This window comes from Microcoleus sp. Pol7_A1 (assembly GCF_036701085.1).
Lineage (GTDB): Bacteria > Cyanobacteriota > Cyanobacteriia > Cyanobacteriales > Microcoleaceae > Microcoleus > Microcoleus asticus.
Genome location: NZ_JAUBQD010000044.1, coordinates 1 through 57,531 on the forward strand (window position 1 = coordinate 1; position 57,531 = coordinate 57,531).

The 57,531-nt window shown below is 46.1% G+C and carries 50 protein-coding genes and 3 tRNA genes (1 of these 53 only partly in view); 29 read left to right on the forward strand and 24 right to left on the reverse strand.

Going from position 1 to position 57,531, the window contains the following annotated elements:
• Positions 1-561: 561 nt before the first annotated feature.
• Positions 562-2,505 carry a serine/threonine-protein kinase gene (locus QUA20_RS21990; RefSeq protein ID WP_333191142.1) on the reverse strand — a complete coding sequence of 648 codons (1,944 nt, stop codon included), beginning with the start codon at positions 2,503-2,505 and terminating at the stop codon, positions 562-564.
• 499 nt (positions 2,506-3,004) lie between these two features.
• Between QUA20_RS21990 and QUA20_RS21995 the strand changes: the two genes are divergently transcribed.
• Together QUA20_RS21995 and QUA20_RS22000 are read left to right on the forward strand one after the other, a co-directional pair.
• Entirely contained in the window at positions 3,005-3,487 is a 483-nt protein-coding gene (locus QUA20_RS21995; protein ID WP_172192644.1) for a 2Fe-2S iron-sulfur cluster-binding protein, read from the forward strand.
• 38 nt (positions 3,488-3,525) lie between these two features.
• Entirely contained in the window at positions 3,526-3,996 is a 471-nt protein-coding gene (locus QUA20_RS22000; protein WP_333191143.1) for a phycobilisome protein, read from the forward strand.
• A gap of 17 nt (positions 3,997-4,013) precedes the next feature.
• On the opposite strand, the gene QUA20_RS22005 is transcribed toward QUA20_RS22000, so the two are convergent.
• The 5 genes from QUA20_RS22005 to QUA20_RS22025 all read right to left on the reverse strand — a co-directional run bounded on the left by QUA20_RS22005 (position 4,014) and on the right by QUA20_RS22025 (position 7,825).
• Positions 4,014-5,180 (reverse strand): pentapeptide repeat-containing protein, encoded by a 1,167-nt coding sequence (locus QUA20_RS22005; protein ID WP_333191144.1) that lies wholly within the window; start codon positions 5,178-5,180, stop codon positions 4,014-4,016.
• A gap of 240 nt (positions 5,181-5,420) precedes the next feature.
• Positions 5,421-6,083 carry a V4R domain-containing protein gene (locus tag QUA20_RS22010; protein WP_333191145.1) on the reverse strand — a complete coding sequence of 221 codons (663 nt, stop codon included), beginning with the start codon at positions 6,081-6,083 and terminating at the stop codon, positions 5,421-5,423.
• 42 nt (positions 6,084-6,125) lie between these two features.
• A complete protein-coding gene (locus tag QUA20_RS22015; protein ID WP_333191146.1) occupies positions 6,126-6,596 on the reverse strand; it encodes a phycobilisome protein in 471 nt (156 codons plus the stop codon).
• 163 nt (positions 6,597-6,759) lie between these two features.
• The gene (locus QUA20_RS22020) at positions 6,760-7,026 is read right to left on the reverse strand and encodes a hypothetical protein (RefSeq protein WP_333191147.1); all 267 of its coding nucleotides are present in this window, start codon (positions 7,024-7,026) and stop codon (positions 6,760-6,762) included.
• A gap of 97 nt (positions 7,027-7,123) precedes the next feature.
• Entirely contained in the window at positions 7,124-7,825 is a 702-nt protein-coding gene (locus QUA20_RS22025) for a V4R domain-containing protein (RefSeq protein ID WP_333191148.1), read from the reverse strand.
• A 282-nt stretch (positions 7,826-8,107) separates the two neighbouring features.
• Between QUA20_RS22025 and QUA20_RS22030 the strand changes: the two genes are divergently transcribed.
• The 7 genes from QUA20_RS22030 (at position 8,108) to QUA20_RS22060 (ending at position 15,652) form a co-directional block, all read left to right on the forward strand.
• Positions 8,108-9,940 (forward strand): peptidase C14, encoded by a 1,833-nt coding sequence (locus QUA20_RS22030; RefSeq protein ID WP_333191149.1) that lies wholly within the window; start codon positions 8,108-8,110, stop codon positions 9,938-9,940.
• 1,357 nt (positions 9,941-11,297) lie between these two features.
• The gene (locus tag QUA20_RS22035) at positions 11,298-11,522 is read left to right on the forward strand and encodes a hypothetical protein (protein WP_006635912.1); all 225 of its coding nucleotides are present in this window, start codon (positions 11,298-11,300) and stop codon (positions 11,520-11,522) included.
• A 631-nt stretch (positions 11,523-12,153) separates the two neighbouring features.
• A complete protein-coding gene (locus QUA20_RS22040) occupies positions 12,154-12,405 on the forward strand; it encodes a TIGR02450 family Trp-rich protein (protein WP_172189000.1) in 252 nt (83 codons plus the stop codon).
• Between the two features lie 65 nt (positions 12,406-12,470).
• Entirely contained in the window at positions 12,471-13,157 is a 687-nt protein-coding gene (locus tag QUA20_RS22045; RefSeq protein ID WP_333191150.1) for a hypothetical protein, read from the forward strand.
• 363 nt (positions 13,158-13,520) lie between these two features.
• Complete coding sequence (locus QUA20_RS22050; protein WP_333191151.1) at positions 13,521-14,372, forward strand: ABC transporter ATP-binding protein; 852 nt, start codon at positions 13,521-13,523, stop codon at positions 14,370-14,372.
• A 374-nt stretch (positions 14,373-14,746) separates the two neighbouring features.
• Positions 14,747-15,262, forward strand: a complete 516-nt coding sequence (gene scpB / locus QUA20_RS22055) for an SMC-Scp complex subunit ScpB (protein ID WP_333191152.1) — start codon at positions 14,747-14,749, stop codon at positions 15,260-15,262.
• A 42-nt stretch (positions 15,263-15,304) separates the two neighbouring features.
• The gene (locus QUA20_RS22060) at positions 15,305-15,652 is read left to right on the forward strand and encodes a DUF760 domain-containing protein (RefSeq protein WP_172188992.1); all 348 of its coding nucleotides are present in this window, start codon (positions 15,305-15,307) and stop codon (positions 15,650-15,652) included.
• Between the two features lie 297 nt (positions 15,653-15,949).
• On the opposite strand, the gene QUA20_RS22065 is transcribed toward QUA20_RS22060, so the two are convergent.
• Positions 15,950-17,170 (reverse strand): HhoA/HhoB/HtrA family serine endopeptidase, encoded by a 1,221-nt coding sequence (locus QUA20_RS22065; protein ID WP_333191153.1) that lies wholly within the window; start codon positions 17,168-17,170, stop codon positions 15,950-15,952.
• A gap of 313 nt (positions 17,171-17,483) precedes the next feature.
• Between QUA20_RS22065 and QUA20_RS22070 the strand changes: the two genes are divergently transcribed.
• Positions 17,484-18,398, forward strand: coding sequence for a M23 family metallopeptidase (locus QUA20_RS22070; RefSeq protein WP_333191154.1), 915 nt, complete (start codon positions 17,484-17,486; stop codon positions 18,396-18,398).
• Between the two features lie 183 nt (positions 18,399-18,581).
• Here the strand turns inward: QUA20_RS22070 and QUA20_RS22075 are convergent.
• The 3 genes from QUA20_RS22075 to QUA20_RS22085 all read right to left on the reverse strand — a co-directional run bounded on the left by QUA20_RS22075 (position 18,582) and on the right by QUA20_RS22085 (position 20,828).
• A tRNA-Thr gene (locus QUA20_RS22075) sits at positions 18,582-18,653 on the reverse strand.
• Between the two features lie 71 nt (positions 18,654-18,724).
• Positions 18,725-18,809: transfer RNA gene (locus QUA20_RS22080), tRNA-Tyr, on the reverse strand.
• A 198-nt stretch (positions 18,810-19,007) separates the two neighbouring features.
• Positions 19,008-20,828, reverse strand: a complete 1,821-nt coding sequence (locus tag QUA20_RS22085) for an ABC transporter ATP-binding protein (RefSeq protein ID WP_333191155.1) — start codon at positions 20,826-20,828, stop codon at positions 19,008-19,010.
• Between the two features lie 72 nt (positions 20,829-20,900).
• Between QUA20_RS22085 and QUA20_RS22090 the strand changes: the two genes are divergently transcribed.
• Positions 20,901-21,080, forward strand: coding sequence for a hypothetical protein (locus tag QUA20_RS22090; protein ID WP_333191156.1), 180 nt, complete (start codon positions 20,901-20,903; stop codon positions 21,078-21,080).
• Positions 21,081-21,115: 35 nt separating this feature from the next.
• Here the strand turns inward: QUA20_RS22090 and QUA20_RS22095 are convergent, their stop codons facing one another.
• Positions 21,116-21,256: a hypothetical protein gene (locus QUA20_RS22095; RefSeq protein WP_172188980.1), complete on the reverse strand. Its 141-nt coding sequence runs from the start codon at positions 21,254-21,256 to the stop codon at positions 21,116-21,118.
• A gap of 218 nt (positions 21,257-21,474) precedes the next feature.
• Here QUA20_RS22095 and QUA20_RS22100 point away from each other — a divergent pair.
• The 4 genes from QUA20_RS22100 (at position 21,475) to QUA20_RS22115 (ending at position 25,085) form a co-directional block, all read left to right on the forward strand.
• Positions 21,475-21,546 (forward strand) — tRNA-Gly (locus QUA20_RS22100).
• A 245-nt stretch (positions 21,547-21,791) separates the two neighbouring features.
• On the forward strand, positions 21,792-22,196 hold the full coding sequence (locus tag QUA20_RS22105; RefSeq protein ID WP_333191157.1) for a hypothetical protein: 405 nt from the start codon (positions 21,792-21,794) through the stop codon (positions 22,194-22,196).
• A 4-nt stretch (positions 22,197-22,200) separates the two neighbouring features.
• Positions 22,201-23,466 (forward strand): glutamate-5-semialdehyde dehydrogenase, encoded by a 1,266-nt coding sequence (locus QUA20_RS22110; protein WP_172188976.1) that lies wholly within the window; start codon positions 22,201-22,203, stop codon positions 23,464-23,466.
• A 488-nt stretch (positions 23,467-23,954) separates the two neighbouring features.
• Positions 23,955-25,085, forward strand: coding sequence for a fatty acid desaturase (locus QUA20_RS22115; protein ID WP_333191158.1), 1,131 nt, complete (start codon positions 23,955-23,957; stop codon positions 25,083-25,085).
• 59 nt (positions 25,086-25,144) lie between these two features.
• Here QUA20_RS22115 and QUA20_RS22120 read toward each other — a convergent pair whose 3' ends face one another.
• Positions 25,145-26,848 carry a lipoxygenase family protein gene (locus tag QUA20_RS22120; RefSeq protein WP_333191159.1) on the reverse strand — a complete coding sequence of 568 codons (1,704 nt, stop codon included), beginning with the start codon at positions 26,846-26,848 and terminating at the stop codon, positions 25,145-25,147.
• Between the two features lie 321 nt (positions 26,849-27,169).
• A complete protein-coding gene (locus QUA20_RS22125) occupies positions 27,170-28,303 on the reverse strand; it encodes a class I SAM-dependent methyltransferase (protein ID WP_333191160.1) in 1,134 nt (377 codons plus the stop codon).
• 552 nt (positions 28,304-28,855) lie between these two features.
• Here QUA20_RS22125 and QUA20_RS22130 point away from each other — a divergent pair.
• The 3 genes from QUA20_RS22130 (at position 28,856) to QUA20_RS22140 (ending at position 30,976) form a co-directional block, all read left to right on the forward strand.
• Positions 28,856-29,911: an adenylate/guanylate cyclase domain-containing protein gene (locus QUA20_RS22130; RefSeq protein WP_333191161.1), complete on the forward strand. Its 1,056-nt coding sequence runs from the start codon at positions 28,856-28,858 to the stop codon at positions 29,909-29,911.
• 36 nt (positions 29,912-29,947) lie between these two features.
• Positions 29,948-30,388 (forward strand): NUDIX domain-containing protein, encoded by a 441-nt coding sequence (locus tag QUA20_RS22135; RefSeq protein WP_333191162.1) that lies wholly within the window; start codon positions 29,948-29,950, stop codon positions 30,386-30,388.
• A gap of 69 nt (positions 30,389-30,457) precedes the next feature.
• Positions 30,458-30,976: an HD domain-containing protein gene (locus tag QUA20_RS22140; protein WP_333191163.1), complete on the forward strand. Its 519-nt coding sequence runs from the start codon at positions 30,458-30,460 to the stop codon at positions 30,974-30,976.
• Positions 30,977-31,038: 62 nt separating this feature from the next.
• On the opposite strand, the gene fabG is transcribed toward QUA20_RS22140, so the two are convergent.
• Positions 31,039-31,803: a 3-oxoacyl-[acyl-carrier-protein] reductase gene (gene fabG / locus QUA20_RS22145; protein ID WP_172188962.1), complete on the reverse strand. Its 765-nt coding sequence runs from the start codon at positions 31,801-31,803 to the stop codon at positions 31,039-31,041.
• Between the two features lie 73 nt (positions 31,804-31,876).
• Between fabG and trxA the strand changes: the two genes are divergently transcribed.
• Positions 31,877-32,194, forward strand: coding sequence for a thioredoxin (gene trxA, locus QUA20_RS22150; protein ID WP_333191164.1), 318 nt, complete (start codon positions 31,877-31,879; stop codon positions 32,192-32,194).
• 87 nt (positions 32,195-32,281) lie between these two features.
• Positions 32,282-32,875, forward strand: coding sequence for a hypothetical protein (locus tag QUA20_RS22155; protein ID WP_333191165.1), 594 nt, complete (start codon positions 32,282-32,284; stop codon positions 32,873-32,875).
• 54 nt (positions 32,876-32,929) lie between these two features.
• Here the strand turns inward: QUA20_RS22155 and prmA are convergent, their stop codons facing one another.
• Together prmA and serA are read right to left on the reverse strand one after the other, a co-directional pair.
• Entirely contained in the window at positions 32,930-33,820 is an 891-nt protein-coding gene (prmA, locus tag QUA20_RS22160; RefSeq protein WP_333191166.1) for a 50S ribosomal protein L11 methyltransferase, read from the reverse strand.
• 184 nt (positions 33,821-34,004) lie between these two features.
• Positions 34,005-35,588 carry a phosphoglycerate dehydrogenase gene (gene serA / locus QUA20_RS22165; protein WP_333191167.1) on the reverse strand — a complete coding sequence of 528 codons (1,584 nt, stop codon included), beginning with the start codon at positions 35,586-35,588 and terminating at the stop codon, positions 34,005-34,007.
• A 289-nt stretch (positions 35,589-35,877) separates the two neighbouring features.
• On the opposite strand from serA, the gene QUA20_RS22170 reads away from it, so the two are divergent.
• From QUA20_RS22170 to QUA20_RS22185, 4 genes are all read left to right on the forward strand, one after another.
• The gene (locus QUA20_RS22170) at positions 35,878-36,384 is read left to right on the forward strand and encodes a hypothetical protein (RefSeq protein ID WP_172188946.1); all 507 of its coding nucleotides are present in this window, start codon (positions 35,878-35,880) and stop codon (positions 36,382-36,384) included.
• 74 nt (positions 36,385-36,458) lie between these two features.
• Complete coding sequence (locus QUA20_RS22175; protein WP_333191168.1) at positions 36,459-37,049, forward strand: Uma2 family endonuclease; 591 nt, start codon at positions 36,459-36,461, stop codon at positions 37,047-37,049.
• Positions 37,050-37,261: 212 nt separating this feature from the next.
• On the forward strand, positions 37,262-40,540 hold the full coding sequence (locus tag QUA20_RS22180; protein WP_333191169.1) for a DEAD/DEAH box helicase: 3,279 nt from the start codon (positions 37,262-37,264) through the stop codon (positions 40,538-40,540).
• A gap of 15 nt (positions 40,541-40,555) precedes the next feature.
• On the forward strand, positions 40,556-41,380 hold the full coding sequence (locus QUA20_RS22185) for an SWIM zinc finger family protein (RefSeq protein ID WP_333191170.1): 825 nt from the start codon (positions 40,556-40,558) through the stop codon (positions 41,378-41,380).
• A 248-nt stretch (positions 41,381-41,628) separates the two neighbouring features.
• On the opposite strand, the gene QUA20_RS22190 is transcribed toward QUA20_RS22185, so the two are convergent.
• Positions 41,629-41,910 carry a hypothetical protein gene (locus QUA20_RS22190; RefSeq protein ID WP_333191171.1) on the reverse strand — a complete coding sequence of 94 codons (282 nt, stop codon included), beginning with the start codon at positions 41,908-41,910 and terminating at the stop codon, positions 41,629-41,631.
• 171 nt (positions 41,911-42,081) lie between these two features.
• Between QUA20_RS22190 and QUA20_RS22195 the strand changes: the two genes are divergently transcribed.
• Positions 42,082-42,861 (forward strand): photosystem II S4 domain protein, encoded by a 780-nt coding sequence (locus tag QUA20_RS22195; protein ID WP_333191172.1) that lies wholly within the window; start codon positions 42,082-42,084, stop codon positions 42,859-42,861.
• A 202-nt stretch (positions 42,862-43,063) separates the two neighbouring features.
• Here the strand turns inward: QUA20_RS22195 and QUA20_RS22200 are convergent, their stop codons facing one another.
• The 3 genes from QUA20_RS22200 to QUA20_RS22210 form a co-directional block, all read right to left on the reverse strand.
• Complete coding sequence (locus QUA20_RS22200; protein ID WP_333191173.1) at positions 43,064-44,521, reverse strand: hypothetical protein; 1,458 nt, start codon at positions 44,519-44,521, stop codon at positions 43,064-43,066.
• A gap of 90 nt (positions 44,522-44,611) precedes the next feature.
• The gene (locus QUA20_RS22205; RefSeq protein WP_333191174.1) at positions 44,612-48,739 is read right to left on the reverse strand and encodes a tetratricopeptide repeat protein; all 4,128 of its coding nucleotides are present in this window, start codon (positions 48,737-48,739) and stop codon (positions 44,612-44,614) included.
• Positions 48,740-49,397: 658 nt separating this feature from the next.
• Entirely contained in the window at positions 49,398-50,186 is a 789-nt protein-coding gene (locus QUA20_RS22210; RefSeq protein WP_333191175.1) for an SDR family oxidoreductase, read from the reverse strand.
• A 96-nt stretch (positions 50,187-50,282) separates the two neighbouring features.
• On the opposite strand from QUA20_RS22210, the gene QUA20_RS22215 reads away from it, so the two are divergent.
• A complete protein-coding gene (locus QUA20_RS22215) occupies positions 50,283-51,623 on the forward strand; it encodes a hypothetical protein (RefSeq protein WP_333191176.1) in 1,341 nt (446 codons plus the stop codon).
• A gap of 88 nt (positions 51,624-51,711) precedes the next feature.
• On the opposite strand, the gene QUA20_RS22220 is transcribed toward QUA20_RS22215, so the two are convergent.
• From QUA20_RS22220 to QUA20_RS22230, 3 genes are all read right to left on the reverse strand, one after another.
• Positions 51,712-51,948, reverse strand: a complete 237-nt coding sequence (locus QUA20_RS22220) for a 2Fe-2S iron-sulfur cluster binding domain-containing protein (protein ID WP_190742645.1) — start codon at positions 51,946-51,948, stop codon at positions 51,712-51,714.
• 75 nt (positions 51,949-52,023) lie between these two features.
• Entirely contained in the window at positions 52,024-53,490 is a 1,467-nt protein-coding gene (gene cobQ, locus QUA20_RS22225; protein WP_333191177.1) for a cobyric acid synthase CobQ, read from the reverse strand.
• 144 nt (positions 53,491-53,634) lie between these two features.
• Entirely contained in the window at positions 53,635-55,308 is a 1,674-nt protein-coding gene (locus QUA20_RS22230; RefSeq protein WP_333191178.1) for a Ycf66 family protein, read from the reverse strand.
• 150 nt (positions 55,309-55,458) lie between these two features.
• On the opposite strand from QUA20_RS22230, the gene QUA20_RS22235 reads away from it, so the two are divergent.
• The 3 genes from QUA20_RS22235 to QUA20_RS22245 all read left to right on the forward strand — a co-directional run bounded on the left by QUA20_RS22235 (position 55,459) and on the right by QUA20_RS22245 (position 56,666).
• The gene (locus tag QUA20_RS22235) at positions 55,459-55,635 is read left to right on the forward strand and encodes a hypothetical protein (RefSeq protein WP_333191179.1); all 177 of its coding nucleotides are present in this window, start codon (positions 55,459-55,461) and stop codon (positions 55,633-55,635) included.
• 41 nt (positions 55,636-55,676) lie between these two features.
• On the forward strand, positions 55,677-55,859 hold the full coding sequence (locus tag QUA20_RS22240) for a hypothetical protein (protein ID WP_333191181.1): 183 nt from the start codon (positions 55,677-55,679) through the stop codon (positions 55,857-55,859).
• Between the two features lie 369 nt (positions 55,860-56,228).
• Complete coding sequence (locus QUA20_RS22245; protein WP_333191183.1) at positions 56,229-56,666, forward strand: DUF6918 family protein; 438 nt, start codon at positions 56,229-56,231, stop codon at positions 56,664-56,666.
• A 286-nt stretch (positions 56,667-56,952) separates the two neighbouring features.
• Here QUA20_RS22245 and QUA20_RS22250 read toward each other — a convergent pair whose 3' ends face one another.
• Positions 56,953-57,531, reverse strand: the 3' end of a protein-coding gene (locus QUA20_RS22250) for a HoxN/HupN/NixA family nickel/cobalt transporter (RefSeq protein ID WP_333191185.1). The gene runs 909 nt beyond the window's last position; the window shows 579 of its 1,488 coding nt (coding positions 910-1,488); its start codon lies off the right edge, out of view — the gene reads right to left on this strand; it ends in the stop codon at positions 56,953-56,955.

Consider the following 57,531-nt stretch of genomic DNA (forward strand, 5'->3'; position numbering starts at 1 on the left):
ATTAATGTATCAACTCTCCCCAGAGTTGTCAAGCGTTTTGCCAAAATATTTTAAAGTTTTTTGGGAAGCCATACACCATCAGGGTTTTGGCTCTTACACCGCGCTGGATCATCCCCTGGCTGACTCCTCTTTATGGCTTGGGGCTGCTTCTTGACCCCCAAATACGGTTTTTGGCCGGGTCTGTCATCAATGGTATTTAAAATCTTTCAGAGCTCAAAGATCGTGAGACTTACTCAGAGCTCAGGCTTTTGTGAGAATGTGAGGCTGCAGGGCGCGGTTTACTATTACACAATTTGGTAGTTGCTGAATCTGAGTCCTCGATAATTAGTCTCTGCCTTCGCTGGACTTGAATCAGGGAACGTTGGGTCTGCAATTGAGGCGATGAGCCCACGCGTGCTAGTCCTTTTTCACAAAGCGATCGCCACAGGGTACGGTTCTGTAACCCACCTTACTCCATCGCCTTTGGGGGAAGATGCCAAAGCCAATGCTTAGATCGATCGCCCGCAACGACACTCTCATTAATTAGGGCAACCCCGAAACACCGACCGTTACCCCCTGTTATCAGCCTTGGATGATCGATCGCGAGTTAGTCTCCTCAACATCTACATCTACATCTAAAAAGTGCAAGTGACTCTCTTCCTCAGTATTGACAGCAATCACCAAACCTCTATTCCCCCAAGGAGCGATCGCCCGGGGTGAGGCGGGGCTGCTAAAATTCCCTACTTGAATCCCTTGACTGTTTAACACTTCTATCTGCCCCCCAACATCTGCCAATACCCATCCCCAATTAGCCACACAAGCAGACACGGGCAAACTTTCAAGGGGAATTCGCGCTACCTTGAGCGGCCACAATTTCATCAACAGCACCGCCGCTTTACCACCTTGGGGAATTCCCAGCAAAGTATAAGGCTCAGGTGTCAACAGGATCTGTCCGACGCTGGCAGACAACCGCACAGAACCCACCGGCGTGCCGCGCCGAGTGTAAACTCTAAAAATAGTTTGGGGATTTTTTGGTTCGTTGTCCGGCCAAACTGCTAAGACGTGTCGCCGATCCAAAAAAATTAATTCTGGTAAATAGTGTTCTGGTAACGGCACAGTAGCGATCAACTTCAGGGCTTTTTCCCCATCACCCGCAGTGCTGTTTCCCGCTAAAGAATAAAAACGCAGTTCGCCGGGAACCGCTACTGTCAACCAGTTGCCGTGAGAGTCAACAGCAGCTTTAAAAGCATCTGGGCCTTGCCTAAAACCCATATCCAGCAGGCACTGAGGTTCCCAAGAGCGATTATTGAGCCAGTAAAGTTTTTGCGGAGTGAGAACGCAGCAGCCGTGGGAAACAGGTAAAATGCCGCGCACGATTTCCGGCATTAATGAAATAGAAATAGACATTTCTCCTGTAACTAGCTGTTTTCCCGGCTGAGACCAAACCTTCACCTCTGTACCTACAGCAGCATAGAGATACGTTTCAGTGCCAATTAAAGCGGTCAACGGTGCAGGAAGTATCACTGGCTTTGGCTGCGAAAGCGAATAGCGCACAGTCCGAAGTAAATTAATAGCCGACTGTGATGCTTTTTCCTCTTCAACCTCCACTAAAGACTCAGTTTCCGACTTGAGACTTTTATCACCACTGGTTGTGGAATTTTCCCAGGGAATAACGCAGTCGCCCAATTGTCTGACAGCGGGGTCGTACATGATCAGCCGCAGAGCTTGAGCCATTTGGGAAGCACTGGCAAAACGGCGGGCTGGCAGCTTTTCTAAAGATTTTTTGACTATTGCTTGCAAAGGTTCGGGGATGGCGTCAGGAAATTGCAAGCGTTGATTCAGGTGCGCCCACCTCAAGTCTCCGGGGGTTCCGCCGAAAGGACGGTAGCCCATTAGCAACTCAAACAGCAAAATTCCAACTGCATATATATCTGACATGGGAGAGTAAAGACCGTAAAACCTCTCTGGGGCCATGTAAGCAGGGGAACCTACGGTAGCGTCGGGAGAAATTTCTTGGTGGAGGCGAGTGGTACCAATTTCTGGCAGCCGACGCGCGATGCCAAAGTCAGAAAGCCGGGGCGACCAACCTTTTGCTCCTAAAGTTAGGAGGATATTTTCGGGTTTGATGTCGCAGTGAACTACGCCTCGGCGGTGGGCGTAGTCTAAGCCTGCTAAAACTTCCATGACTAGCTGCAAACCTTCGAGCAGACGCAAGGGGCGGTCTTGTTTGAGCAGGTTGCGGAGGGTTCCTCCCTCGCAGTAGTCCATAACCAAGTACCTGCCTGTAGCTGTGTGTTCTAGAGCTCGGCAGGTAACAATATTCGGGTGCTGCAAGGTGATCAGAAACCACAGCTCTCGCAAGAATTCGCTAGTTGGGGCTTTTTGATGACTAAGTTCTTTGAGAGCAACCAGTTGGCTGGTGAGGCGGGAGTCCTGGGCGGGAGCTTCTCGAACGCTGGCACAAAAGACTCGACCAAATTGTCCTTGTCCGACTAGCCCTAAAATGCGGTACTTAGAATGTTGCATCGGTCTAATTATAGAAAAAGCTTGAGCTAGTATTAAAATATGTAAATAATTCTGACAAAAATTCAAATTTTTGAATTGCTCGCCAGGTACAGCCTATGTTATCTCAGGTTCATTCTCAGTCTCCTTGAGAGCGATCGCACAGTCGCACCTACTAAAATCCTTGAGTCTCGGAATCACTATCAATCTTGCCAGATTAGGGTGCCAGATATGGAACTACCTGTGGCTGCTATTTTAGTCGATCGCGACTATTACAGTTTTTTCAAGACAGTCAAGGAACAATCTAAGGTTTTAGCTTTTCAAGGCTAAGCTTGGGAATCGGGGCGACGAAACAGCGATAACAAAAACAGAAGCACGGTTATACAATCGGGGTTAGAAAGCCAGAAGCCTATGCTGTGGTCAAGCCATCTTAACCTTTTTGAGTGTTAGCCCAATTTTGATTGGCCATGAATATGTTGATCCTACTTGCTAAATACTGAACTTGACAGGAACAAAAATCAATATGGTTAAAATTATTAAACTAGATCCAATTGCGGAGGAAATGGCAGTTGAAACCCGGTCGAATATCCTGTCTGCCTTACTTTCCAAAGACTTAGACGTTCTCAAGGAATGCGGGGGGCGGGGAATGTGCGCTACCTGCCACGTTTACATTAAAGAAGGCATGGAAGGCTTGTCTGACATGAACCGCCGCGAGAGGAGGACGTTGGAAGTCATTACTACAGCTAAAGCCAATTCGCGACTTGCTTGTCAGGCTCAAATTATGGGCGAGGGTGTGGTTGTACAGTTGCCTGCGGGGATGTACATTAATGCTATTGAAAATGTCGAAGCTCTGATCGGCCGTCGGGCTCAGCAAGATTTATTACACCCAATTACGGGTAAAGTAGTTGTAGAATCGGGAAAGTTAATTACTCGTTCGATCGTTACACAGCTTAATGAAACCCGCTTCCAAGTAGGACAGTATTTAGTTCGGACAAAAGAAGCTTAAAACTGATATGTTTGTATTTTAGTAGTAGAGCAAAATCTATGTTGAGCCAACTTGCGCGTTTGAGCACGGAAGCAGACGGACGCTACGCCAGTGCTGAAGAACTCCTATTTTTGAAAGACTACTTTCAGTCTTTGAATCACCGGATCAGTGCTTATAAAAAAATTCAAGCGTCTGAAGCAGAAATTATGCAACAAGTGGAAGCACAAATGCAGTCTCTCGACCCTAATTTATTTCGCCGGGGGACTCAAGATGTGACCCAAAAGTGCCGTGGAGATATTGTGCAGGTGTTGAGGCATTCGGCTGCAGCAATGTTGATTAACGATACTGAACGGTTGCGCGATCGGCTCCTGCTTTGGTTGCAAACTATTTTAGGCGCTGTTCAAGTTCGCAATACTGCGACCGTGACCTACGACGTAATGAAAAAGGTACTCAAACAATATCTCACTGTGGAAGAAAGGAACTTATTTTTTCCGATTCTGGACAACAACCGCACTTTACTCGGCAAATAATCAAGGGGCTTGACAGGTTAATGGCGATAAACTGTGCCGTTAGGAAGAGTGGCTCCAATCAACTGCACTCCCCTCAAATCCGCCTCCGTGAGAATGGCTCCCCGGAGGTTGGCTCCTGTCAAGTCAGCTTTCTGCAAGTTGGCTTTACTCAGGTTAGCTTTGCTCAAGTCAATTTCCAGCAGGCAAGAATTAGAAAGGTCGGCATTGATCAGATAAGCTAGGCTCAAGTTGGCTTTGCTGAGGTTAGCCCCGCTCAAGTTAGCTTCCATCAGATAAGCACCGCTCAAGTTGGCTTCGTTCAACAATGCCTCTGCCATATTAATTCCAGTTAAAAGTTTGCGGCTTAAGTCTACACCGCTGAGGTCGGCCCCGCTGAGGTTGATACCGCTTAAATGGCAGCCATTCAAAGTAATATTTCTCAGGTAGGTTTTGCTCAGGTCTGCTTTGCACAAATTGGCTCTATCCAAGCAAGCTTCGCTGAGGTCTGATTCGCTCAAGCACGCGCCGTTTAAATAGGCTTGAGTGAAGTTAGTTCGCCTGAGGTTAGCTTGCAATAGCTTGGCTTTGCTGAGGTTAGCACGGGTTAAGTTGGCTCCGGCTAGGTTGGCTTTGAACAATTCAGCTCCGGTGAGCTGTGCTTCGGTCAAGTCTGCCTCTTTGAGACTCGCTAAACTTAAGCAGGCATCTTTGAAATTGGCCCCGTTGAGATTGGCTTTAATCAGATAAGCTTTACTTAGATTTGCCCCGCTGAGAACGGCTTTGGTGAGGTTGGCGGCGCTCATATCTGCACCTATAAGATTGGCATTGGGGAGAATTGCTCCGGTCAGATTTGCCCAATTCAGGTGACATCCGGCGAGGTTGGCGCCGGTGAGATTGGCGCCGGTGAGATTGGCTCCGCTGAGACTTGCTGCCATGAGGTTGGCGCCGGTGAGATTGGCTCCGCTGAGGTCAGCTTTGCTGAGGTTGGCTCGGCTCAGATGGGCTTTGGTGAGGTCTGCACCGCTGAGGTTAGCACCGATTAAGTAGGGTCGGTGCTGGTGTTGGTTGAGGTTTGCCAAGATGAGAGTTGGGGCATCGCTGGAACGGTATAAATCGATCGGACTCAAGACAATGCCGCGCAGATTTGCCAGTCTAAAATCTCTTTCGCCGGCTGCATATCGATTTAGAAGTTCGTTGGCGTCCATTAAGTTCTAGCAAAATGTTTTAGGTTGTGATTGCTTTTAAATTTTATGAGTTTCTAGGATAAGTTATGAATTCTCTAGCTCCTAGTTATAATCTGGTTTTCTTTAAATAGCTAAAATCGGATTTGCCAACTCTTTAGCTTTTTTATAATTTAACTCACAGTTTTGATAATGGTGGATTTAATGGCTGGGTAGCTATCGATTTGACAGCTATTAGTTTGTTGCTAATAGCTGTCAAAGAAGTCAATTTTTTTGGGAAAGTTGACTGATAATAGCTTCGTGTTCTTGTCCTTCTTCGAGGAAAATATCTGCTGGTTGGAGGCGATCGCGCAGCCCTAAAATAAAGCGATTGCAGTCCGAACCCAAGGATTCGCACGAGGTTTGCAGGCAGTGGAGTTCTCGACCTGTAAGCTGACTAAAGAACGAACTTAAAATACCTGCTTCTAGAAAACAGGCTGGCTGCTTAGACTTGGGGGCTGTTTTGGCAAAAAGAGAGTTAGCAGTTTTTACTATTAAAAATCCCTGTTCGGAATAGCTGGGGTCCAGTTCAAGTGTTCCCCATCCGTGAGTTTTCCAGCACTGTTGCAAGGACTGAAGAAATTGTACCATTTCCATTTCAGAAACTGGCTGACCGTAGTATTCGCTGACTTCTTCGCAAAAACGCACGTAGAAGTTTTTACCCCACCAGCGACCGCAGTTGAAAAGCACGAGGCGGGAGGCTTGACCAGTTTCTTTTTCTAAGCCGATATAAATCGCTTGAATCAGTGTTTCTGGGAGCGCTATGAGTCGATCGCCCCGGCGGTTTTCGAGCAAGCCGAGTTCGAGGTCGCCTCGGACGTAGGCATCGCTGGCAAAGTAGTTTCCAGGGAGTCGGGGCTGTTTGAGCAAGTCGGCAATATTAATCATCGGGAATTAGGAATTGGGAATTGGGAATTGGGAATTTGCTTATTATTTATTACCTTGGTCAATCACAATTGACTGCGCTTGGTCTAAAAATGGCTGTAATATAGCCCTGGCTTGCTCGGAAAGCAGTTCTTTTAAACGAGTTTGCAGCAGATCGCAAACAGTTGCTTCGAGCTTTTGAGTTTGGTGGGCTTCGACTATGCCGGAAAGCCAATCTAGGAGGCGCTGTTCTAGAAAATTTCGATCGTTCAGCAGCATAGCCATAGCGCAATACCGCAATACTAACACCCAGTGTTTGAGCGATCGTTCTAAGGTTTCTTGTTTTTCGTCGGGGAATGTTTCTTGTAGCTTGTCTGCTACTGGTTGGAAGATGCTTGCTTCCTTATCTCGCAAAAATTCGTAAATTTTTAAGCGCTGGGCAAGAGTTGCAGCTTGACGCTTAAAAGCTATAAGTTCTTCGCCTTTTAAAAAGCGGTTTTCTGCCTGATCCAGCAGCGCCTCAATCTCAGGGTGCATGATTTTAATTAAGTGGTAATCGGTAATTGATATAAAGAAGGAAGTTCGGCAACGAGCAGTGTACGGGATTTAACCGATTTAACGGAGGGATTTTGAGAGAGGAGATATGAAAGATGAGAGATGAGGGATTGCCATATTTTTTGTTTTCCATTTCCCGCACAGATTAAAACAGGTCGAATAGATCATCAATGGTGACTTCGGCTGGTTCAGAAATAGAAATTACTGGCAAGGGTGGCGGTAGAGGTAGGGCGCCTACTTCGGGAATTCCTTCCCAAGAAATAGCTTGAAAAAAGTCTGCTACTGGCTGGGTTAAAGTCATAACTTGACCGGGGGCCGAGCCATTTGGGGTTTCTAAAGGTTTTCCCAACCAATTATAGTGACTAAAGAAGTCTTGGACAGACTTGTCCAACCATGAAGTTTGACTTTTCATCTTTCTTCCTGCCTGGAGAGGCCCACCATCGCACTATCGATCGCGAAATTAGTGGGAGGAAAGGCAGGGCAGGGGATGTGCCTTTCCACGTTGTTGTTTACCGCAATATTTCACCGTGTTGCAGTCGAGTTTGAATATCGCGGGCGTTGGCACCTTCGTTGAGCCAGAATGCTGCTGCATCAATTTTATCAGGGTTGCCGAGCAGGAACTTGCAATATGTTTCTCCCATTGAGTAACATTGGAGTTCTATGCAGCTCAGAGGCTTTTTGACTAGAGATCCGAAGAAACCGGCGAACAAACCGGCATATAGGTGACAAACCGGTTTGCCTACGTCGCCCAAAGTGCGAGCAACTGCTGAGTCAAAGATATTGATGAAGATGCAGCCGTGTTTGCGATCGCTCATGTCAACTTCCCAGCGACCCCAACCTTGAGCAGTGAAAGGCCACCACCAAGTTTCTAGCAGAAACAGGAGATTTGACTGGCGGATGTTCTGGTTGAATTCGGCACTAAACCATTTTTGAAAAAATTCAGAATCTTGCAGCCCCCAATGGCAACCAATAGTATACATTATGACAGAGGAAGCCGGGCCTACTTCTTCTTCGAGTCCCTCCACCAAACCGATAATGAAGTCTTCGCTGGTAAAAATGTTGCGCGACTTATTCCAGTCGTTAATTGTACCTATTTGGTTATCGAAGGAAAAAAAATCCTGGAACCTATAGTGGCTGTGAGTTTTAGGATGCTTTTGCTTCAGTAGCGATTCGCTGGGGGCGGAGATTTCTTTTTGGGCTATAGAGATCATTGGCGGGTTATTCCTTTTTGGTCTAGTTTTCAGAAAAAAAGAGTCAAATAGACTGGCCTGTGTATCCAATTTAACGTCATTTTTCTAAAGGCAGACACAGGGTATAATTTTTTACTGCAATATAAATATTTTAAATTGTAGGATGCTAAATTTGGGCGCTTGTTGGGACTTTGGCCTTCGGACAACTGGTATCTGACTGCGGGCGAAAGTGGGTATAACCTTAAACGGCTATGTGTTATCGTTTTGTGCAAGCTGTCCACTATATATATAGGGCATATGGAGATGAAACATCACGCTTGTATTGCAATAGGCATCAATCAATATCAGTTACTCCAGCCTTTGAGTTATGCCCAAGAGGATGCAGAGGCACTGTACGGTTTTTTGACTGAGGAGGCGGGTTTTGCGCCGGATGGATGTCTGCTCATGACCGATAGCTCGCCGTCGTTGTGGGGTCAATCTACATATCCGAATCGGGAAAATATTCTGAGGTTGACTCAAAGCCTCTGCGCTGAACATCTGCAACATGGAGATTTACTCTGGTGTTTTTTTAGCGGCTACGGTGTCAGCTATGAAGGCAAGGATTATTTGATGCCGGTTGATGGCAATCCGGCTGACATTCCGGGTACCGGGATTCCGGTAGAGTTGCTGTTGAATACTCTGAAAAACGCTCCTACCGAAACAGTGTTGGTGCTGGTTGATATGAACCGCAGCCAGACTGTGAAAGCGGGGGACACGATCGGCTCTCAAACGGCCGAGCTGGCGCGGGAACTGGAAATTCCGACTGTGCTTTCTTGCCGCCCGAATCAAGTTTCGCGGGAAACTTCGGCTTTGCGTCAGGGGTTTTTTACAACGGCGCTTTTGGAGGGGCTGCGCTCGGGACAGTGCATGACTCTTAAGGGTTTAGACCGTTTTTTGAGCGATCGGCTGCCGGAGCTGTGCGACCACCATTTGCGTCCTAAACAAGAACCTTTGATGGTGGTGAATCCTCCAGGAAAGGCTAATTTGGTGATTTTGCCGGATGCTTCTGGAGTGCAAACTGCTGTATTGGCAGGACGCAATGGCAATATGGCGGTTAATACGGCTGATGGCTTCGATCGCCCAGAAATGGCGACGGCTACGGCTCGAATGGATCTGCCTCCGGCAGTTCGCAACGCTCAGGATTCGTCGGTTGAGATGCCGCCTGTGTCGCAACCGAATGCTGTGGGCGCTGCAGATCGGGGGGGCGATCGACCGAACTTGCAAAAGCCGGAGAATGAGGATAACGGCGGGTCGGATAAGTCTTTTTTGCAACAGCTAATTTTGTGGAGCTCTGCTACTGCTTTGGTGCTGCTGTTGGGTGTTTTTCTGACGAACAAATCAATTTTTATCGGTCAACAGGAAGGAGATCCCCGATCGGCTGCTCAAAATGGCCAAAACTCTGGATCTCAAAAATCTGCTGGTGCTGGGGTGTCGGAGAACCAACCGCGGGCGGTGCAAGCAGGAACTGGAACCAAGCAGCCGCCATCGAGCCAGCAGGTGTGGGCTGAGGCGAAAACTTTTCTCAAGGATGGTTCGGTTTCTAGTTTTAATAAGGCGGTGGCTAAGGCTCGAACGATTCCCGCTAGCGATCCGCTTTACCCACAGGCTCAGCAGGATATTGAGCGCTGGAGTTTAACGATTTTGGATATAGCTAACGGGCGGGCTACTCGGGGCGATTTCCAGGGAGCGATCGGGGCGGCTAAATTGATGCCGGATGTCAATAAGCCTGTTTACAATCAGTCGAAAGAGGCGATCGCTCAGTGGGAGGAGCTATCCAAAGACCAGAACGTAAATGTTGCTTTGCTATCGGCTGCTAAGGGTCAAATTAAGCGGGGGGTTGCCTCTTCTTACAGTCAAGGCATCCAGCAAGCTAATAAAATTGAGCCCGGTCAGCCGAAGTATGAAGAAGCTCAGCAGTTGATTGGAGAGTGGAGCGAAAGTATTCTCAAAATTGCTCAGTTGCGCGGCTCTCAAGGAAAGCTGAAAGAGGCAGTTGAAGCTGCTTCGCTTGTGCCGTCCGGTACTAAGAGCTATCAGCAGGCTCAGAAGAATATCGCCAATTGGAAAACTAAGCTGCAAGGCCAGAAAAAAGGTTGATTTAGTTGATAATTTCCCGGTTTTCCACCGGGAAATTATCTTAGCTACAAAGCCCAGATAGGTCGCTCGCTCGATACCTCTTGACACTGCGAGAGGACACATATCCATAATTTAAAACCAATAATTTTATTCACCCTTTCCCCTCCGCAAATCCTGCGCTCTGGGATTTTATATGCTGTGCGATAGATTGTTTTTCTAGGTAAAAAATATCCTAGGGGCGGGTTAATTAATATCTTTAATCCACGTCCAGGATCTTCATAAACTCACCCCTCCACAATCAAAAAACTATTTTTTTTACCATAAGGATGGCTTTAGGAATACTTTTTTAACGAAAAACGTTGATGCACAAGTCCTCAATGAGTGAATTTTAATTTGTAATTAAAATAGTTAAATGTTGTGTTTTATCACTTCACCTTATCCGGTTAATTAGTATTTAATTTCAACTTTAGTAACCTGCAAATTGGGCGATATTTAATGGCTATCATACACCAACTCGAATGCAAAATCGACTTGAGAACGCGGGCAGGTAAAATTGATTTTTTTTACCGTTCTTTTGAGGCTATTAGGAGATATCAACGGATGGAAGACTGTTTAAACTGGTGCTTTTTTAAAATTATTAGCATTGACGGATCTGTTATGAATTATACAAATTGAGCCGTTACTGGCAATTCTAGCCGACGAACGATCGCCCGCAATGAATTCAGAAAACAGATTCACCGCCACACAGCCCAAAAAATCAGGATTCGCAAGCTGCGACTCTTAATTGGCCTGGACATCACAAAGGTGACTTAATTAACACAAATAAGGGCTTTGCAAGACTAGCAAAAAAATATATCATTGAGAAACAAGAATAAAAACTTGCTCGCTTATGGTAGCCCAGGCAACAACACGTATGCCTGAAGTTATAGCCCACAGTGAGACCTACGGGCAGATCTAAATCAATAGGGTGAGGTGGTTGTGTCTGAGTGTTAAGAGGGGCGATCGAAGAGGAATGTTCGGCGAGCGATCGCTTCCCGATGGAGGATGGTAAAACCTAAGAAGGCAAGGAGTTGGAGACAATGCTAAACTTTTTGAATTCACGAAAGTAGCATTAGCACTAAACTCTGCCGTATTGTGGGGAACGAGCCAAATTTGTAACAGTTCTTAACTATGAATAATTCTGCCAAAATTGCTAGCATAGTGACACTTTTGCTAACAAAAACAGATAAAGTAAATAAAGTTGGCTAGCTCTAGAGGCCCCGATCCCCATCCTGGGGATGTTGAATCAATTTGATTCGTACCAAAGGGTTTTAGGGTTACACTTGGAAACAAAGCATCGCTATTTAACTGAGTTCTTTAGTTACTTTTACTTTCAGCTATGAACGTGGATTTTATCAAAGCCCAAGTCAGGTTGCTACAGGGTGCAAGTTCATCGGAGCGAGAGACCCTTATTAAGAACATCGGCGTCTGTGCTGGCGTGATCAGACCCGGAGAGTACGTGACTCCTCAGCGGAAGCACGCCATCACTCTCTGGCTGCAAACAAATGCGGTTCGCCTCCGGCTACCCCAACTTCCTCTGGATTTATCGGGCCAAAAGCCTTAACAAGGAAGTAATCAAAGGGTGACGACAGAATGAAAAAAATTAGTCAATCTTTCCTAAAAGTGCTTTTTTATTGAGCTGTACAGGATCAATGAAACACGATTAAGATTGAAAAAATGTTTGTAAGGAGAGTTGGGCTCGAAAAGACGCCTGCGGACAAGAAGCGGCCGACCGCTTTGGCAGAAGCAGGAAGTGAAGGTCAAACCTGCTAGAAAAGTAGATTTGAGTAAGTTTCACAGAACGGATTATTGTGCACAACTATAACCTGGGTTATTTGCTTTTAGATTTGAGATTCACGATTTAGCTCGTGCTGCATAAATTTCCTATTTGTGGATCGAGTGAAAAATCATCCCTATTCAATAGGTATAACTAATTACAGGGGCAGTCATTGAACTGCCCTTACTTTTGAAAGCCGAGGCAAAACTACTGCAACTTACAATAAACGCATCTACTTGCAGATAGAGTTTAGGTGAACTCTGATGTAAGCTGCAGCGCCTCTACATTGTCTGTTATGTTCTAGAGGGGAGGGAGAGAGGATTGGATTAGACGAGTTTTGATAGGGAATTAATATCATCAAACAGAAGGAGTTATTACAATTAACTTGCTTTCTAATATATTTGTCAACGAAAATACTGTGCCGAAGAAACAAAAATTTCCTTATTTAGTGGGTTCCCGATGGACTTCACACCAAAAAACTTGGGGGTGGCGACACTTCCAAGTAGTTAACCGAAAAAATGAGGGTAAATGGGTATTTGCAGAAATGGTGGCGGCTTGCGATCCAAATGTCCGTTTTTGGCTGAACGCCGCACAGCTCAAAGACCGATCGCTCTGGCAAGCTGGATGGCAGTCTACGCAAGAACTAGAGGAATTAGAAGCAGCGGAATAAAAGACAGCGCCTTGGGCTAGAGTGATGTAGAGATTGGTAATGGGTAATAGCAACAGGGTAAAATAATGAAAAAAAAATTTGTGTTATTGGCCTGTTTGCTAATTACTGCTGCATTGGGCAGTAGATTTGGCGAAGTCTCGATCGCAAGTCCAGCGATCGATCGCAGCCATATTCTGTCTGCAGATATTGCAGATCCCGCAGCGGACTTGTCCAGCCTAGTCCTGACTTTACAAGACCTCCCCCCAGGTTTTACAGAGATGTCATCTGACTATGTGGCAAGTTTAAGAAATCAACTCAGCCAGGGTCGTCAATTTAAGCCAGCCAGCATCTTTGCGTACCAAAAAATCGATAATAGCAAGCTGTTTGAACTCCAATTGCTGATAGGATTTACAGTGCAACTGTCAGAGCCAACCCTACAAGCTATGTTCGATCGAGCAAGCGGTGAAGGGCTTTTTGCAAAAGCATTCTCTCAAGGTTTAAACGATAACAAGGAATTGCAGTTCAATCCTCCCGCCGCTTTAACTTTGCAAGACAAGATTGGCGAGGTATCGGCTGGGTGGAGAAGTCAAGGAAAAGTAGAAAATATACCCATGAATTGCGATCTGGCGCTGTTTCGACGGGGGCAAATAGGGGTTGTTATGGCAACTATATATCTCGACGACACTAAACCGACTATTACGATTAGCGAAGCAGGGCGCAAATTCGACAGCCGGATGATGGAATTGAGACCTGATTTAACTCAACCGCAATAAGTGGGTGCTGCAAGCTGTAAAAAAATCATTTTTCTACCTGCAGATCGCACTCAGATTAGTTAAACTACAAAAACTCCTGCACAAATAGCCGATCAACTGGGTTTTTCTGGTATCAGTACCGATGGAGATGACTAGAGATTTTAGTAGAGCGAACCCCGCTTCTGCGTCCAGGAATGATATCATGTCTGTTGAATTGCCCGTTATAAAATTTTGTCGCCCGGTTGGGGCTGGTTTATAAATATTGTGGATGTGAATTACAGATTGTTGGTGAAACCTCCCCAAGAAGTATTGTGGTTAATTTACCGGACATGATATGACTGAGAAGAAAGAGCTTTGTTTCCTCTAAATTATACCGAAATACCTATGTCTGTCTCTGTTTCCCTGCAAAACGCCTGTAAGATTTACAACAAAATCCCCGTTGTCAATGACCTTTCGTTCACGATTGAAGCCGGAGAAATGTTCGGGCTTCTAGGCCCCAACGGTGCCGGAAAATCGACCACAATTCGGATGCTGACTACCCTGACTAAGCCCAGCAGCGGTCAAATCCAGGTAGCTGGATATGACGTGATGCGGCAAAGCTTGCAAGTGAAACAGTGCATAGGCGTCGTGCTCCAACAAATCAGCGTTGATAGTGAGCTTTCAGTATGGGAAAATATGGAGTTTCACGGGCGGATGCACCACATCCCAAACCCCAAACGGCAACAGTTAATTAAACAGTGGTTGGGATATGTAGAATTAGCAGAAAGGCGAGACGATTTAGTAAAAACTTTGTCGGGAGGAATGAAGCGGAGGTTGCAAATTGCCCGAGCACTTTTGCACGAGCCGCAAATCTTATTTTTGGACGAACCGACTGTAGGGTTAGACCCGCAAACGCGGCGCCGATTGTGGGAAATTATTTTAGATTTGAACAAGCAGGGAATGACAATGCTGTTAACAACGCATTATATGGATGAGGTAGAGTATTTGTGCGATCGCATCGGCATTATGGACGGCGGCAAGTTAATTCAACTGGGAACGTTGGCTCAACTGCGGCAACAACACGGTCAAGGGTTAGTGATGAAACAAATAGGCGAGCGCTGGGAATACAAGTTTTTCCCTACTCTGGAAGAAGCTAATTTATATCTGGATGCCAAAGATGATAAGACGGGGATGATGGTTCGTCCTTCTAATTTAGAGGATATTTTTGTAGAACTGACTGGCAGACAGTTAGATTGATTAACGGCTAATTGCTAATAGCAGTCCTGCGATTTTAGATTTTAGATTTTAGATTTTAGATTTCCCAAGTGGCGATTAAAACAGCAATTTTTATAATCAAAAATCCCAGGAGTAAAATCACAAACTGAAAACAGAAAGAGTTTTCTTTTTTTGATAAACAACCGACCTTATCAATCTATTGTGTAATGAGAATGTTTTTTACGAATTCCCTTGATTCACGATCCCGAAGTCACGGATAGACGGATAGTTGGTTTTTTGCTGGTTCCTTCTTCTTTCTTCACGCTTGACTTATTCTCTCAACATCCATCCGTTAAATTCCGTACACTGGTCGTTTCCGAACTTTAACGTCCCAATTCCTAATTACTAATTCCCAAATGACTCGCTTAGCCACAACGATAGAAGCCATACTTTACCTAAAAGGTCAGCCAGTTTCAATAGCAGAGATTACCGAGATTGCCAAGTGCGATCGAGCCGAGGCCGAAGACGCCATCATCGAACTCATGTCTGACTCATCCCGCCGCGAGAGTGCATTAGAAGTCGTCGAAACCCCCACGGGATACAGCCTGCAACTCAGAGAAGAGTTTGCCAGTTTAATGCAAACTTTAATACCTCCAGAATTAGGTGTTGGAGCTTTGCGGACGCTGGCGGCGATCGCCCTCAAAGGTGGCATCGCTCAGCCAGACTTAGTTAACTTGCGAGGTTCCGGAGCTTACCAACAAGTGCAGGAACTTGTAGAAATGGGTTTCGTCCGCAAACGGCGCCCGACTGAGGGGCGATCGTATTGGTTGCAAGTTACCGATAAATTTCATCGGTACTTTCAAGTAGACCAACTGCCAAAACAATTGCAAATTGACTTTCAGGCAAATTTGTACCCAAGCAAAGACGAGTAGTTTAAAGTAGAATGTAACAAGCCAGAAATTAAGAATCGCCAAATGGTTTTTCACCCTGACTTTGACAGTTCCAATGCCCAACAAACCGCAGTCAATCCACTGCTCAAGTACCTCCAACACCAATCTCCGGAGGTTCTAGCCCGCATCGCCAAGTCCGCCAGCCCAGAAATCAGAGAAATTATCTCTCATAACGTTCAAGGACTTGTCGGCGTCTTGCCTTCAGAAAATTTTAACGTCGAAATTACCACGGATCGCGAAAACTTAGCAGGTTTGCTAGCTTCAGCGATGATGACAGGCTATTTTCTGAGACAAATGGAGCAGAGGATGCACCTAGAAGAAAATTTAGCAAGCACCAGCTCGATTCAACCAAACTCTCCCAAAGACAAGTAAAAAGATCGACGGGTTGGGGAAGCCAGAAAGATGAAAGTTGTTCAAAAAAATCAATAATCCTGGACGCACAGGGAATTAAAAAACCGGGTTTTTAACCGGATATCCCTCGCGCTACACCGAGGATTTTGGTGAAAAAACCCGGTTGCTGCGTCTAGGACTATAAAGCATCACATTCATCTTCCATCCTCCACCCTTGCAAGTAATACCAATTTCAAAAAAGAATGCAACTGTAGATAAGCTCCAAATCCTTATCCAGTAAGTCATTCTTAATTCTTTAATCGAAAATCGAAAATGGTATTACCCACCGGCGAGGCTACCCGATAGGGGAAAAGCACCCGGACGTACTGTAATTTTCTGAACTTGACCCAAACGGTTAATTTCTACTTCTAGTTCTTTGCCCACAACCGTGCTTTCCACCCGTTCTTGCACGTCCCCGGGAGTGTTCACCGCAATTCCGTCAACTTTTTGAATGACATCTCCGGCGCGCAAGTCCGCTTTTTGAGCGGGGGAATTTTCCACGACTCGCGTCACGGCTACGCCTCGATCGAGGGTAATTTTATTATTATCGAGCTGTTTGTTGAGTTCTGCCTTGGTGGCTGCCGTCAAGCTGACCATTTGAATGCCGAGATAGGGATGTTCGGCTTTACCTTTGGCGAATAACTGATCGGAAACTCGTTTGGCGGTTTCGATCGGAATTGCAAATCCCAAGCCCTGAGCGTCCGCGCGGATAGCGGTATTGATGCCAATTACTTCGCCTTGGTCGTTGAGCAGCGGGCCGCCAGAATTGCCGGGGTTGATGGCGGCGTCGGTTTGGATGAAGCGGACTCGCTTGTCGGGGATGCCGACTTGGGAACTCGATCGACCCGTAGCGCTGATAATGCCCACAGTCACGGTATTGTCCAGACCTAAAGGATTGCCGATCGCGATCGCCCACTGTCCCGGTACAATATTGTCCGATCGACCCAAAGCCACCTGCGGCAGTTCCTTAGCATTAATCTTAACCACAGCGACATCCGTCAGCGGATCGACTCCCTGCACCTTACCCTCAAACTCGCGGCCGTCTTTGAGCGTCACCTTGACAGTATCCGTCCCGGAGACAACGTGAGCATTAGTAACGATGCGGCCGTCAGGAGTGAGAATAAACCCCGAACCCGTACCTCTCTTGACTCGTTCTTCCGGCTGCGGCAAATTCTCCCCAAAAAACCGACGAAACAAAGGATTTTTGAATGCTTCCGGCACTTGATTCGCCACCTTGCTCGATGCGTCAATCCGCACTACAGCAGGGCCTACTTTTTCGGCTGCTTCAGCAATAAAATTGGGATTGCTGCGATCGACCGGCCGATTTTCCTGAACTGGAGGAGACGCATAGGGGGGGATTTGCTGGCGCACTACTGGCAAAACCAATCCGGTTTCCAGATTGTTTGAGCCTTGCAGATAGCGATTCCCCAACCATCCCACGCCTCCCCCGATCGACAGCAAAGTCAAATAAAGGGTCGTTTGCTTAAAAGATAAACTCATTTAATAACTCCCGCTAAATACTTCATCCCCGCAGACACGTTCCGAATCAAGCATTTTTGTCTTGGCGACGGGAAGGAAGCGGGGCGGGGCGTACCGCTTCCTCAAGAACATAGCTGTTAACAGGCAGGCGCTGATGGGCATCACAGGCAATTTTGCCGGATTTGCCAAGAGCGACTCAAACTAATAATTCTCATCCTAACTTGGCTTAGCCTGGGATTTACAGTCTGGGGGGCGGCTAGAGCTTTCAAATTTCCAGTTTCACTCGACTCAAAAATTGTCAATTGTCCGAAATAAATACTTTTTTTTCTGGATTATGAGGTTTAAACGCTTATTTCTGCTGATTTCTGCAATACTTTGGTCGATCGCACCCGTTGGGAAAACGGCGGCAAATACCGAGATCCCACCTGCAAATCTTCCTTCAGGTACACCTGTAGAAAACCCCGACCCCGCCCGCGATTGCCCGAGTCCGGCTATGTCTCGGTTGCGCCGCCACACCGCGGCCCAGGGCGAAACAATAGAAAGCATCGCGCGACAGTACAATGTGATTTCTGCGGCGCTGATCGGGATAAATCCGATGTTGCGGGGAGGTCGAGTGTCTGCCGGAAGTGCGATCGTCATTCCTCCGTACAGTGGCATCGAGGTAGAAGTACCTGCGGGCTGGAATTGGCAAAAACTGGCAGAAGCTTACAAAGTGCGCGCAGATTTGTTATTTGAGGCGAATGGGTGCAGGCCTTTGGGACAAACCGTGTTTGTGCCTGCGGTGAATAGGTCGATCGGGCCTTATGCAAATCCCGATCCAACCCCGTCGGTCCAAGGATTTCCCCTACCCGCTGCAGCGGTAGAAGCTTTGCGTTACGGGCGGCAATTGCATCCGGTGCGCCGCGAATTTTTTTTCCACAGCGGCGTAGATTTTTTGGCGTCGGAGGGTACGCAGGTTTTAGCAACGGGCGAGGGAACTGTCGCCTTTGCCGGATCGCAGGGAGATTACGGGAATTTAGTGGTGGTCAACCATCAAGCAGGGAAGCAAACGCGCTACGCTCATTTGAAAGATATTGCGGTAAAAGTCGGTCAAAAAGTGCAGTCTGGAGAAGTTTTGGGAACAGTCGGGATGACGGGAAAACGGGACATTTCGCCATCTCATTTGCATTTTGAAGTTCGCTACAATTCGGGTTTGGGTTGGGTTGCTGAAGACCCGCTGCTTTATTTGCAAGCGACTGTTAAAAAATAGGATGGGCGGTTGAAGAAGCTATTCAACCGCCAATATCTTTTTGTATGGCATAATGGCGTTGCTGATTCACGGTATGAATCACCTTTTATCGGAAGTTACAAAACTCACCCTCAAGCGGGCTTATAGCAATTGCGAAATCTTGAATTCATACCTGTATCCAGCAACGCCGCATAATTTAGCAAAAGCCCGTGACGAGATTTGAACTCGTGACTTCCTCCTTACCAAGGAGGTACTCTACCACTGAGTTACACGGGCATAAAAAATTAATAATGTTAAATAAAAGTTTTCAACTTTTTATTTTTAACTTTTTATTTTTATTTAAATTGTGGTGGGCCGGGCTGGATTTGAACCAGCGTAGGCGTAGCCAGCGGATTTACAGTCCGCCCCCATTAACCGCTCGGGCACCGACCCATTTGTACCCACAGTTAAACATCCTAGCAGCTTCTTCTTTTTTTGCAACATTATATTTAAAAGTCTAATCACTAAGTTGAGAACACATAAGTCAGTTAGTGGCAGGTCGGAAAATTGAATACTGTTTAAAGTGGGCATTGCTAAATCTAGGCTTGGTGCCCGCCCGGAGCACCCGAAGTCTAGATTTAACCCAAATCCCTAATTCACTAATTCCCCAGTTTCTTGCAGGGAGTGCAGGCGGCGGTAAATGCCTCGTTGATTCAAGAGTTCGTCGTGGCTGCCAACTTCGACGATTCTACCGCCGTCGAGCACGACGATCGCATCGGCTTCGCGAATTGTACTCAGTCTGTGGGCAATAATTATGGTGGTGCGCGTACCGAGAATATTCTGCATGGCTACCTGGATCGATCGCTCCGACTCATAATCCAAACTAGAAGTAGCCTCATCAAAAATTAACACATCCGGCTCCACCAACAGCGCCCTTGCAATCCCCAACCGCTGCCGCTGACCGCCGGACAAGCGCATTCCTCGCTCCCCGACCACGGTATAGTAACCTTGGGGCAACATCCGCACAAAATCGTCTACTTTGGCGATGCGACAAGCATCCTCAACTTGCTCGAAAGTTGCGTTTCTGTTTCCGTAAGTCAAATTTTCCAGCAAAGTACCGTTAAAAACATCTACTTCTTGGTGGACAATCGCTAAACGCTGGCGGTAGCGAGTCACGTCTAAGCTGCGAATGTCTTCGCCGTCGATCAAAATGCGACCGGAGTTGGGTTCAAAGTAGCGAAACAGAAGTTTAACTAAAGTCGATTTCCCTGAACCCGATCGCCCGACTAATGCTATGGTTTGACGGGGATGAATCAATAAATTCACATCCTGTAAAACGGGTTTTTGACTGTCGTACCCGAAGGTCAAACCGCTGAGTTCAACTTTGCCGGTAAATTTATAAGGTGGCTGTGCCGATCGAGCATTTTCTGCTAAATTAACCGCATCAACACCGTCTGGCGTTTGCATAAACTCGTGGAACCGGATCATTGAAGAATAACGGCGCGCCAATAATTCGGCGATAATGCTAATTGGACGCAGTTGGGAATATGCCATGCTTGCCAACGTGTAGACGGTAACAAAATATCCGAGGGAAATTTTGCCTGCAACCGTGGCTGCTAGGCTAAAACCGAGAACTGAAAACAAACACAACTGGACGATTGTCTGCTGGTATGTCCCCAGGGTGACGTATCCTTTGTGAATGCGGTGGATCACGACTTTTAATTCGCGATCGAGTCTGGTTGTTTGCCTTTTGAGTTCATCGGTTTCTGTCGCAAAAGCTTTGACTGTTTTGATGTTGGTGATAATTTCCGAGTTGCGGCTTTCGGTATCTTCGATGTATTCATCGAGAATTTCTTCCCGCGCAGTCAACCGTTGCAGACTTTTGAGGGTGAAACTGAGGATAAATAGGAATGAAACCAAAATTAATAAGCCAATCCGCCACTCAATTAAGCAGATAACGGCAACAATGCCGATGAAGCGGACTACTTCGGGGATGAATTCGCCGGCAATTTCTGGGTAAGTCCAAGTATGATTGGCGATGCCTTTGGCTATCCGGCTGGCAATCCGTCCGGCGTTGTTTTCGTCGTAAAATTCTAGGGGTAAGGTGAGGATTTTGCCGATCGCATCTCTCATTCGATCGCGCCTTGCCCTCAACGGTATCACCCAATGAAACCAATTTCCCAGCCAAGGCTGTACCGGTGCTTTGCCGACTGTTACCAGAAAAATTATACCCAGCAATACGGATAGCGATAATATTTTGTTGGGTGACTGCTGAGTAACAGAGGCGATCGCTGTTATCAGTTTTTGGGTTACTGTATCTGTAGGTTGACCCGACAATACGTTTAATATTTGACCGATCGCGTAAGGAACAAGCAAATCGGCTAGTGCCAAAACGCTGGATGCGCCTATGCTGTAAACCGATATTTTCCAGTAGCGGCTGTAGTATTTGAAGATGTCCTGAAAGCTTGCCATAAATTTTTGTTGAGATACAACCCTTGCAAACACTTGAGTCTAAAACTGCGATCTCTGCGTATTTGTTTACAAGTGTACTACAAAAGTAGTAGATCGGGGAGTCATTTGGATCATGCTAGCGACTCGCCCGATCGGGTGATTTATGGCAATAGTTCGATCGTCAGCGATCGCTCCGCAGTCTTTACCAATAAACTCAAGACTAAGGGCAAAAAAATGCAGAAGGCAGAATTTTTCTTAAATTCTGCCTTCTGAGCAATGCCTTATAAGTTTTACGTTTGAGTAGTCATTTAGCTGAAGGTGTAGGCTGATTGCAGCGCCCACCAGATCAAGAAGCCGATTCCGCCGGCAATGACGATCGCCGAAATGGCGATCGCTATAGGACTGTCAGCTCCCTTGAACTTCATGATTCCGCGATTTAAATCTGACATGGCAGTGTTCTCCCACAATTCCAGCTTGATTGTAGCTTTGCCGTCGGCGGATGACGGTCACTCTTCACGGCAATTACTGATTTGGTTCATAATCTGGCTGCTGCAATGTCAGGTGGGCAGTAGCTTTGGGGGGTTGTTACTGGGTTTGATAAAAAAATTACTAAAAAGACTTGACAGATTTTCAGAATTAAGAGAGTATTGTTAATACCGCAGGAAATGCGGGTGTAGCTCAGTGGTAGAGCGTCACCTTGCCAAGGTGAATGTCGCGCGTTCGAATCGCGTCACCCGCTTTAAAAAATAAAAAATCAAAAACCGGAAAGTATAGCAGGAAAGTCTTAGGTATACTCCTAAGGATGGTTGAAAATACCTAAGTTAGTGGTAAATTGGAGTAGAAAACTTGCAAGTCACAATTGCCACTCGGGCGATATCTGAGAACAGGTAATTGAAAATCTGGTTAGAGCAGAATTGACAAGTTTGATTAAGTGGATAGGTTAACGATTATTTTTGCAAAAACGCTTTTTTTATTCGATCGCTCGTGCCATCTCAAAAAGCTCCCAAGATTGACTTAAACGATGAGTACCCCTGCCCTTGTCGGCGGCGGGGTCGTCTCGTGCCCATAACGTTGACAGAAGCCTTTGGCTGCAACCGCTGTCAGCAAATATTTGTATTAGAGGAAAGCGGACACGTCATCGAGCAACTATCAACAAACTATCCTTACAAGCAGGCTTGGCGGTGGACGGGTCACCAATGGAACAGAGCGCATCCGGGTTTGAAGGCGCATTACTTGCCACTGGCTTTGGGTATGATATTGGTGCCGCTAGTGATTTGGTTGCCCTTGGCGCTGCACTCCCCAGGCCCGAATATTATTCTGTGGGCAATGGTCGCCGTGCTGCTAGCAATGCTGCCGGCGGTGATGGTATGGCTGGCTTACAGGCGTTAGCTAGATGATAATAGAGGATTTTACCCATTCATCAGATGGAGCAAATGTCGCCCGCCGGGCTTATCAAGCTTCTTTGGAGTTGGCTGCGGCAAAGAGTACGGCTCGCGCGGCCGCTTTGCAGGCGATGGCGCGATCGCTCAAAGGTCGGCAAAATGAAATTTTAGAAGCAAATACTCTGGATCTAGAAGCGAGTCGGGACATGGCGATTCCAGACTTGATTGTGGATTGGCTGAAGCTGACGCCAGAACGGATCAAGACAACTGTGCAAATTCTGGAACGGTTGGGGCAAATGCCAGATCCGATCGGCCGGGTGATCAATGCTTCTTATCAGGTCGATCGGTGTCAGGTTTACTGTCAGTCGCTGCCGCTCGGGGCGATCGCTCTAATTTACGAGGCATTTCCCGAGTTGGGGGCGATCGCAGCCGGTTTGTGTCTCAAAAGCGCTAACAGTTTGATTCTTAAAGGCGGTAGCGAAAGCTGGCAAACTAATGCTGTAATTGGAGAAGCTTTGATGTCGGCGATCGATGAAGTCGGTTTGCCGTCAGGATGTTTGCAGGTACTGCCGCCGGATCGGGGGGCTTCGATCCGAGAATTGGTCACTCAAGACCAATATCTCAATTTAATTATTCCCTACGGCAGGCCGAGTTTGGTGCAGCAGGTTGTCAGGTTGTGTACGGCACCCGTTTTGAGGTCGGCAATGGGCAATTGTTACCTTTATTGGTCGCCGACTGGCAGTTTGGAGATGGCAAGGTGGATGATTTTGGACAGCCATCAAAGCGTGCCCGATCCTGTTAACGCGATCGAAAAAGTGCTGATCGATCGCAACCAAAAGCCTTCTTCCTTAGTCAGGCTGTGGAACACTTTAAAAGAAAAAGGCTTTCAAATTAGCGCCGATGCGGATCTCGTCGCAGATTTCCCCGACTTAAAGCTGGCGGAACCGTACGAGTGGACTCAACCTTATTTAAACAAAACCATAGCGTTTAAAGTTGTCGATAGTTTAGAGATTGCGATCGGCTGGATCAACCGCTACAGCAGCGGCCACGCTGACTGCATCGCCACTGAATCTTACTTAGAAAGTCGCCAATTTGCTCTGGATGTTAACAGTGCCTCAACTTTTATTAATGCTTCACCTCGGTTTTGGCGTTATCAAAATCGGGGAGATGCGATATTTTTGGGAATGTCCAACCAAAAAGGTTATCGTCGGGGATTGATCGGGTTAGATACGCTGACGACAATTAAAGAAATTGTTCAGGGTAACGGACTATTTTAAGGTCAGTTGGCACTTGGCACTTATATGAGATTGCTTGGCAACGCTAGCAACGAGAGAATATATAGTAAGCCGTAATCAGAAGTTCCCCTGCAAATATACTGACACAGGATCAAAAGTCTATCATCACAAAGGTTTCAATTGTTGAGTAAACATTGTATACCCATGTAGATGATTGATATCTGTTTGCGATCGACAATTATATTGGATCTACAACATGGGAGCGCGATTGCCTGCGTCAGCTATTGCTTATAGATGGCTACAGATTTTTAACTCAACAGTTGCATCGCTTCAGAAATAGGAGTTTTAGGGCTTTTAGTACATTTGTATTGGGAAGTCCAGATTAATAGTTTTTACAAAAACTTTTTTAGGGCATATAATTAAATATTTGTACAACAATGTTGATACTTTTTCATGCAAACTGTCAACTGACAACTGTCAACTGACAACTGCCAACTGACAACTCACCTTAAGACGCATTCAGCGAAAATATGAACTTAGCAAAAAGCATCAATAGTGTATACGAGACTGCCAGCGAAGAAACGCTAATTCATCACTCGGTATATGTTAAAAAATTGCGTCCGCTGCTGCCGTCAGATGCTTTTGAACCGAATTCAAGCAAGTTAGGGATACTGCTGATAAATATCGGGATTTTATTGTTAGGATGGGGAATTGCTGCTAATCTCGATCGCTGGCCTGTCTATCTTTTAGGGCTTTACTTACCTCTAGCCGTCATCATGGGCAATAGCATCATAGTTTTGCTATTTAGCTCCCACGATTTGATGCACGGTAGCGTTCAGAAAAAGTCGCGCCTCACTTATCCGATCGCCTTTTTGGGACTAAGTATGCTGTTTATGCCGCTTACTCAGTGGAAAAATCTGCACAACCTCGTACATCACAATAACACGAATTCTTTGGCAGACCCCGATCGCAATTACCTTTACCAGCAGCCGGATACTTGGGGAAAATGGATTCAAAATCTGTTTGTACCCTCGGTAGAAGTCAATCCCCTGTGGTTAATTGTAGGGATGGCCGGTTCGTGGTTAGTGCATAATTTCCGCAATCTCACCTCGGTACTGTTATTTAACGATAAATCTGTCGATTACGTACCGGCTGCCTTTACAGTTAGTCCTAAAGATAGATTGACGATCGCCTTTGAATGTCTGGGAATTTTAGGAATTCATGCCAGCATTTTGTTCTACCTAAATTTTCATCCGCTCAAAATAGCCCTCGCCTACTTTTTGCCGATCGCAATTGGTCATGCAGGCGCAATGTTTTACATCTATACCAACCACATGGGTTGCCGGATGACAGACATTAATGACCCGCTGATCAACAGTATGTCAGTGCGGGTTCCTAAAATATTTGACCTGCTGCACTTAAATTTTTCTTACCACACAGAGCATCATATTTTCCCCAGCATCAACTCAGATTATTATCCAATAGTGCAAGAGTTGTTGCAAATTCACTATCCCGGACGCCTGAATTTAATCGATGCCGGTCAAGCTTGGCGGTTGCTGATGTCAACACCGCGGCATTATCAAGATGAAGCCACTTTCACCGATTCCTCTGGTACAATGTCCGTGAATTGCTCGATCGCTGAAGAATACAAAAACGGCTAATACAGAGTAAGGTGCGCACTGCGCACCCTACATTGAGATATTGTGCTGAATTTTTAATTCTACATACTGATGCTATTTAGCACTAACGAAGGCTTGAGAGAAAAGTAAGGGATTACTCGTTTTTGATTGTTGGCATCAATCTTCTGTTCAGCCATATTCAAATTTTGCTGGAACTGGCTGGCTAAAAGTTCGATCGGCGTTCCCGCAAAAACTTCGTCGAAACTCATCCGGTAGAGTTCTCGGAAAGATTTATCGTAATAACCCAAACGGTCATATCGATAAGCTGACAAAATAAACATAATTTGCAGTTGGTCAGCCGCTCGTTTGTACGGAGGAAGCAACCGTAAAATATCCTTTTCCGTAATCACTTCTAGATTACCAGAAGCAGTAATTCTAGGAATGTCTCGGTAGGCTGCTAAGGGCATATTGGCGGCAAAACTCATGTATTCATACTGGGGAAAATTGACGGCTGAATGCTGGGGGCCACAGGTAAAAATTATAGTTGTGACAATTTCAATTAATTGTTTAACTGTGTTGATGTGGTCTGGCATTCCTTTGACTTTACCGCCACTATCTGAGGCTAATTCTTGGGCCCAGGTTTGCAGTTCCACATCTTGTGCGATCGCCTTTTTCGTCGGGTAAAAGAAGTTGAGATAGCCCGATACAAAGGTTTCGATCGCATTCCACAGCAGCAATCCATCATCTCGGTAAGGATAGTGAGGCAGTTGATTGGGATCATCCATTCCCCGATTTTTCAGTTCAGCGGGTAAGGCAAATTCATCGAGACTCCACGTACTGTAAGCCTCTCTACTTATTTCTATTGTCTCTGCCAAGGTGCCGCCTAGCAATTCATCGACGGGCCCGCCGGGAGCGATCAAATAAGAACGCGCCAGCTCGTTGTTGGTCAACATAAAGCGAAAGTGCGGTTTCAGCAACAGGCTCAGCGGGTGATTTTGGGCTAACTGTCGCGCCGTGACGATCGCGATTGGTTCCATCACCAAATGAGTTCGAGCTAAATGCGAGCTCATTTCATGGTGATTGGCATCTGCTACTTGCACGCAGAGTTTCGCAAACAGCCAATCGACAGGAGGATCGAATGGGGTGTAGACGTGGCTATTTGGCGTCGGATCTAGTTGAATGGCAATAGGTGTCATTTCACCGCGATCGCGGACTCCCGTCCACCGCCAAGCGAAAAAAGCCCGCGGTTTCGGCAAGTATTTTCTGCCTTTTTCATAGGTTCCGCCTCCTATTTTCGCAGGCGCGCGATAGTGTTGGTCAGTACCCGTGTAATCGGCAATGTAAATGTTTTTTTGCTGCAACTCTTGGCCCAGATCGAATAATGGGTGCAAACTGGAAAGACCCGCCAGTGTTTGTGCGCGAGGATCGCTCGCATCTAAGAGGCGAAGCACCATCGGATTTGCTCCAGACAGGCGCTGTTCTGCAAAAGAGCGATCGGTTTGGTAGATTTTGGCAACAGCAGGTAGCTGCAGCAGAGTAAAGAAATCTTCATAGTCTTGGAGCTCGTCGAGAGGATCGAGAAAAGTTCTCGCGTCGGCTGCCAGCATATTTGCTGGAAGTTCCGATGTTGCTAATATCCGTTCTGCAATATACTTGCTCGAAAAATTCTCGACTGGTGGCACATCTTTCAATAATGCCAAAGGTGATAAACTGTCATAGTCAAACTGATAAGCTTTTTGCTGGCGATTCAAGGAATCGCGGCGCTGTTCTTGGTTCGGATCGTCTTGAGGAAGAGAAGGTTTCATATTGTCTACCATTGTATAAATCAACCCTTTTTTTGTAGTAAAATATCGGATATCATCACTACCGATCGGGGATGGAATTTAAAAAGTATTGCGCAGGATCGCGCTTGATATATTCATTCTTCGCCGATCGATAATCTGATTCCGGACTTTTTTAAACTCAAACAAATTTCTCAACAGAAGGCAACACTTCTCGATCGCCCTAAATCAACCTAGAAAAATTTCATTTTCCTGATAAGTAGCTCGCACTTGAGAACCCCGACTTCTCAAAGAAGTCGGGGTTCAGGGTGTTAGGTTGTTTGAGCTTGGTCTACTGATTAGCGGTTAGGCACGAACCATTAAATATTGGCCGTTACCGTTGTATTCGCCGTCGCAACTCGCGAAATTAGCCACAAACCAAATCAAGTAAAACCGCCAGATGCGGCGAAATTTGGCATAGTCGATGCCGTAGTCCAAATCTTTGACTATTGCCTGAGAATCGTCAAAGTTTTTCAGCCAGTTAGCAAATGTTTTGGAGTAATTAGATCCGTTGATATACCATCTTTTAATGGTCTTGAGGTCATTATTGTGGCTGGGAACTGCATCGTGTTTCCAGTAACGGCCGTGGGGGAAAATGTATTTGTGGGTGAAAACACTGGATATATTGTTGGGAGTGCGAACTGTGATGATATGAATGAAAACTTTGCCGTTATCCTTCAGGAAAGAGGCAAGCTTTTGGAAAGCTTGCGTTAAATTGCCTACATGACAAAAAACGCCTATCGAGAGAATTTTGTCAAATTTTGTCTCGAAGTTGGCGTCGTTCAAATCGCCTTCATATAGGGTAAATCGACCGGAACTGAGGTAGCTTTCGGGGTCTTGCATCTTCTGACGCATATAGTCGCATTGGTGGTGACTGAGGTTAATGCCAGTAAAGGTGACATTGGGGAATTTGGAAAGAATGTAATTGGGAACACAACCCCAACCGCAGCCAAAGTCTAAAATATTGTCGCCATCGTGAATGTCTAGCTTCTCAATCACATCATCAATCATCTGCATTTGCGATTGTTCCAGGTTGGCGGCTCCTTTTTCCCACAACCCCATGCTGTATTTAGGATAAATGAGTTTGCCGTCGCCTAACATGGGATTCAGCATGGCTTGAGGTAAGTCGTACTGAATCTTCATTAAATCCCGCGGCCCTTCGGCTGTATGGTCTGTTTCTGTTAGTACCCATTCGTAGGGTGCGAGGAGGGACGGGAAATGCTTAAAAAAGATCGGCATACAGGTATCAAAAAGCGATCGCAATACTGAATCTGGGACTTCTAATCCGTTGATGTAAGACTCTGCTACTGCCATTTGCACCGTGTTAACTGCACTGACTGCGAGGCGGGTTGCTCCGTAGGCGATCGGACTTTTGGTATGCACATCTCCCACGATGGGAATGTGCTTTTCGATGTTTTGTAGGGCTGTTGATGAAGTCATGGTTATACAGGTTTTAAAGATGCTGCTATTCTATCTCACGAAAATTGGCTGGTTGTTAGAGAGCCAAAAATCTGAAACTATTGCCAAGTAAGGTTTGCACAGCAAAATTCCAAAAAATCCTCAAAATATATGGCGGTTGAAGGGGATTTGACAACGGATTTATAGGGTTTTGGGCGAGCTTAATTTTATTAAGAATTATGTCAGCAAATTTGAGATTGTAGATTTGAGATTTCAGATTAACTCCACAGCTTGAATGGGGTATTTTCACGGTGGGATGGCGATTTTAGTGCTCAGTTATACCATTTTAGATTTGAGAATTGGCAATGACTGATGAGCTAAGAATTGGACTATTGCCTAGAGTTGCATTCTTTTTTTAAACTGGTGTCAGTTGGCCGCTCGATCTGACGCAACCAGAAGCAAATGCCGATCGCGACTTATAGTTAAGGAATCAGGGGATACATAAAAAATGCCGAGAAACCGGGTTTGCATACAGGTTCGCTGCAATAACAGATGTCCGCGAGATTCCTCGCTAATTAGCTAGACGCGCCACATATGCCACAGATTCACTATCTACCGGACGATCGCACGATCGAGGTAGACGATGACGATATAATTCTCGAAGCTTCCCTGCGTGCGGGCATTCCGCACACCCACATCTGCGGCGGTAGCGGCCGGTGTTCGACTTGCCGGGTATTGATTGTCGAAGGTTTGGAATTTTGCTCTCCGCGCACTTCGCCGGAAGAGGAACTTGCCAAAAAATTGCGTTTAGAACCGGAAATTAGGCTGGCTTGTCAGACGCACATTGCTGGCGGCAAGGTGATTTTGCGCCGATTGGCGATCGATTCTGAAGACTTGGAATCATTTACCGACCAAATGGCGGGAAAGTCAATTTCTCCTCCTGTGGGGCAAGAGAAAAAAATTGCGATTTTGTTTGCGGATATTCGAGGATTTACCCCGTTTGCAGAATCGCTGCTGCCTTACGACGTAATCTATGTTTTAAATCGCTATTTCCAAAAAATGGGTTTTGCGATCAATCGGAATGGCGGGATGATTAATAATTATATGGGTGACGGTTTAATGGCGCTGTTTGGGTTGGAAAATCCCGACAAGGCTGCGGAACAAGCAGTGAGGGCTGGGGTGGAAATGCTAGAGGAACTAGAGAAACTCAATCCCTATTTTGAAAATTTGTACCGTCACCGATTGCGGATTGGGATTGGCATTCACTGCGGCTGGGTGGTTGTGGGGAATTTGGGGGCGTCTAAAAATCAGACAGTGACGGCGATCGGAGATGCGGTGAATTTTGCCAGCCGGATCGAAGCTGCTAATAAGCAAGTGGGAACAAGTTTACTGATTTCCGAGGAGACTTATCAGGAAGTTAAGGAATTGGCGATCGTCGATCGGCGCGTATTAGTTGAAATTCCGGGTAAAAGTGGCGAATATCCGCTGTATGAAGTAGTCGGGATGCCGCCGCTGCCCGTGGAAATCGAAGAAGTTTCTGAGGTAATGGAAGGTTCTATTTGGCAAAGTTTTGTCAATAAATTGTGGGCTTTGTATGCTGCGGTGTACAATTGGATTAAGAAAATTTGGAGTCAAATTATAAAACTATAGAGGAACTTTTTTGAGTTTTGTTATTCCCTCGATAAGATGAATATTCCTCAGTCAATTGTCCGCATTTTTCTCATGCTCCCGAACGGTCAGATAGTCGCACAACTGCGAGATAATATTCCAGGTATTGCCAGTCAAGGAATGCTTTCTACTTTTGGTGGTGGCGTGGACATTGGAGAAAGTCCACAGCAAGCAGCAGTGCGAGAATTGGAGGAAGAAACTAGCCTAAAAAGCGATTGCAACATTGCATTTATCACAACTTTTATTTACAGAAAAAACCACAATCCAAAATTTATCCAAAAAAATCACCTATTTTTGGCAAAAGTTAGCAATCTTGAAAAAATAGAAATCAAAGAAGGTGTGGGTTTTGTAGTTTTGAGAAAAGATGTCGATTTCGAGAAAGTCAATGCAGGGGAGGGTACTCAAATGGCTTGGAAATTGTTGCAAGAATATTTAAAATCAAATAACCTGTTTATGTAGGGTGTGCAGTGCGTAGCTTACAACATAGATAGACAGTGAAAAAATTACTCTCTTGCGTAAGTCCTATTTATGTCCGACTACTTAGCTCTTCCCCGCGAGGGGGATGAAACTATAATAGAGAACTTCTTTACTATGTTGTCAAATATGAATTTCGATTACGAATTATTACTACAACGAGCGATCGCGATCGCAGCCAAAGCACATGATGGGCAGGTAGATAAGGCAGGCAATCCCTATCTGGATCATCCGCTATTTGTGATGGAAAATGTAAATTCTCTAGAGCAGAAAATCGTAGCGGTTCTACACGATGCAGTCGAAGATTCTGAACTTACACTCGAGCAACTTAGAAGCGAAGGTTTTCCTGAAGTTCTAGTCTCGGCGATCGCGGCGATTACCAAAATAGAAGGAGAAGCTTATGCCACTTATTTAGAGCGTGTGATTGCCAACCCGATCGCATTGCCAGTCAAAATCGCTGATGTTACTCATAACCTCGATATTAGTCGCATCGCCAATCCCACAGAGGCAGATTTTCAACGCATTGCAAAATACAAAAAAGTCCTCAGTCAGTTGTGTGCCGCCTTAAAGTAATTATTAACCGCAAATATCCGCGTTCATCCGCGTCCATCTGCGGTTAAAAAAATTCCCAAATCCTAAGCCATCACCATCCCCCCATCCACATTAAAAACCTGCCCGGTTATATAAGCCGCCGCCGCATCCGCTGCCAAAAACTTTACCATCCCCGCAACTTCCTCAACTTCCCCATATCTCCCCAGCGGAATATACTTCAAAATCTCATCAGACTTGACATCCTTAGTCATATCTGTAGTGATAAAACCCGGTGCAACCGCATTCACAGTAATCCCGCGACTCGCCAACTCTTTCGCCACAGTTTTAGTAAACCCAATTACCCCAGCTTTCGCCGCACTGTAATTAGCTTGTCCGGGATTGCCCATTTGCCCAGCAACCGAAGCAATATTAATAATTCGGCCGCTTCGCTGCTTCAGCATGATTTTACTCGCAGCTTTCGCACACAAAAACACGCCAGTTAAATTCAAATCAATTACCGCTTGCCAATCTTCCAACTTCATCCGCAATAGCAAAGTATCGCGAGTAATGCCTGCATTGTTCACCAAAATGTCAATCCGTCCCCATTTTTCCATGACATTACTGGTGAGTAAATCTACTTGCTCAGTTTTCGAGACATCTGCTGCAAGTGCGACAGCTTCTCCTCCAGCAGCGACTATTTCTGCTACCACCTCATCAGCAGCAGCACTCGAACTCGCATAGTTGACGGCGACTTTAGCGCCCTCTGCGGCTAATGTTAAAGCAACGGCGCGGCCGATTCCCCGCGACGCACCGGTCACGACAGCAACTTGACCCCGCAATCTCTGAAAAGTCTCTGGTAATAATTCCATAATTGTATCCTCGCAATCTACCAGAGAATTTTGCACTAAAATCGAGCCAGAACCCAAAAAATTATTTTGTCTTATGGCAGTTCAAAAACAGTTCAGCAGTTTTGAGGAGTTACTATCCGGCTCTGACTTGCCGGTGTTGGTAGATTTTTACGCGACTTGGTGCGGGCCTTGTCAGATGATGGCACCGATTTTAGAGCAAGTGAGCGGTCAGATGAAAGACAAGCTGATGGTTGTCAAAATTGACACCGATAAGTACGAAGAGTTGGCGTCGCAGCATCACATTTATGCTTTGCCGACTTTGGTGCTGTTCAAAAATGGCGCTGAGGTCGATCGCATTGAAGGAGTGGTGCAACCGGCGCAGTTGATCGATCGACTGCAACCTTTCTTGTAACACGAGCCAATTATTTCACACGTAGGGTGCGTCAGCCCATATCTGATTAATTATGAATAAGATAATCCTAGTTGACGCACCCTACTTATGAAGACTCCCAGCCACGCTATTATCAATCTGGCAATTCTCGGGAAACCGCAACTGCCGCAAGCTAATCTAATTATTGTTATCGGCGGAATTTTGCCGGATATTCCGATATTTTTATTTTACTTTTGGGCGAAATACATTGCTCGCTTGCCCGCAGCTACAATTTGGTCAAAAGCATATTATGAGCCTTTTGTGCAAAATATTGTGGCTCTGTTTCATTCAATTCCCCTAGCGGTTATTGGTTTGCTAATTGCTTATTACTTTGGCTGGCAAAGCGTGCAAATTCTGTTTGTCAGCACGATCTTGCACTCTCTGGGAGATTTGCCTGTCCACAATGACGACGCTCATAGGCACTTTTTTCCGTTCAGCAATTACCGTTTTATTAGCCCGTTTTCTTATTGGGATAGGAAGCACTACGGTTCAATTGTTTCTGTGGTGGAAATGTTGTTGGTGCTGCTGTCAACTTTCCGGGTTTTTGGTTTTGTTAATTCTTATGTTGGAAAAACGTTGTTGATTTTGGTGAATTGCTTTTACTGGGCTGGCGCGGTTTATTTTCAGGTGCGAGATTTATTTAACTTCACTTCCCAAAAATGAAATATGAACTCAACATTACCAATTAGCAATTAGGAATTAGCAATTACCATATTGTTAACTGCGCCGAATATTAAAACAGCACCAATCTTGGCGCTTCCACAGAGTAGCGACAATCCAGCCGTGCTGTTCGAGAGTGTCGGCAATTGGCTTAGCTTGTTCGAGCAAAATGCCGCTAAGCACGGCCCAAGTAGTCGGTTTGCTAATTGCAGTGAACTGCGGTATCAAATCGATGATTACTTCTGCTAAAATGTTGCAGATCAAACCGTCGATCGGCTCATCGATCATTTCTTTCAAGCGATCGATACTGCCGAGATCTGCAACTAACTGCTGAGAATTAACGCGGTTGAGTAGTCTGTTGCTAATGGTCGATCGCACTGCCAAAGGATCGGTATCCAAAGCATAAACTTTTGTAGCGCCCAACAACACCGCGCCGATCGACAAAATACCAGATCCGCAGCCGATATCAGCAACGATGCACTCTTTGTCATCAAAACCGAGACGCATTTCCAGCGACTCCAGACAAAGTTGAGTAGTAGCGTGAGCACCGGTACCGAAGGCCACACCGGGATCTAAACGCAAAATAACGCGATCGGTATCAGTCGGTGGGGGCAGCCAGGCCGGATTAATTAAAAAGCGATCGCCCACTTCTTGAGGCTGCCAGTGCTGCTTCCAAGTGCTGCCCCAGTCTTCCTCTTCAATCAAATCCCACTGCATCGCAGGTAGGGGCAAACCTGCACACAGAGCATCTTGGCGCAGCCACAGAGACAGAGCGGCCAAATCCAGCAATCCTGCCTGTTCTTCGGGCAAATAAGCCGACATCAGACAGGAATTGCTTTTGATCTCAGTAGCAGTTCCCCGACAGCCAAACCGTTCCAAACGCCAAAAGATGATATCTTCCAGCGCCGGATCGCAAAGAATTCTAATTTCCCACCAGCTATGTGCCATAACGATTTTAGATTTTAGATTTTAGATTTTAGATTGGCCCAGGGGAACTGGAGACTGGGAACTGGGGAGTGAGGAATAAGGATTGGCTAATAGAAAAATTCCCGCTTTCTTGCCAATTACCAACGATCAATTACCCATTACCAATTATCAGTCCTGGCATCCAAAATCTAAACTCCAAAATCCATCAAAGATTTACCGTGTAAGCATCCCGAATTCCCGGAACTTTGAGGATCTCGGCCAGTATCCCTTCTGGTAGAGGGTCATCGAGGCTCAAAACCATCACCGCATCGCCTCGCACGATTTTACGGCCTACCTGCATACTGGCAATATTGACATTAAAACTGCCCAATTGGGAACCAATTTTGCCGATAATCCCCGGCATATCGCGGTGCAGGGTAAACAGCATATGGTGAGTGGGGGAAACGTTGACCGGGAAATCGTCAACGCTGGTAATCCGAATTTCGCTTTCGCCGAGCACTGCACCCGTGACTGTGTGTTCGCCGAGAGTTCCCTTGGCCGAGAGGTGCAGGGAACCGGTATAGTCGCGAATCGAGGCGTCTCTGGTTTCGACGACCCGAATTCCGCGTTCTTTGGCTTCAATGCTGGCGTTGACGTAGTTAACGCGCTCTCGCAGGGCTTGGGAGAGCAGGCCTTTGAGGGCGGCAACGACTACGGGCTGGCTTTGGTTGCTGGCCAATTCGCCTTGCAGTTGAACGTTGAGGTAATCGACTCGGCCTCCGGCTAGCTGGCTGACGAGGTTGCCGAGGGTTTCGGCGAGTTGCAGGTAGGGTTTGAGTTTTTCGATCGAGTCTGGGAAAATGCCGGGTATGTTCACAGCCGATCGCGCGGGCAATCCCAACAGTACATCGCGGATTTGTTCGGCAACGTCGATCGCCACATTCACCTGAGCTTCCGCTGTGGATGCTCCCAAGTGGGGCGTCAGCACGATGTTCTGGCCGACATTCCGCAGCGGGGAATCGGCTTCCAGGGGTTCGTGTTCGTAAACGTCTATAGCTGCGCCGGCGATCTTACCTTCTTTGATGGCTTCTGCTAGGGCTGCTTCGTCGATGATGCCGCCTCTGGCGCAGTTTATGATGCGGGCCGTGGGCTTCATTTTCGAGAGCACTTCAGCGTTAATTAAGTGCAGGGTTTCCGGCGTTTTGGGGATGTGCAGGGTGATGTAGTCGGATTCGCGCATCAGCAGTTCGAGTTCTACCAAGCGACAGCCCAACTGTTCGGCTCGTTCGGTGGAAATGAAGGGGTCGTAGGCCAGCAGTTTCATGCCCATTGCTTTGGCTGCGGCGGCGAGGTGGGAGCCGATTTTGCCCAAACCGACGATGCCGAGGGTTTTTTTGTAAACTTCTACGCCGATAAAGCGGTTGCGTTCCCATTTACCACCTTTGACGGATGCGTTGGCTTCCGGGATGTGGCGAGACATCGAGAGCATCATGGCGATCGCGTGTTCGGCGGCGGCGATCGTGTTGCCTTCGGGGGAATTGACGACTACAATTCCTTTGCGGGTAGCGGCGGGTACATCGACATTATCTACGCCGACGCCGGCTCTGCCGATGATTTTGAGTGAATTCCCGGCTTCAATGATTTCTTTGGTAACTTGGGTGCCAGAACGGATCATCAAAGCGTCGTAATCTGGAATAATTCGTACCAGTTCTTCGGCTGAGAGCCCTGTGTTTACGTCAACTTGCGCGACTTGGGAGAGGATGTCAATTCCGGCTTGGTCGATCGGATCGGATACTAGAACTTTAGGCATAGCAAGCAATTGAGTGCAATAGTAAAAATAGACCGAGCGTTGGCGAGCTCAAAGTTGAGACTTATGACTTAGAGCAGTATCTAACAGCTCAGCTCAAGCTTGCCTTTGTGCAGTTTGAATTGTATCTGTATTCGGTCAAGGTCGGCCGTTTTTTGCATGAAATATTTTAGCTTTGCGGGCGATCGGAGTTTACGCCCGTGTTAAAATCCCCCAATTGCTTAGCTAGTATGTCTTTTCGGGATATAATAGACTTTGGCTATTTCAGCCTAACTATCAGGAATTATTGTCAATGAATTATCTTATCGCCGTACTGCCCGATCGAATTCAAGCCGAAGCTGCCTACTGTGCTCTGGAAAAAGAAGGCTTGCCTATGAAGCAAGTGAGCATTTTGGGCCGCGGCTACAAAACTGCTGATGAATTTGGCTTGATCGACCCCAACCAGCAAGCGAAGAAACAAGCTAAACTCATGGCTGTTTGGCTGATTCCCTTTGGCTTTATTGCTGGCGTTACTTTCAGTCTGATGACTGAGTTGAAGACTTTTGCGTGGGCGGGCGAAATTGGCGATCACGCGATCGGTGGCTTACTGGGTGCGATCGCCGCTGCGATGGGCAGCGTTTTTGTAGGAGGCGCGGGCGGTATGGCTTTTGGTAGCGGCGATGCTTTGCCCTACCGCAACCGTTTGAATGCGGGTAAATTTTTGATTGCGGTTAAGGGTACTGACGATTTGACGGGGAAAGCTGCGAATATTTTGCAGCAGTTTGAACCGGAAAATATCCAAGGTTATACAGAGACTTAGTTATTTGTTTGTTAACAGTTGACTGTTGACTGTTGACTGTTGACATTCAACTCGTGTAATATTTGGAGGCCGTTATGGAATTACCAACTATCCCCATACATTCTCCCCTAGAATTAACGCTCGAATTAACAGACGAGCAGTTTTTTCAGTTGTGTACAGACAACCGGGATTTAAGATTTGAGCGCACTGCAACGGGAGAATTAATTATTATGCCGCCTGCTAGTAGCGATACAGGCAGACGGAATGCGGATCTAAGTTTTCAACTCGAAGGTTGGAGCCGTCAAAATAAGCATTTGGGAATTGCTTTTGACTCTTCAACTGGATTTAAACTGCCCGACGGTTCAGACATTTCTCCCGATGCTGCTTGGGTGCTGCGCGACAGGTGGGATGCTTTAACTCCCGAACAGAAAGAGAAATTTGCGCCGATTTGTCCCGATTTTGTGGTGGAATTGCGATCGACCACTGACTCCCTAGAAAAATTGCGGGCTAAAATGAAACTGTATGTGAAAAATGGAGCGAGGTTGGGATGGTTGCTCGATCGCAAAAATAGAAAAGTTGAAATCTCCCGTCAAGGTAGAGAAGTAGAAATTTTAGATGAACCTGCAACTCTGTCAGGTGAAGATGTACTACCCGGTTTTGTGTTGGATTTAACTGATATTTTATAAATTTGTAAGAAGACTCGGCGGTTGAAACCGCATCTATAAAGTCAAAACTCGCAGAGGCTGGTTAAAGAGGACAACTGGGGAAAATTATGTTATTCTCTTTAGTCGGCATCCAGCAGACATGGTTTGTATAAACCTGCTTTCAACCGCCTTCTTATATTTTCCCACTCATTCATGATATGATAGGCTGCCAAAGGTTGCGTTTGGTATGACCTATGAAAATCCTCCACGGGACTTGGATTCCTCAAACAGAAGAGAGTTTTGTTCAAGGTGGAACTTTTTGTCTTTGGGTTGAAACCACTGAAAAGAAAAAACAGCCTGCTAAGGTTCATCCCCGACAATTGGAGACGGCACAGTTAAGAGAGTTTCTAACGAAAGAAGCCGGGATTCAACTGCCACCAGTCAGCAATACAAGTGCGATGGGGATAGAATACGCGATCGTCCCTCGGTATTTTTTACTGCCCACTGCCGACAACCAGCCGTTACCATCTTTAGAACTAGCGCGATATTTAGAGACAGAGTTACCCGAAACATTTGAGTTGGAGTATTGGCAAGTTGATTGTGTGTCCATCGCCACCCACACTTTGACTAAAGTATTGAACGATCTGCATTTTTTTGCCCTCTACGATTTAGCAGAAGTTCAGTTTGGTTCAGACTTGCTATTTTGGTATCACTACACCCAAAATTTTAAGCAAATTGTTCTGAAAGATCATTATATTCCGGCGTTGCGCTATCGAGAAACTGCTCCGATCGCGATCGCACCCATCGAAACATCCGAACCCGCTGAGAAAGCCACGCGCGGGCGTAAGAAAGCGGGCGAGACAAAAACCAAAACAACTGCAAAAACTCCAAAAACACCTGCCAAAATTGCACCCAGCTTTGAGATTTATCCGGGATGGGAAATTGTTTCAACACAGTACGAAACTGATTTACAACGCTATGTTGAATGGATGCCTTTAGTTTGTGTGTCCGGTTTTCGGAAGATCCAGCTACAAGATACACCAAAGTTCTACGATCGCGAACGGTTGCTGCGGCATTTTTCCGAGTGTGCGATCGCGGAAATTGTCACTCAAACCCCCATCCCAGCATCGTTTGAAAATAAGATTGCGGATTCTTTACTCCAAATCTGCCTCAACCAAACACGAAAAATCGCGCGAGTAAGCCTTGAACAATACCGGCAATGGCAAACCTGGCGCGATCGCATTACGCGCAATCAATCTGCTGACTCATTCTCCCTCTGCTTTCAACTACAATCCCCCGAAAACCCCGAACAGCCTTGGGTTTTAGAGTTTCAGGCGGCTGCGAAAAAAGACCCATCTCTGCGGATGCCGTTGCAGGATTATTGGCGATCGCGATCGACTCAACAAAAACAGTTGCAAACACAATTCGGAGACAACTTTGAGCAACATTTGCTGACAAATCTCGGCTACGCTGCCCGCATTTATCCGCAACTTTGGCAAGGGCTAGAAACAGACAAACCCGTTAACATTACCCTCAGCTTAGATGATGCTTTCACCTTTCTCAGCGAGTCCGCTTGGGTATTAGAAGATGCCGGATACAAAGTGATTGTCCCCGCTTGGTGGACGCCGAAGGGACGACAGCGGGCGAAGATTCGCCTGCAAGTCAAAGGGAAGGGCAGCAAGAGCGCTGCAATCAAGAGCAAAGGATTGTTTTCGGCGGATTCCTTGGTGGAATATCAATATGAATTGGCGATCGGGGGTGAACGGGTTAGCGAACAAGAATGGCAGGCGTTAGTAAATAGCAAAACACCGCTGGTGCAGTTCCGAGGACAATGGATGGAACTGGACAAAGACAAGATGCAGGAGATGTTGGAGTTTTGGAAAAAACATCGCCAAGAAAACCCCGATTTAAGCCTGATTGACTTTATGAAGTTGACGGCAGAAGGAGAAGCGAGCGAACAATTGGAGGTTGAGCGCGATCGGGCTTTATCGGATATGTTGGAGAAGCTGAACGATAAGAGTCGGTTAGAGTTAATTGCAGATCCAGCAAAGTTTCAAGGCAAGTTACGGGATTACCAAAAGCGCGGCGTTTCTTGGTTGAGTTATTTGGAAAGTTTGGGATTAAATGGCTGTCTTGCCGATGATATGGGTTTGGGTAAATCGGCGCAGGTAATTGCTCGATTATTGCAAGAGCGGGAAGTTTTATCTACTACAAAAGAGACAGAAAAAGCGATCGCACCTTTGGTTCTACCCACGCTGCTAATTGCGCCCACATCCGTAGTTGGTAACTGGCAAAAGGAAATGGAAAAGTTTGCTCCAGAATTGCGATCGCTCATACACCACGGCCCTCAACGTTTGCAAGATGCCAAGGAATTTAAAGCCGCCGTCCAAGGTTGCGATATGTTGATTACTTCCTTTACCTTGGCGCGCAAAGACGAGAAACTGTTGAGCAGCGTAGCGTGGCATCGCTTAGTAATTGATGAAGCGCAGAATATTAAAAATCCGAAAGCGGCGCAAACAAAGGCGATCTTAAAGTTGCCTGCTACCCATCGGTTGGCGCTGACTGGAACACCCGTGGAAAATCGATTGCTGGATTTATGGTCAATTTTTAATTTCCTCAATCCGGGCTATCTGGGTAAAGAGGCGCAGTTTCGGAAGTTGTTTGAGATCCCGATTCAAAAAAATGGGAGTCGCACGCAATCGGCAGCGCTCAAAAAATTAGTGGAACCCTTTATTCTCCGACGCCTGAAAACCGATAAGTCGATTATTCAGGATCTCCCCGACAAAGTTGAGCAAAAGCTATACTGCAATCTCACCCGCGAGCAAGCTTCGCTTTATGAAGCGATCGTCAAAGAGGTAGAACAAGAAATTGACGCGGCGGAAGGGATGCAGCGCAAGGGGATGATTTTGGCGACACTGCTGAAGCTGAAGCAAATTTGTAACCATCCGCGCCAGTTTTTGCAAGATGAAAGTGAGTTTACACCAGAGCGATCGCACAAACTGGAACGGCTGATCGAGATGATTGAGGAAGTCAAAGCAGAAGGCGAAAGTTTATTGGTATTTACGCAGTTTACAGAACTGGGAAGCGCGTTGGAAAAATATATTAAACAAACGCTACATTACAACACTTACTACATCCACGGGGGAACCAGTCGCGAAAAACGGGAACGGATGATTTCAGAGTTTCAAGATCCAGAGTCTGAACCTTCGGTATTTATTCTGTCACTGAAGGCCGGTGGCGTGGGAATTACGCTGACAAAAGCCAATCACGTGTTCCATTTCGATCGCTGGTGGAATCCGGCGGTGGAAGATCAGGCAACGGATCGGGCGTTTCGGATCGGACAGGAAAAAAATGTGTTTGTGCATAAGTTTGTGGCAATTGGCACGTTGGAGGAAAAAATTGACCAAATGATTGAGGACAAAAAGAAATTGGCAGGGTCAATTATTGGTGCTGATGAATCGTGGTTAACTGAGTTGGATAATGAGGCATTTAAGAAATTAATTAGGCTCAATAAAAATGCGGTTCTAGATTAGGAGAAATCAAAAAATATGTCACAATTTACTCGGACTTGGTGGGGCAATAAATTTATCGATGCGTTAGAAAGATTTACAGATTCTGGGCGACTCGGGCGGGGACGTGCCTATGCACGAAACGGCAAGGTAAAAAGCTTTGGCATGAATGATGGGTTAGTGATGGCACAGGTGAGAGGCTCGGTTAATCCTTATTTTGGGGTTTATAAGGAGCCTCTGTACACAACTCAAATTGAGTTTGAGCCAATTAGTCAGGAAAAGTGGCAAATGGCGATCGCCCAAATGGCATCAAAAGCCAGCTTCATTTCTCGGCTGCTGCTCAACGAAATGCCCGACAATATTGAAAAGGCTTTTGCACCCCTCGGATTGCACCTTTTACCCAGCAGCCGCGAGGACTTTAAGACTACTTGCTCTTGCCCAGACTATAGCAATCCCTGCAAACATATTGCCGGAGTTTATTATTTGGTGGCGGCCGAATTGGACAAAGATCCATTTTTACTGTTTGAATTACGGGGGCTTTCTAAGGAAGTGCTGCACCGCGAATTGGCAAAAACGCCTTTGGGTTTGGCGCTTTCTGCAGAGTTAACTGCTGATGCAGCGGCCCCTGTGGCGGTGGATTCCTATTACACGCAGGCGATCGCCAGTGAGGCGCAAACGGTCAGCCTGAAAGAGTTTTGGCATGGTGCGAAGCGATTACCGCAGACGATTGAGGTGGCAGCGCAAAGTGGGGTAAGTGCGATCGTGGTGAAGAAACAGGGAGATTTTCCACAGTTTTGGCACAAGGATGGTTCGTTTATTGAGGCCATGGAAGAGCTGTATTTGCGGGTGAAGAAGAATAAGTAGTTGGCTGGACTATTTTGCTGCCATACTCGATCGATCTCCTGCAAAAACTTTTCGTAGTCTGCTATTTCGCCAAGCTGGTTGAGATTTTTGAGATATTCTTTTAAATTCCAATAGGGGGGCGATGTGATATCATTTCCGGTTACACCGGAATGATGTTGACTGTTGACGGTTTACTGTCAACAGTCAACGGTGAACTCGAATTTACTATTCCGATGCTAACGGATTAGATATGAACTAGATGTACGCTTTCATCGGGAATATGTATTAAGTTTCGGCATTAAGTTTCGGCTATCGCCCTGTAGCAGGGAATGGAAAGATGGCAACCCCTGCACGCGATTCTGAATTTCCTGGATCAACGCCTTATTTTTGCTGAGGGCATGAATGGCGCGTTGCTCGTCTGCTGCTAGTAATGCCGTTGCTTCCTCGGGTACAAGGCTTTTACCCTGTAGCGCTTGTTTCAACGGTTCGGCTGCTTCCTGACACAGCAACCGCGTTGAAATATTAACCTTGCTTAAACTCGAAAACTTCATACATTTGGTATAATAATCATGTTCATCATATCAGCTTTGCGAGCCACAAAAATCCTAAGAGCGTTATTGGATTATCTTAGACTATAATTGAAGTAGTGGGACTGTTAAAAAAGTAGACTTTTTAGTTACAGCAAGCTTTGGCAATTTCAAATTAGAATCTAGCATTAACTGATGTTACAAAAAGAAGAACTGTTAAAAGGCATCGAAAACCGCGAATGTGTGGCGCGGGCGATCGACCAAGCGGAACAAGCAATTAAAACTTGGGAAGTTACTCAGACTGATTTTCTGTCGCCTCCAGAATTGGCGGACACTCTGACGGTATTTAAGCGGTTAACAGACGTGGAAGTAGTGGCTTGGGGCGGCTACCCGCAAGCTGAAAGACAAAGAATTGCGATCGCGCGATCGGATATCCAGATCGACTCTGCTAGCGTTAACGTTGCTGCGGTAGAAATCGCTGGCAATTTCTTGTTCGATACAGCTTCTCACCGCGACTTTTTGGGGGCGATGTTGGGTACGGGAATTGTCCGGGAGAAAACTGGCGATGTGATTGTTTTGGGAGAACGCGGCGCGCAAGCCATTGTCATGCCCGAGATGGTAGAGTATTTGGAGATGAGTTTGCAGCAAGTGCGATCGGTTCCCGTGCAAACGCGGCGCATTGAGTTGAGCGAACTCAAAATTAGAGAACCCAAAAAGAAAGAAATGACAACCGTTGAAGCATCGATGAGATTGGATGCTGTCGCCTCGGCTGGGTTCGCAATGTCTCGCAGCAAAATGGCCGATTTAATTGACAGCGGTGACGTGCGAGTTAACTGGAAAGACGTTACTCAAGCTAGTTATAATGTCAAGTCTGGAGATTTAATTGCTGTTACCGGCAAGGGAAGATTGGAAATTGGGGAAGTTGCTGTTACTAAGAAGGAACGCTACCGAGTCCAGTTAACTCGATATTTGTAATTTATAGCCCAGAAACCGGGTTTTTTTACCAGCAATTGAGGACACGGCAATGCCCTTTCCCTACCCCAAAAAATCGTAGCAAGGGCGAGGATTCGCCCGCGATCGCCTTTGCGAGGATATAACCATCGCCCGAGGATTAATTGTAGGGAAACGGCACTGCCGTGTCCTGATTTCGGCCGTGTCCTGATTTCGGCTAACTCATTTATCGGGGAAAAGTTTTCCTTACCCACACGGCGAGAGCCAGCATTAACAAGCCAAATAGTAAGCCAAACAGCAGACTCCAGATAATCGTCGCAACAAAGGGATGCAGCGGTAGAGAAAAATCGGGTTGCCATTGAATCGGTTTATCCTTAATTAGAGGATAGGCGGCGGAAAAGATTTGTCCGCCGCCGATCGCAGTTCCGACAAAAAATATGATATTCTCAAGCTGGCGATCGCGCTTTTTCTCCCTGTCTTCCTGTTCCGTGTCCAATTCCACCTGTTCGATTTCCACCATCCCCCGCACAGTGGATATCGACTGCTGGAACAAATTTTGACTAGCAATCAAGTAGTTTAAATCGATTTCAATTTGTCGCTGATATTTATTCTCAGCTAAATCTTGAAACTTTTGCAAGAAATCCAGATTATCGCCTGGGATGCACAAACTTCTAATTTTTGTCAAGGCATCACCATAATTTTCAGCATTAGTGTCAATAGTATTTTTGTCTTCTTGCAAATACCGCACTTGCTGAGCACAATCAAACATTTTAGTGCGGACTTCAGCCAGGAATTGCTTTAACTTCTGCAACTTAACTTGTCTATCTTGTTCCCTTTCTATTTGACTGAATTCGGGAAGCTTCTTTTCTAACTCGCTGACTATTTGCTGTGCTTTGCGATACTTTTTCCTAGCTTCGCGATACACAAATACGATTTTAGCGCGAGAACACAGCAGATTCATCAAGTAAAAGTTAAACGTCGAGGTTGCGAATCCCAAAGTTCGGGGATTTTCTTGCAACCATACTAGAAAGTGACATCGCTTATTCGCATCATCTTCGCGGCTGTCATACTCAAAAATCGGACTCCCGAATAACTTTCCTTCGGCGCGAAACTCTACTGATGCTGGCTGTTTATCCTGTACAAAAGCTTTAACCGATTCGTCAGCTAGTTTCCGGTAAGTATCATAAACTGCTGGTGCTGCGTATAATAATAAGGTTTGTCCCAGAGACGGTTGAATTGCATTTGGCAACAGGCAACCTTGGGGATTTAATCGAGTTAACTCCGCTACTTTTATTGTGTCATTTTTATAGTAAAATGTCAAGTCTGCGGTGTAAGTGTCGTGAATTCGCAGGGCATAGATAGAACCATCAAGTTTCTGGTTATCTGGCTGAATAATTTGCGGAAACTTCAGAGTTTTTCCACTATCTGAAATTAGCAATTCTTCGTTAGTCAGATTCTTCCGTTCGCCGTCGGGATAATACAGGCCGTTTTTGTAGCAAATTAGCTTGTCTCTGAGGGAGTTTAGTTCGTTGATGTTAAATTCTTTGCCGACATTATCTGCTAGATTTCCCCACAAAATTTGGGCATTTTTTGCTACTTGCTTATAGCCTTCGTCGCTATCATCCCGCAGGTGGAAAGGATAGAGGGTAATGCTGGGATTTTTAATTTGCCATTCTTGGCTCATAATCAAGTTTTTGAGATGTTTGCGAGTATTTCTATCAGATATTTGGGGCGGGCAAGATGCCCAGCCCACAAGATTTTTATAGTTTCTATCCTAGGAAGGTGTTTCTGGATTATTTGTTGGCGGTGCAGATGACACAGACAAACCCAGTCGAATCTGATTTTCCTTCAGCGTTTCGCAAAACTCCCTCACGATTTCCTCCGGTGCATCACTATCAGTGCCGCCCGCACCCGCCTGATAAATTTCGTTCTCTAAATTCTCTTCAATTTGAGGCCTGCTTTCGCACCAATCCTTGATTGTTTGAGCGATAACATTCACATTATCTGTCGCACCAACATCAATCGCTGATAATTCTGCGACAAATTGCGGCTCGGATATTTTCAATAACTTATTAAAAGCCGCCACAATTTCTTCAGGTTTCGCATCATCGGGAAGTGACATGACTAATCTCCTTAAATCTGTTTTTTCAGTTGATAGCGGTAAAGTTTCGGTTTCGCCAATTAAAGTAAATGCAGCCCAAGCTATGGGACTCGGAAATCGAGCTTTTGTGGTTAGCATAGCACACCGCAAGGCGGCTGCTCGATTCTTGCCCAGTGCTAAGTTTTGGTAGAATTCAGTCATTAGTAATTTGGCTGAAATCGCTCCCATATTCCACAGGGAAACGATGATGCTGGGGACTCCGGCGAGGATGAAGCAGCGCGACAATCCGATGACTCCATCTCCGGTGATTTTACCGCGCCCGGTGCTGCACGCGCTTAAAACTACGAGTTCGGAATCGAGTTTTAATTGCAGGATTTCTGCGGCGTTAAGTGCGCCGTCGTCGGTGTCTCCTGATGGTGCTAAAATAATCGCGCCGGGAATGCCGGAACCTTGGAAATCGTCGAGGAGTCCGTGGGCGGATAAATGGACGATGCGGGTGTTTAGCATTCTGTCTAAAATGGCGACTTTGGTGGCATTTTCTCCGCTAATTGCTTGGGTTCCTAAAATTGCAGCTATGGTTTCGGCGGCTTCTTTTGCCCTCGGCATTTGCTTGAGTTTGTAGGGGTTTTCGTTGAATTTTGGGTCGATAGTGGGATCGCCGACAATTAGGGCGGCTTGTCTCAATCCTCGCACTCGGTTTTGATGTTCGCGAGTTTTTTCTAATACTTGGATGGAAGGGGCGGTGAGGATGGTATAATCTTCGATTAGGTAGCAGTTGTTGCTATCTTGCAAAGCGGCGAAAGGAACTAAAAATAAGTCGTAGTGGGGGATGAATATGATGGGGTTATTGGCATAGGTTCGCAGCAAGTCGATGATTGGTTCGATCAGGATTTGATGGAGGAGTTGCAAGAGGGGAAAGCGGCCTGTTTCGTCTCGATTGTACTGGGATTCTAGCTGAATTTTGTTGCCTTCGTCGTCGGTTTCTAGGGTGCCGATGGAGACGCGGGTTTTGAGGATGATTTGTTTGAGGGATTGGTTTTGTTGGTTGAGGGGTTCGAGGTTGGCGGCGCGAGGGGTGATCTTGCCGTTTGGTTGGATTACCCAGATGTAAATGATGTCTGAATTGATAATCGAATATTCAACTATTGTGGAGTTTCTTTCACAGGCGATTTGTTGGATTTTGGGGATGGATAATCTATCTGTTTCGTCATTGGCTGGCAGATCGTTTGTTAATAAAGTTTTTTGCAATAACTCGAGGAAGGCACGGGTGCGCGACATTTCTGATATTTCTAAGGCTTCATCAAATTTAGTTTGGGCAACTAGGACTTTTTGCAGCAGGCGATAGGCAGATACTTGGGTTTCAAAGATTGAAGCTTTATGGTCATTATTGACTAATTCAGAACGCAGAGTTTCATGAATTTCGATTGAGGCACGAAATGCTCTTTCACCTCCTGCAAGTTGGTTAGTTTGGAGTAAAGTCCTTCCCAAATTATTTAGAGAAATTGACTCACCTTGGCGAGCGCCTATTTTCAGTGAAATCTCTAAAGACTGTTGGTGAAATTCGATCGCCCTGTGGTATTCCCCTAGGAAATAGTAAGCATTGCCCAAATTGCCGAGGGAATTAGCTTCTCCTTGGCGATATCCGATTTCCCGTGAAATCTCTAAATACTGTTGTTGAAATTCGATCGCCTGCTGGTATTCCCCTAGGGATTCGTAGACAGTGCCCAAATTGCCGAGTGAAGCTGCTTCTCCATCACGACATCCGATTTCTAGTGAAATCTCTAAAGACTGTTCGTGAAATTCGATCGCCCTGTGGTATTGCCCTAGGGATTTGTAAGCGTTGCCCAAATTGTTGAGGGAATTAGCTTCTCCTAGGCGATCTCCGATTTCTTGTTTAATCTTTAAAGATTGTTCGTGAAATTTGAGCGCCTGTTGATATTGTCCTAGGGAATTGTGAACATTGCCCAAATTGCCGAGAGAAGCAGCTTCTCCTAGGCGATTTCCGATTTCTAGTGAAATCTCTAAAGACTGTTCGTGAAATTCGATCGCCCTGTGGTATTGCCCTAGGGAATTGTAAGCGTTGCCCAAACTGCCGAGGGAAGCAGCTTCTCCTTGGCGATATCCGATTTCCCGTGAAATCTCTAAAGACTGTTCGTGAAATTCGATCGCTCTGTGGTATTGCCCTAGGGAACTGTAAGCGTTGCCTAAACGGCCGAGGGAATTAGCTTCTCCATCACGACATCCGATTGCTCGTTTAATCTTTAAAGACTGTTGGTTAAATTCGATCGCCCTGTGGTATTGCCCTAGGGAATTGTAAGCGTTGCCCAAACTACCGAGGGATTTAGCTTCTCCTAGGCGATCTCCGATTTCTTGTTTAATCTTTAAAGATTGTTCGTGAAATTTGAGCGCCTGTTGATATTGTCCTAGGGAATTGTGAACATTGCCCAAATTGCCGAGAGAAGCAGCTTCTCCTAGGCGATTTCCGATTTCTAGTGAAATCTCTAAAGACTGTTCGTGAAATTCGATCGCCCTGTGGTATTGCCCTAGGGAATTGTAAGCGTTGCCCAAACTGCCGAGGGAAGCAGCTTCTCCTTGGCGATATCCGGTTTCCCGTGAAATCTCTAAAGACTGTTCGTGAAATTCGATCGCTCTGTGGAATTGCCCTAGGGAACAGTAAGCACTGCCCAAATTGCCGAGTGAAGCTGCTTCTCCATCACGACATCTGATTGCTCGTTTAATCTTTAAAGACTGTTCGTGAAATTTGATTGCAAGTTGATATTGCCCTAGATAAGCGTAAGCTAAGCCTAAATTGTTGAGGGAATTAGCTTCTCCTAGGCGATCTCCGATTTCTTGTTTAATCTTTAAAGATTGTTCGTGAAATTTGAGCGCCTGTTGATATTGTCCTAGGGAATTGTGAACATTGCCCAAATTGCCGAGGGAAGCAGCTTCTCCTTGGCGATTTCCGATTTCTAGTGAAATCTCTAAAGACTGTTCGTGAAATTCGATCGCCCGGTGGAATTGCCCTAGGGAATTGTAAGCATTGGCCAAATCGCCTAGGGAACAAGCTTTTCCTTGGCGATCTCCGATTTCCTGTGAAATCATTAAAGACTGTGCGTGAAATTCGATCGCCCGTTGATATTGTCCTAATGATTGGCAAGCAATGCCCAAATTGCCGAGGGAATTGGCTTCTCCTTGGCGATTTTTGATTTCCCGTTTAATTTCTAAAGACTGTTGGTGAAATTCGATCGCCCTGTGGTATTGCCCTAGGGATTGGTAAGCATTGCCCAAACTGCCGAGGGAAACAGCTTCTCCTTGGCGATTTTCGATTTCCCGTGAAATCTTTAAAGACTGTTGGTGAAACTCGATCGCCCTGTGGAATTGCCCTAGGGATTTGTAAGCACTGCCCAAATTGCCGAGGGAAGCTGCTTCTTCTTGACGATCTCCGATTTCCCGATAGATACTTAATGCTTGTTCCCAAGACTGCAAAGCTTCTGGAACTTGATTTCTGTTAAACTGCCACTTGCCTTGTTTTAACAGTCTGTCTGCTTCTGCTTTCTGGGGAATTACCGCTAGGAAGTTGCCATCCACCTTACCCAGTAGCCCTGCAAAACTTTTCAACCAATTAGCGTTATTTAGTTTACCTTTTTTTCTGAGACGCTCGGCCTCTTCTAGCATTGCCGCCACCAAGCCATCATCCAGCAATTCCGGGTGAGTTTTCAATACCTCCGCTTCTTCGCCGCTGGGACAGGCTAGCAGTTGATTTATCAGGTTGAGATAGGCTTGTTGGCGTTTTGACTTCATTGCGATTTGGGATTTGGGATGGTTCGATCCATTAATTTATTATCGGTGAAACTCATCTGTTTGGGGCGGGCGATGCCAAGATTCTTGTAGGGGTTCTCGCATTTGGGCGACAATATTTGCAACACCACGGGGATTTATCGTTTATTTGTCGGCCCGATGGTTTGTCCGTGGGTGCGATGGTTTGTCCAGGAGGTCGTTTGTTTGTCCGCGAGTCCGCCAGGGGTTGAAACCCCTGTCTCATAGCTAAAGTCGGTTGAAACTCACATCTTGCACCAATATCAATAATCCTTTTTTGGGCGGGCAGGATGCCCACCCCACAAGAAAACTCATTCTTTGTGGAACAGGCATCTTGCCTGTTCTTGAGAATGGTGCAACATCTCAGTTGAAACCGACTGAAGAAGGGTGAAAAATACTCGATTATGGTGACAAATACTTGATTGTTTATTTAATGTGCTTTTCAGTCCTCTTTTAGAGGACTTTCGCTATGAGACGGGGGTTTCAACCCCCGGCGGACTTGTGGGGTAGCGTGGGGGATTTTGGTGGCGGGGATTTTGGTAGTCCGAATGTGCGATCAACTTTTGGGAAAATTTGGGTGAGGGGCGATCTAATGTTTGTCCTTGGGTGGGGGCTGGTTTATTTATATTCTCGATGATCGCGATTATTCCTCTTTCGCCCGAAACACCTTTCCTACCGACTTCACCAAAAGTTCTCGCGGCATCAATCGAGGCATATTGGCGATGATTTGATTGGGAATTCCCCCTGTCACAACATTAGACTCATTTTTGTCTAAAGCTTTCAAAGCATCTCGCACTACTTCCGCTGCTGGAACGAGTTTTTGTCCGCTGCTGGATGCCCAATCTTTCGGAAATTCAGCTACCCCAGCAAAGTCCGATTCTGTCGGCCCTGGACAAACGCACAAAACGCCAATTCCTAAATCTTTGTTTTCCGCCCAAAGTGCCTCGCTGAAACTCAAAACAAAGGCTTTAGTAGCTGCATACATTGACAAGTACGGCATCGGTTGAAAAGCTGCGATGGAGGCAACATTGATAATACTTCCTGATTTTCGCTGCCGCATTCCATGCAAAAATAAGTGCGAAAGTTCAACTAATGCTACAATATTTAGTTGCACCATTGTTAGTTGTTTCGCAAGCGGGCGATCGGCAAAAACACCGTAATCTCCAAAACCTGCATTGTTCACCAACAAATCAACCGTCCAACCTTTTTTAACAACCGCCTCAAATACAGCATTTGTGGCTCCGGGTGCGGTCAAATCTTGAACGATAACTTCGACCAAAATATTGAATTCCTGTTGCAGTTGAGCAGCTAGCTGTTGCAATTTGTCTTCGGAACGAGCTACCAAGATTAGATTGTGCTGGCGTTTGGCTAATTCGGCAGCGAAGGCTGCACCAATTCCGCCAGAAGCACCAGTGATTAAAGCAGTCGGCATGAAATTAATTCGGATTATTTGATATAAACTTTATATATTTTAACAATTATTGTGACGGGAACCTGTAAAATAACTAAAAGGAAATAGGTGAGTTTTATGGCGCGTCTTACCGATCGAGCTTTTGAAATTTTGCGGGCAGAAGTTGACAAGTGCGCGGCGGCTAATAGTCTAGCGGGTGAAGTGTACCGACGAATGGTAATCAAGCGGTTGGAGAAGTTACGATCGCAAAACGGCACTTTCGCCTCAAGAGAAGAAATCCGCGATACCTTCAAAGACGAATTTCCTAACTTCAGCGAACAAGCTCTTAAAGCTGCCGTCAAAGCCAACCGCCCGCCCGGATTGTTCGGTAAAATCATCTTTGCTGGGAGTTTGCTGGGAAGTGCTGCGGGGATAATTTGGCTGATTAACCTACCTTTTCCCATGATTCGCTGGCCCGTGGCGAAAACAATGCCGATATTGTTGCTGCCGAGTTTTAGGAGTATGGATTACAATTACCGGCAGGCGATCGCCCTTGTGGAACAATCCGATCAACTGGTGAATAAAGCCACGGCTGTCGCTGATTTTGACTTGGGCGAAATTAAAGCAAAAGAGGCTCAAAAACACCTTGACGCCTTGCCAGTGTGGTTCCTCGGCTATTACCCAAAGAGGTACTGCTCTTTTTTTAGCTGCAGTTGGCGGTTTACACTCGATGAATTTCAAGCCGCCCGCAAAAATGTCGGGCGGATGGAGGCTCAGATTTTCCAGCAAAAAAATGCTTTTACTCAGTTAAATCAAGTCGAACAAACGCTAAAGGCGGCGAAACAGCAGTATCAGGAAGCAAAAACTGCCGCAGACAGACAAAAAGCGACGGTAAATTGGCAAAGTGCGATCGACCAACTCAATCAAATTCCCGCGGAAACCCTCGCCGGAGAAACGGCTAAGAAAACACTCAAAGCAGCAGAAAGAGACTTTCAAGCAATGGGCGGCATCGCCACTGGTTCTGTGCAGGCTGACAACTTAATTGAAGCTGCCAAAGAATTTGCTCTCTCCGCCGCCGTCGCCTCCCAAAAACCTCCCCATCCCGCTGCACAGTGGGAACAAATAGCAGAATTGTGGCAAGAAGGTATTAATAGACTGAAATTAATTTCAGTCGATAATCCGGGCTATCTCGACGCTCAAACCAAACTCGCTGAATATCAGAAAAATTTAGGAATTACCCAGATTAGACTGGAAGCAGAAAAAGATTCGACCACAGCTTTGCAAGAAGCTAAAAGCTTGTTTGCTAACTTGCAAAATGAGGTGAATTCTCCGAGGCAAAATCCCGGTTACTCCCTCAGCCAGTTGCAAAAAATTATCAATCAATTAGAATCAGTCAAACCCGGAACAACTATTTATCCCGAATCCCAAAAATGGCTGCAATCTGCTCGCAAAAAACAGCAAGAATGGCAAAAAAATTAAATATTGGGAATTGCGAATGCGGGATTGTTAGCTGTTGGCGGTTGACTGTTGACTGTTGACTGCCAACTGCCAATTGCCAACTGACAAATTACCAAGTCGGGTCAACATAGAGATTAATTGTCACTTGCTTTTTCCCGGAAGGGACGCCGGAAATACAAGCACAAATCGTATCCCCGCCATCAATTTCTACTTCGCAAGCGTGACAAGAACCCATGAGACAGCCAGTAGGAATAGAAACCCCTGCACGTTTGGCTACATCTAGCAAATGCTCTCCTGGTTCAGCTTCAACTGTCACGTTATCAGGTAAAAAAACAATCTTTGTCATTTCATTTTAACCTCAACTCTAACAAACAATAGTTAACAGTTAATAGTTAACAGTCAACAGTCAACTGTTAACTAATTAACCTAAAATATGCTTTATATCTAAGTGCTTTTCCACTGTATCTGCTAGAGTGTCTAACAGAGCTTCTCGGTGTTCCCGGTAATTAGGAATACCTGTAGGCAATGCGCGGAGTCCCCGCTGCTGCCGCAAGTGATTTAACCAAGCTCGCCGCCAAGCTCCGTTGTCAAAAATGCCGTGCAGGTATGTACCCCAAATTGATTGAGAAGTATTGACAATTCCTAAACTCGGATCGTCAAATAGCGGTTGAGTCAAATCTGACTCTAGGATCTGCGTTTTTCCTTGATGAATTTCGTAACCGGAAACAGGCAAACCCGGTTGAGGATAGTTAGATGTTACGATTCGTTGGCGGGCAATTTTGTTCGGTGCCATCGCAGTTTTCAAAGGCAGCAATCCCAATCCTGGAAATTCTCCTTTTTCTCCCTCAATGCCTTCTTTATCGGTGATACTTTGTCCCAGCATCTGAAAGCCACCGCAAACTCCCATGACTGTACCGCCAGCTACTAAATAATTTTGAATAGCTTTGGCCATACCTGTTTGGCGCAGCACGTGCAAATCGGAAATTGTAGTTTTAGATCCTGGTAAAATCACGGCGTCTGGATGGCCTAAATGGTCTTTTGGGCTGACATATTTGACGGTGACGGAAGTTTCCGATTCTAAGGGGTCAAAGTCGGTAAAATTGGAAATTCGGGGCAGGCGGATGACCGAAATATTTATGTCGGTTTGAGAATTGGGAGAACGCCGATCGAGCAAATCGAGAGAATCTTCTGAGGGAAACACTTCGTCTATCCAAGGAATCACCCCAACTACCGGGATTCCCGTCCTTTCTTCTAGCCAAGTCAGCCCCGGATCTAAGATCGATTTTTGTCCTCGGAACTTATTAATAATGAATCCTTTAATTAAAGCCCGTTCGTCTGGATCGAGCAATTCCAAAGTACCGATAATGTGAGCAAAAGCGCCGCCGCGATCGATATCAACTACTAGCAAAGTCCGAGCTTTTAAATGTTTAGCTACCCGCATATTTGTTAAATCGCGGTGTTTGAGATTAATTTCAGCAGGGCTACCGGCTCCCTCACACACAATCATGTCAAATTCTTGACGGAGAAATTCTAAAGATTCCCGAATAGCTTGCCAGCCGATATCGAAATACTGCTCGTAATATTGAGATGCTCGCACATTGGCGATCGCCCGACCCTTGACAATCAATTGAGAAGTCATGTCTCCTTGCGGCTTGAGCAAAATCGGATTCATTTCTACCCAAGGTGCGACGCCTGCGGCCCAAGCTTGCACTGCTTGAGCGTAACCAATCTCTCCGCCGGCGGCTGTGACATAGGAATTCAGTGCCATATTCTGACCTTTAAACGGAGTTACCCGCCAGCCTCGCCGAGCAAAGATTCGACACAAAGCTGCAACAAGTAAAGATTTCCCTGCGTGAGATGTTGTTCCCACGACCATAATTGCTTTCATAATATTAAGGGAGAAGGAAGAGGGAAGAAGGAAGAAGGAAGAGGGAAGAAGTAAAAAGTAAGAAGTAAAAAGTAAAAAGTAAGAAGTAAGAAGGCAGAAGGCAGAATCAAAAAAAATTCTGATTTCTACCTTTTGCTTTTAGCCTCAAGATGAGGGCTTATCTTCGTCGGATAGATTTTCAGACTTGGATTCATCGGCCGCTTGAGCAGCTTCTACTAGCTCCGAAGGGGGGGGATTCGGGCGAATCAATTCCGGTTGTTCTCTCTCAGAAGATGGTTTTTTATCTGTGGAAGAGGGGGGATTCGGGCGAATCAATTCCGGTTTTTCTCCCTCAGAAGATGGTTTTTTATCTGTGGATTCGATCGAGATCACTGATACTGAAACCGTTTCCACCTGCACGCTCAACCCAGGTTCTCCCGGTACTTCTATCTCTACAGGCGCTGCCATTTCCACCACAGTCATTTCTATCGATGCTGCTGGGGCTTCTGCTTCCGGTACGCCTGCTGCTGCTTCCGGTTCACCAACTGCCGCCAGCGGTGTCTGGGTTTCCAGAGATACAGCAGGGGCTGTTGCTTCTGGTTCACCAACCGCAGCCAGCGGTGTCTGGGTTTGGGCGGACGATCGCTCGTCGATCGGACTTTCCCCTATTTTGTCAAAACTCGCGATTTCTGCCGCCATCAAATCGGCCATTGCTTCAACATCCCTGGGAAACGGCACTGCTTGGCTGGTTTCAACAGCAGTGTTGCTGCTTTCGGCTGCCACTTCCGCGGCCGCCTCGGCTAATTCGGATTCGAGAATCTGGTCGATACCCGGTGCAGGACTTGCCGGTATTTTAGATTCAGGTGCGATCGATTCTGGAGTCGCTGAAGGTTTTGGCGTCTGGGGAGTTGCATCAGACTTGTTTTTACCCGCACCCCGTCCCAACATACCGCCGAGACTATTTTTGATATTGCCGAACAGACTTGCGAAACCGCCGGATTTTTTAGCAGGTTTGGCAGGAGTTGGGGCCGCGACCGCTGCGGCCGCAGCGGCTTGCGACTCTTTAACGGCTGTCCTCCATTCTGTTTCCATCTCGTCAAAATCATCGGCTTCTGGCTGCTGTTGAGGCTCTGGCTGAGCCTGTGCTGGCTCCAAACTTGCTGCAGCGGGAATTTCCGAAATTTCTAGAGGTAGAGGTAGAGGAGTGAAGTTGCTGGCTAATTCTGCTGGGGTTGGTGAACTCTCAGCAGCAGGAGTTTCGACTGAAAAGACGGGTATTTCTGCAATTGCAGGTGCGCTCCTGTCGGGAATTTTCAAGTCAGGGCCGATCGCACTTTCGGCTGTCGAATCGATCGAACTTTCGGCAATAATTTCAGCTATTGGGGGAATCGCGGGCTCTTCCTCTAGCTTTACCTCGCCCTTATCCACAGCGGGTGCTGGAACCGCATCAGTTTTCGGTTTGGGCGATCGAACAAACTTAGGTTTTTTCGCTGCCGGCTCTTGTTTCTTGGTAAACAAGCCCGCCAACAGTCCACCTGCAGCCCCCGGCAAACTCACGGACTGAGGAATCGGCGTTTGCTCAGCAACGGGCGTCACCAGCCTGCGCAAAGTCAGAGTTTCCCAAGCAAACCAACCCAACATAGCCACACCCGCCATTTGACCAAGCAGGAGAGCACCAGTAATTCGTCCCGCACAAGCCCATAAAATTAACGCATAAAAAAGCCCTACCCCGCTCCAGGTAAAATCACTTTTGCGGTGAACTTCTGGAAAAAAGAAGGCAGCCATGTAAATACTGAAGCTGCCTAGACCGACCGCCAACGCCAGAAAGTATGCAAGCATATTGTCGGTACCTCCGCTGTGTCAAATAACTTCTACGCGCTAATTCTACCTTTCAGAGAGACTCAACGGCTTCTTTCTCTCGGACAATTCTCGATTTTTCGGGAAGTTCGGCAACGAGCAGTGTAGGGGATTTAACGGATTTAACGGATCTTGACGCAAGAAGTCAAGCCTAAAGATTTTCCCGTTCTCCCCGACTACTCTCTCTCTCCCCCCTACCCCATCACCCCCTATTCCCATCACCCCCTCTTTTGTCGTGATATGTGTCACTTAACTATGCCCGTGCGATCGCACCAAGGGACAGAGGATGTTTATATGGTGTATGTGTAAGAGGAATTATGCCCTAGGGCATATGTATTGGAGACAGTGCCATGTTAGAAAAAATTTTATTAGCGGCCGGCTTAACCTTATCGCTTCAAGTCTTTCCCGGACTAAGCACTTCCGCGACATTACCGAAAAATTTAGTATTGCGATCGAGCGACCGTCCGGCTCAAACCGTCAAACTTCCCCTCGTTTCAGTACCTGCGGGCATCAAGCCGAACGTCGAATCGTAATGATACGTGCAAGATACGTGCAAGTGCGATCGAACTTAGGCAGAGTCTCTCTAATATTTTTTTCGAGTAGTTCTCTTTGCTATGTGACTGTTCACAACTCATCAGTTGGTAGTAAGGGCTTTAGTCCTCATTAATATCACCTAATAAGGACTAAAGCCCTTACTACAAACCCTAGCTCAATAATGAGTAGCATATCGGACATTAGTTCCCATAACATACTAAACAAATCTCAACATCAGGTTGTCAACTAGAGACATTCCACCTTAAAAAAGTTAGGTAATTTTGAGTAAACGATCAAAATAGATATATGATGTCTGATTGAGTTGAAAGCTAATAAGCACATTGACCATTAAATCAAGGAAAGTGAAAATGGGACTTGGCGATATTCTCTTGGATGAAAACAACAGAAAAACTTTTGTTGATGACTGTGTAAAGTTGATAGACAAACAAGTTGCTGCAGCGCCGGGATTGGGCGGTCTGGCTCTTAAAGCTGCCTACTCGACTGTCAATGGGATACGGGCTGACTATTGCGCCCAAGTCGTCGATCAACTTCTGCCAGAAATCTCGATCGCACTCGATCCGATGTGGACTGAAGCGGTCAACAATGGCAACCCGGTCGAATATCTTGCTGAAAGAAAAGCTATAGTGGCAGACGAATTGCTCCAGATCAGCGACAAAAGGGTAGAGAACAGCACAAGAGGGGTTGTTAAAGGCGCCTATGCCAAACTCCGCCCCTCAGCTAAGACTTACGTGGAAAAGGGAGTACCGGATTTAGCCGAAATTATTAATAAACATAGTGCGATCTGATCTTGAATTGGTGGGGACTTCCCGCCAATTCAAACCCTTGTCGGGGCGGGGACTTCCCGCCTGCTAAGCTGTTGAGCATTTAAATTGCATATTTCGGGCGTTGCTGCCAGCAACAGCCCACTAATGGTTTGATTATTTCTGTCGATGCAATTTAAATGCTGATTAGCTTAGTTAATTTTGGAACCCAAAAACTATCAAGAATCCCCAGCTAGAGAAAATTTCTAAACACGATTTAGGCGTAAGTGCTGGTTGATTTCGGTGACGCTACTTATCCATTGCGAATTACTCACTGATTCGCCCCCAATATTTTAAACATAGCCTGTCCGGTGATCCCCAAACCCAAAAACATTACAAACATCGCGCTAACCGCAGGCAAAAATTTGACTGCGGTTATCTGCTTTGGCAGTTTATCAAAATTACGTTTGGCATAAACTAAGATTAACCCGATCGCACTCAGCACTAAAGCCAATCCCAAACTAAAGGCTACCACTAGCGTCATTCCCAAACCAACATTACCCAAAGCCGACGCGCTCAACAGCATTACCAAAGCGGAAGGACAAGGCAACAAACCGCCGGAAATTCCCAACGCTAATAAGCTTTTCCAAGTAATAGGAGAACCCTCAGCACCGGGCGGCAAATGCGAGTGAACGCGGCCGTCTCCGTGATGGTGGTAGTGGTGAGATATATCGGGTTTTACAGGTTTAAATTCTCTCTCCCAACTTCCCCTACTCAAAAGATTTACTGCTTCTTCACCTTCGGCAGTAAAGACTTTAGTCCTTAGAAACCAGTTTTTTATCTTAAAAATTTTACTTGTGATTTTTTTGATAACTTCAGTCCTCACTACCAACCTAGTTTTGATTTTTTC

What these genes read in the sequence shown, in the direction of transcription:
- QUA20_RS21990 (WP_333191142.1), bottom strand. Translation starts at nt 2,505, where the DNA reads ATGCAACATTCTAAGTACCGCATTTTAGGGCTAGTCGGACAAGGACAA.
- QUA20_RS21995 (WP_172192644.1), top strand. Translation starts at nt 3,005, where the DNA reads ATGGTTAAAATTATTAAACTAGATCCAATTGCGGAGGAAATGGCAGTT.
- QUA20_RS22000 (WP_333191143.1), top strand. Translation starts at nt 3,526, where the DNA reads ATGTTGAGCCAACTTGCGCGTTTGAGCACGGAAGCAGACGGACGCTAC.
- QUA20_RS22005 (WP_333191144.1), bottom strand. Translation starts at nt 5,180, where the DNA reads ATGGACGCCAACGAACTTCTAAATCGATATGCAGCCGGCGAAAGAGAT.
- QUA20_RS22010 (WP_333191145.1), bottom strand. Translation starts at nt 6,083, where the DNA reads ATGATTAATATTGCCGACTTGCTCAAACAGCCCCGACTCCCTGGAAAC.
- QUA20_RS22015 (WP_333191146.1), bottom strand. Translation starts at nt 6,596, where the DNA reads ATGCACCCTGAGATTGAGGCGCTGCTGGATCAGGCAGAAAACCGCTTT.
- QUA20_RS22020 (WP_333191147.1), bottom strand. Translation starts at nt 7,026, where the DNA reads ATGAAAAGTCAAACTTCATGGTTGGACAAGTCTGTCCAAGACTTCTTT.
- QUA20_RS22025 (WP_333191148.1), bottom strand. Translation starts at nt 7,825, where the DNA reads ATGATCTCTATAGCCCAAAAAGAAATCTCCGCCCCCAGCGAATCGCTA.
- QUA20_RS22030 (WP_333191149.1), top strand. Translation starts at nt 8,108, where the DNA reads ATGAAACATCACGCTTGTATTGCAATAGGCATCAATCAATATCAGTTA.
- QUA20_RS22035 (WP_006635912.1), top strand. Translation starts at nt 11,298, where the DNA reads ATGAACGTGGATTTTATCAAAGCCCAAGTCAGGTTGCTACAGGGTGCA.
- QUA20_RS22045 (WP_333191150.1), top strand. Translation starts at nt 12,471, where the DNA reads ATGAAAAAAAAATTTGTGTTATTGGCCTGTTTGCTAATTACTGCTGCA.
- QUA20_RS22050 (WP_333191151.1), top strand. Translation starts at nt 13,521, where the DNA reads ATGTCTGTCTCTGTTTCCCTGCAAAACGCCTGTAAGATTTACAACAAA.
- scpB (WP_333191152.1), top strand. Translation starts at nt 14,747, where the DNA reads ATGACTCGCTTAGCCACAACGATAGAAGCCATACTTTACCTAAAAGGT.
- QUA20_RS22060 (WP_172188992.1), top strand. Translation starts at nt 15,305, where the DNA reads ATGGTTTTTCACCCTGACTTTGACAGTTCCAATGCCCAACAAACCGCA.
- QUA20_RS22065 (WP_333191153.1), bottom strand. Translation starts at nt 17,170, where the DNA reads ATGAGTTTATCTTTTAAGCAAACGACCCTTTATTTGACTTTGCTGTCG.
- QUA20_RS22070 (WP_333191154.1), top strand. Translation starts at nt 17,484, where the DNA reads ATGAGGTTTAAACGCTTATTTCTGCTGATTTCTGCAATACTTTGGTCG.
- QUA20_RS22085 (WP_333191155.1), bottom strand. Translation starts at nt 20,828, where the DNA reads ATGGCAAGCTTTCAGGACATCTTCAAATACTACAGCCGCTACTGGAAA.
- QUA20_RS22095 (WP_172188980.1), bottom strand. Translation starts at nt 21,256, where the DNA reads ATGTCAGATTTAAATCGCGGAATCATGAAGTTCAAGGGAGCTGACAGT.
- QUA20_RS22110 (WP_172188976.1), top strand. Translation starts at nt 22,201, where the DNA reads ATGATAATAGAGGATTTTACCCATTCATCAGATGGAGCAAATGTCGCC.
- QUA20_RS22115 (WP_333191158.1), top strand. Translation starts at nt 23,955, where the DNA reads ATGAACTTAGCAAAAAGCATCAATAGTGTATACGAGACTGCCAGCGAA.
- QUA20_RS22120 (WP_333191159.1), bottom strand. Translation starts at nt 26,848, where the DNA reads ATGAAACCTTCTCTTCCTCAAGACGATCCGAACCAAGAACAGCGCCGC.
- QUA20_RS22125 (WP_333191160.1), bottom strand. Translation starts at nt 28,303, where the DNA reads ATGACTTCATCAACAGCCCTACAAAACATCGAAAAGCACATTCCCATC.
- QUA20_RS22130 (WP_333191161.1), top strand. Translation starts at nt 28,856, where the DNA reads ATGCCACAGATTCACTATCTACCGGACGATCGCACGATCGAGGTAGAC.
- QUA20_RS22135 (WP_333191162.1), top strand. Translation starts at nt 29,948, where the DNA reads ATGAATATTCCTCAGTCAATTGTCCGCATTTTTCTCATGCTCCCGAAC.
- QUA20_RS22140 (WP_333191163.1), top strand. Translation starts at nt 30,458, where the DNA reads ATGTCCGACTACTTAGCTCTTCCCCGCGAGGGGGATGAAACTATAATA.
- fabG (WP_172188962.1), bottom strand. Translation starts at nt 31,803, where the DNA reads ATGGAATTATTACCAGAGACTTTTCAGAGATTGCGGGGTCAAGTTGCT.
- trxA (WP_333191164.1), top strand. Translation starts at nt 31,877, where the DNA reads ATGGCAGTTCAAAAACAGTTCAGCAGTTTTGAGGAGTTACTATCCGGC.
- QUA20_RS22155 (WP_333191165.1), top strand. Translation starts at nt 32,282, where the DNA reads ATGAAGACTCCCAGCCACGCTATTATCAATCTGGCAATTCTCGGGAAA.
- prmA (WP_333191166.1), bottom strand. Translation starts at nt 33,820, where the DNA reads ATGGCACATAGCTGGTGGGAAATTAGAATTCTTTGCGATCCGGCGCTG.
- serA (WP_333191167.1), bottom strand. Translation starts at nt 35,588, where the DNA reads ATGCCTAAAGTTCTAGTATCCGATCCGATCGACCAAGCCGGAATTGAC.
- QUA20_RS22170 (WP_172188946.1), top strand. Translation starts at nt 35,878, where the DNA reads ATGAATTATCTTATCGCCGTACTGCCCGATCGAATTCAAGCCGAAGCT.
- QUA20_RS22175 (WP_333191168.1), top strand. Translation starts at nt 36,459, where the DNA reads ATGGAATTACCAACTATCCCCATACATTCTCCCCTAGAATTAACGCTC.
- QUA20_RS22180 (WP_333191169.1), top strand. Translation starts at nt 37,262, where the DNA reads ATGAAAATCCTCCACGGGACTTGGATTCCTCAAACAGAAGAGAGTTTT.
- QUA20_RS22185 (WP_333191170.1), top strand. Translation starts at nt 40,556, where the DNA reads ATGTCACAATTTACTCGGACTTGGTGGGGCAATAAATTTATCGATGCG.
- QUA20_RS22190 (WP_333191171.1), bottom strand. Translation starts at nt 41,910, where the DNA reads ATGAAGTTTTCGAGTTTAAGCAAGGTTAATATTTCAACGCGGTTGCTG.
- QUA20_RS22195 (WP_333191172.1), top strand. Translation starts at nt 42,082, where the DNA reads ATGTTACAAAAAGAAGAACTGTTAAAAGGCATCGAAAACCGCGAATGT.
- QUA20_RS22200 (WP_333191173.1), bottom strand. Translation starts at nt 44,521, where the DNA reads ATGAGCCAAGAATGGCAAATTAAAAATCCCAGCATTACCCTCTATCCT.
- QUA20_RS22205 (WP_333191174.1), bottom strand. Translation starts at nt 48,739, where the DNA reads ATGAAGTCAAAACGCCAACAAGCCTATCTCAACCTGATAAATCAACTG.
- QUA20_RS22210 (WP_333191175.1), bottom strand. Translation starts at nt 50,186, where the DNA reads ATGCCGACTGCTTTAATCACTGGTGCTTCTGGCGGAATTGGTGCAGCC.
- QUA20_RS22215 (WP_333191176.1), top strand. Translation starts at nt 50,283, where the DNA reads ATGGCGCGTCTTACCGATCGAGCTTTTGAAATTTTGCGGGCAGAAGTT.
- QUA20_RS22220 (WP_190742645.1), bottom strand. Translation starts at nt 51,948, where the DNA reads ATGACAAAGATTGTTTTTTTACCTGATAACGTGACAGTTGAAGCTGAA.
- cobQ (WP_333191177.1), bottom strand. Translation starts at nt 53,490, where the DNA reads ATGAAAGCAATTATGGTCGTGGGAACAACATCTCACGCAGGGAAATCT.
- QUA20_RS22230 (WP_333191178.1), bottom strand. Translation starts at nt 55,308, where the DNA reads ATGCTTGCATACTTTCTGGCGTTGGCGGTCGGTCTAGGCAGCTTCAGT.
- QUA20_RS22240 (WP_333191181.1), top strand. Translation starts at nt 55,677, where the DNA reads ATGTTAGAAAAAATTTTATTAGCGGCCGGCTTAACCTTATCGCTTCAA.
- QUA20_RS22245 (WP_333191183.1), top strand. Translation starts at nt 56,229, where the DNA reads ATGGGACTTGGCGATATTCTCTTGGATGAAAACAACAGAAAAACTTTT.